Annotated in this window: 50 protein-coding genes and 1 riboswitch (2 of these 51 cut by a window edge); of the genes, 23 read left to right on the forward strand and 27 right to left on the reverse strand. The window is 70.2% G+C overall.

Annotation, left to right across the window (positions count from 1 at the left end):
• A protein-coding gene (gene murJ, locus IF655_RS01805; protein ID WP_199581611.1) for a murein biosynthesis integral membrane protein MurJ crosses the window boundary here: on the reverse strand, positions 1-416 show its 5' end (the start). 1,846 nt of this gene lie to the left of the window's left edge; 416 of the gene's 2,262 nt are visible here — the first part of the coding sequence; its start codon is at positions 414-416; its stop codon lies beyond the left edge, outside the window.
• Positions 417-462: 46 nt separating this feature from the next.
• Entirely contained in the window at positions 463-2,829 is a 2,367-nt protein-coding gene (locus tag IF655_RS01810; RefSeq protein ID WP_199581612.1) for a DUF6049 family protein, read from the reverse strand.
• Positions 2,830-3,091: 262 nt separating this feature from the next.
• Between IF655_RS01810 and IF655_RS01815 the strand changes: the two genes are divergently transcribed.
• Entirely contained in the window at positions 3,092-4,558 is a 1,467-nt protein-coding gene (locus tag IF655_RS01815) for a CCA tRNA nucleotidyltransferase (protein ID WP_199581613.1), read from the forward strand.
• A gap of 44 nt (positions 4,559-4,602) precedes the next feature.
• Here IF655_RS01815 and IF655_RS01820 read toward each other — a convergent pair whose 3' ends face one another.
• The 3 genes from IF655_RS01820 to IF655_RS01830 form a co-directional block, all read right to left on the reverse strand.
• Positions 4,603-5,913, reverse strand: a complete 1,311-nt coding sequence (locus IF655_RS01820; RefSeq protein ID WP_199581614.1) for an MFS transporter — start codon at positions 5,911-5,913, stop codon at positions 4,603-4,605.
• Positions 5,914-6,008: 95 nt separating this feature from the next.
• Positions 6,009-7,091 carry an inositol-3-phosphate synthase gene (locus IF655_RS01825; RefSeq protein WP_199581615.1) on the reverse strand — a complete coding sequence of 361 codons (1,083 nt, stop codon included), beginning with the start codon at positions 7,089-7,091 and terminating at the stop codon, positions 6,009-6,011.
• A gap of 44 nt (positions 7,092-7,135) precedes the next feature.
• Positions 7,136-7,819 (reverse strand): PadR family transcriptional regulator, encoded by a 684-nt coding sequence (locus IF655_RS01830; RefSeq protein WP_199581616.1) that lies wholly within the window; start codon positions 7,817-7,819, stop codon positions 7,136-7,138.
• Between the two features lie 364 nt (positions 7,820-8,183).
• Here IF655_RS01830 and IF655_RS01835 point away from each other — a divergent pair, with 364 nt between their 5' ends.
• The gene (locus IF655_RS01835; RefSeq protein ID WP_199581617.1) at positions 8,184-10,847 is read left to right on the forward strand and encodes a transglycosylase domain-containing protein; all 2,664 of its coding nucleotides are present in this window, start codon (positions 8,184-8,186) and stop codon (positions 10,845-10,847) included.
• A gap of 128 nt (positions 10,848-10,975) precedes the next feature.
• A complete protein-coding gene (locus tag IF655_RS01840; protein WP_199581618.1) occupies positions 10,976-12,469 on the forward strand; it encodes a glycosyltransferase family 87 protein in 1,494 nt (497 codons plus the stop codon).
• A 72-nt stretch (positions 12,470-12,541) separates the two neighbouring features.
• On the opposite strand, the gene IF655_RS01845 is transcribed toward IF655_RS01840, so the two are convergent.
• The 3 genes from IF655_RS01845 to IF655_RS01855 all read right to left on the reverse strand — a co-directional run bounded on the left by IF655_RS01845 (position 12,542) and on the right by IF655_RS01855 (position 15,304).
• Positions 12,542-13,573 carry an alanine racemase gene (locus IF655_RS01845; protein WP_199581619.1) on the reverse strand — a complete coding sequence of 344 codons (1,032 nt, stop codon included), beginning with the start codon at positions 13,571-13,573 and terminating at the stop codon, positions 12,542-12,544.
• Positions 13,574-13,672: 99 nt separating this feature from the next.
• Positions 13,673-14,794 (reverse strand): peptidoglycan bridge formation glycyltransferase FemA/FemB family protein, encoded by a 1,122-nt coding sequence (locus IF655_RS01850; RefSeq protein WP_161183373.1) that lies wholly within the window; start codon positions 14,792-14,794, stop codon positions 13,673-13,675.
• A 192-nt stretch (positions 14,795-14,986) separates the two neighbouring features.
• Positions 14,987-15,304: a hypothetical protein gene (locus IF655_RS01855; RefSeq protein WP_199581620.1), complete on the reverse strand. Its 318-nt coding sequence runs from the start codon at positions 15,302-15,304 to the stop codon at positions 14,987-14,989.
• A gap of 278 nt (positions 15,305-15,582) precedes the next feature.
• Here IF655_RS01855 and rpsF point away from each other — a divergent pair, with 278 nt between their 5' ends.
• From rpsF to rplI, 4 genes are all read left to right on the forward strand, one after another.
• Entirely contained in the window at positions 15,583-15,873 is a 291-nt protein-coding gene (gene rpsF, locus IF655_RS01860; RefSeq protein WP_003975025.1) for a 30S ribosomal protein S6, read from the forward strand.
• A gap of 77 nt (positions 15,874-15,950) precedes the next feature.
• On the forward strand, positions 15,951-16,532 hold the full coding sequence (locus tag IF655_RS01865) for a single-stranded DNA-binding protein (RefSeq protein ID WP_199581621.1): 582 nt from the start codon (positions 15,951-15,953) through the stop codon (positions 16,530-16,532).
• A 42-nt stretch (positions 16,533-16,574) separates the two neighbouring features.
• Entirely contained in the window at positions 16,575-16,811 is a 237-nt protein-coding gene (rpsR, locus tag IF655_RS01870; RefSeq protein WP_003949403.1) for a 30S ribosomal protein S18, read from the forward strand.
• An 18-nt stretch (positions 16,812-16,829) separates the two neighbouring features.
• Complete coding sequence (rplI, locus tag IF655_RS01875; protein ID WP_199581622.1) at positions 16,830-17,276, forward strand: 50S ribosomal protein L9; 447 nt, start codon at positions 16,830-16,832, stop codon at positions 17,274-17,276.
• Positions 17,277-17,420: 144 nt separating this feature from the next.
• Here the strand turns inward: rplI and IF655_RS01880 are convergent, their stop codons facing one another.
• The gene (locus IF655_RS01880; protein WP_199581623.1) at positions 17,421-18,758 is read right to left on the reverse strand and encodes an MATE family efflux transporter; all 1,338 of its coding nucleotides are present in this window, start codon (positions 18,756-18,758) and stop codon (positions 17,421-17,423) included.
• 459 nt (positions 18,759-19,217) lie between these two features.
• Here IF655_RS01880 and dnaB point away from each other — a divergent pair, with 459 nt between their 5' ends.
• Positions 19,218-20,696, forward strand: a complete 1,479-nt coding sequence (gene dnaB, locus IF655_RS01885) for a replicative DNA helicase (protein ID WP_199581624.1) — start codon at positions 19,218-19,220, stop codon at positions 20,694-20,696.
• A 28-nt stretch (positions 20,697-20,724) separates the two neighbouring features.
• On the opposite strand, the gene IF655_RS01890 is transcribed toward dnaB, so the two are convergent.
• Positions 20,725-21,834, reverse strand: coding sequence for an NAD(P)/FAD-dependent oxidoreductase (locus tag IF655_RS01890; RefSeq protein WP_199581625.1), 1,110 nt, complete (start codon positions 21,832-21,834; stop codon positions 20,725-20,727).
• Between the two features lie 70 nt (positions 21,835-21,904).
• Here IF655_RS01890 and IF655_RS01895 point away from each other — a divergent pair, with 70 nt between their 5' ends.
• A complete protein-coding gene (locus IF655_RS01895; protein ID WP_199581626.1) occupies positions 21,905-22,585 on the forward strand; it encodes a TetR/AcrR family transcriptional regulator in 681 nt (226 codons plus the stop codon).
• A gap of 69 nt (positions 22,586-22,654) precedes the next feature.
• A complete protein-coding gene (locus tag IF655_RS01900; RefSeq protein WP_199581627.1) occupies positions 22,655-24,043 on the forward strand; it encodes a serine hydrolase in 1,389 nt (462 codons plus the stop codon).
• A 102-nt stretch (positions 24,044-24,145) separates the two neighbouring features.
• On the opposite strand, the gene IF655_RS01905 is transcribed toward IF655_RS01900, so the two are convergent.
• On the reverse strand, positions 24,146-24,598 hold the full coding sequence (locus tag IF655_RS01905) for a GNAT family N-acetyltransferase (RefSeq protein ID WP_199581628.1): 453 nt from the start codon (positions 24,596-24,598) through the stop codon (positions 24,146-24,148).
• Positions 24,599-24,609: 11 nt separating this feature from the next.
• Entirely contained in the window at positions 24,610-25,068 is a 459-nt protein-coding gene (locus IF655_RS01910; protein ID WP_199581629.1) for a MarR family winged helix-turn-helix transcriptional regulator, read from the reverse strand.
• A gap of 144 nt (positions 25,069-25,212) precedes the next feature.
• Between IF655_RS01910 and IF655_RS01915 the strand changes: the two genes are divergently transcribed.
• Positions 25,213-26,421, forward strand: coding sequence for an MFS transporter (locus IF655_RS01915; RefSeq protein WP_199581630.1), 1,209 nt, complete (start codon positions 25,213-25,215; stop codon positions 26,419-26,421).
• 103 nt (positions 26,422-26,524) lie between these two features.
• Positions 26,525-26,947, forward strand: a complete 423-nt coding sequence (locus tag IF655_RS01920; protein ID WP_199581631.1) for a heme-binding protein — start codon at positions 26,525-26,527, stop codon at positions 26,945-26,947.
• A gap of 71 nt (positions 26,948-27,018) precedes the next feature.
• Here the strand turns inward: IF655_RS01920 and IF655_RS01925 are convergent, their stop codons facing one another.
• Entirely contained in the window at positions 27,019-27,885 is an 867-nt protein-coding gene (locus IF655_RS01925; protein WP_199581632.1) for a GNAT family N-acetyltransferase, read from the reverse strand.
• Positions 27,886-28,172: 287 nt separating this feature from the next.
• Here IF655_RS01925 and IF655_RS01930 point away from each other — a divergent pair, with 287 nt between their 5' ends.
• Positions 28,173-29,372, forward strand: a complete 1,200-nt coding sequence (locus IF655_RS01930) for a globin domain-containing protein (protein ID WP_199581633.1) — start codon at positions 28,173-28,175, stop codon at positions 29,370-29,372.
• Positions 29,373-29,383: 11 nt separating this feature from the next.
• On the opposite strand, the gene IF655_RS01935 is transcribed toward IF655_RS01930, so the two are convergent.
• The 5 genes from IF655_RS01935 to IF655_RS01955 form a co-directional block, all read right to left on the reverse strand.
• A complete protein-coding gene (locus tag IF655_RS01935; protein WP_199581634.1) occupies positions 29,384-29,866 on the reverse strand; it encodes an NUDIX domain-containing protein in 483 nt (160 codons plus the stop codon).
• An 88-nt stretch (positions 29,867-29,954) separates the two neighbouring features.
• Positions 29,955-30,857, reverse strand: a complete 903-nt coding sequence (locus tag IF655_RS01940; RefSeq protein ID WP_199581635.1) for a LysR family transcriptional regulator — start codon at positions 30,855-30,857, stop codon at positions 29,955-29,957.
• Positions 30,858-31,053: 196 nt separating this feature from the next.
• Positions 31,054-32,202, reverse strand: coding sequence for a cystathionine gamma-lyase (locus tag IF655_RS01945; RefSeq protein ID WP_199581636.1), 1,149 nt, complete (start codon positions 32,200-32,202; stop codon positions 31,054-31,056).
• Positions 32,199-32,690: a low molecular weight protein-tyrosine-phosphatase gene (locus IF655_RS01950; protein WP_199581637.1), complete on the reverse strand. Its 492-nt coding sequence runs from the start codon at positions 32,688-32,690 to the stop codon at positions 32,199-32,201. Before IF655_RS01950 ends, IF655_RS01945 begins: the two co-directional genes overlap by 4 nt.
• A 7-nt stretch (positions 32,691-32,697) precedes the next feature.
• Positions 32,698-33,075 carry a phage holin family protein gene (locus IF655_RS01955; protein WP_199581638.1) on the reverse strand — a complete coding sequence of 126 codons (378 nt, stop codon included), beginning with the start codon at positions 33,073-33,075 and terminating at the stop codon, positions 32,698-32,700.
• Positions 33,076-33,133: 58 nt separating this feature from the next.
• On the opposite strand from IF655_RS01955, the gene IF655_RS01960 reads away from it, so the two are divergent.
• From IF655_RS01960 to IF655_RS01975, 4 genes are all read left to right on the forward strand, one after another.
• Positions 33,134-33,451: a cupin domain-containing protein gene (locus IF655_RS01960; RefSeq protein ID WP_199581639.1), complete on the forward strand. Its 318-nt coding sequence runs from the start codon at positions 33,134-33,136 to the stop codon at positions 33,449-33,451.
• A 130-nt stretch (positions 33,452-33,581) separates the two neighbouring features.
• The gene (locus tag IF655_RS01965) at positions 33,582-33,794 is read left to right on the forward strand and encodes a DUF5326 family protein (RefSeq protein ID WP_199581640.1); all 213 of its coding nucleotides are present in this window, start codon (positions 33,582-33,584) and stop codon (positions 33,792-33,794) included.
• A gap of 200 nt (positions 33,795-33,994) precedes the next feature.
• Positions 33,995-34,852, forward strand: coding sequence for a helix-turn-helix domain-containing protein (locus tag IF655_RS01970; protein ID WP_199581641.1), 858 nt, complete (start codon positions 33,995-33,997; stop codon positions 34,850-34,852).
• Positions 34,853-34,950: 98 nt separating this feature from the next.
• Positions 34,951-35,388, forward strand: coding sequence for an SsgA family sporulation/cell division regulator (locus IF655_RS01975; RefSeq protein WP_199581642.1), 438 nt, complete (start codon positions 34,951-34,953; stop codon positions 35,386-35,388).
• Positions 35,389-35,530: 142 nt separating this feature from the next.
• On the opposite strand, the gene IF655_RS01980 is transcribed toward IF655_RS01975, so the two are convergent.
• On the reverse strand, positions 35,531-37,027 hold the full coding sequence (locus IF655_RS01980) for a YibE/F family protein (protein ID WP_199581643.1): 1,497 nt from the start codon (positions 37,025-37,027) through the stop codon (positions 35,531-35,533).
• A gap of 71 nt (positions 37,028-37,098) precedes the next feature.
• Positions 37,099-37,271: riboswitch (TPP riboswitch) on the forward strand.
• Here IF655_RS01980 and thiC point away from each other — a divergent pair.
• Positions 37,264-39,060 carry a phosphomethylpyrimidine synthase ThiC gene (gene thiC / locus IF655_RS01985; RefSeq protein ID WP_199581644.1) on the forward strand — a complete coding sequence of 599 codons (1,797 nt, stop codon included), beginning with the start codon at positions 37,264-37,266 and terminating at the stop codon, positions 39,058-39,060. It overlaps the preceding riboswitch by 8 nt.
• Positions 39,061-39,090: 30 nt before the next feature.
• Here the strand turns inward: thiC and IF655_RS01990 are convergent, their stop codons facing one another.
• From IF655_RS01990 to IF655_RS02000, 3 genes are all read right to left on the reverse strand, one after another.
• Positions 39,091-39,957, reverse strand: a complete 867-nt coding sequence (locus IF655_RS01990; RefSeq protein WP_199581645.1) for a hypothetical protein — start codon at positions 39,955-39,957, stop codon at positions 39,091-39,093.
• A gap of 183 nt (positions 39,958-40,140) precedes the next feature.
• Positions 40,141-41,205 carry a metallophosphoesterase gene (locus IF655_RS01995; protein WP_199581646.1) on the reverse strand — a complete coding sequence of 355 codons (1,065 nt, stop codon included), beginning with the start codon at positions 41,203-41,205 and terminating at the stop codon, positions 40,141-40,143.
• A gap of 234 nt (positions 41,206-41,439) precedes the next feature.
• Positions 41,440-42,552 carry a LacI family DNA-binding transcriptional regulator gene (locus IF655_RS02000; protein ID WP_199581647.1) on the reverse strand — a complete coding sequence of 371 codons (1,113 nt, stop codon included), beginning with the start codon at positions 42,550-42,552 and terminating at the stop codon, positions 41,440-41,442.
• A 407-nt stretch (positions 42,553-42,959) separates the two neighbouring features.
• On the opposite strand from IF655_RS02000, the gene hisC reads away from it, so the two are divergent.
• From hisC to cydD, 4 genes are all read left to right on the forward strand, one after another.
• Positions 42,960-44,039 carry a histidinol-phosphate transaminase gene (gene hisC, locus IF655_RS02005; RefSeq protein WP_199581648.1) on the forward strand — a complete coding sequence of 360 codons (1,080 nt, stop codon included), beginning with the start codon at positions 42,960-42,962 and terminating at the stop codon, positions 44,037-44,039.
• A 212-nt stretch (positions 44,040-44,251) separates the two neighbouring features.
• Complete coding sequence (locus IF655_RS02010; RefSeq protein ID WP_199581649.1) at positions 44,252-45,760, forward strand: cytochrome ubiquinol oxidase subunit I; 1,509 nt, start codon at positions 44,252-44,254, stop codon at positions 45,758-45,760.
• Between the two features lie 15 nt (positions 45,761-45,775).
• Positions 45,776-46,780 carry a cytochrome d ubiquinol oxidase subunit II gene (cydB, locus tag IF655_RS02015; protein ID WP_199581650.1) on the forward strand — a complete coding sequence of 335 codons (1,005 nt, stop codon included), beginning with the start codon at positions 45,776-45,778 and terminating at the stop codon, positions 46,778-46,780.
• Between the two features lie 59 nt (positions 46,781-46,839).
• Positions 46,840-50,403, forward strand: coding sequence for a thiol reductant ABC exporter subunit CydD (gene cydD / locus IF655_RS02020; protein WP_199581651.1), 3,564 nt, complete (start codon positions 46,840-46,842; stop codon positions 50,401-50,403).
• A gap of 28 nt (positions 50,404-50,431) precedes the next feature.
• On the opposite strand, the gene IF655_RS02025 is transcribed toward cydD, so the two are convergent.
• The 5 genes from IF655_RS02025 to IF655_RS02045 form a co-directional block, all read right to left on the reverse strand.
• Positions 50,432-51,361: a Cof-type HAD-IIB family hydrolase gene (locus IF655_RS02025; protein ID WP_199581652.1), complete on the reverse strand. Its 930-nt coding sequence runs from the start codon at positions 51,359-51,361 to the stop codon at positions 50,432-50,434.
• Between the two features lie 346 nt (positions 51,362-51,707).
• Positions 51,708-52,610 carry an LLM class flavin-dependent oxidoreductase gene (locus IF655_RS02030; protein WP_199581653.1) on the reverse strand — a complete coding sequence of 301 codons (903 nt, stop codon included), beginning with the start codon at positions 52,608-52,610 and terminating at the stop codon, positions 51,708-51,710.
• Positions 52,611-52,673: 63 nt separating this feature from the next.
• Positions 52,674-53,222 (reverse strand): RNA 2'-phosphotransferase, encoded by a 549-nt coding sequence (locus IF655_RS02035; protein ID WP_199581654.1) that lies wholly within the window; start codon positions 53,220-53,222, stop codon positions 52,674-52,676.
• Positions 53,223-53,344: 122 nt separating this feature from the next.
• Positions 53,345-54,910 (reverse strand): SDR family oxidoreductase, encoded by a 1,566-nt coding sequence (locus tag IF655_RS02040; protein WP_199581655.1) that lies wholly within the window; start codon positions 54,908-54,910, stop codon positions 53,345-53,347.
• Positions 54,910-55,749, reverse strand: coding sequence for a M24 family metallopeptidase (locus IF655_RS02045; RefSeq protein ID WP_199581656.1), 840 nt, complete (start codon positions 55,747-55,749; stop codon positions 54,910-54,912). Before IF655_RS02045 ends, IF655_RS02040 begins: the two co-directional genes overlap by 1 nt.
• Positions 55,750-56,034: 285 nt before the next feature.
• Between IF655_RS02045 and IF655_RS02050 the strand changes: the two genes are divergently transcribed.
• Positions 56,035-56,535, forward strand: the 5' portion of a protein-coding gene (locus IF655_RS02050; RefSeq protein WP_199581860.1) for an ABC transporter ATP-binding protein. It continues 465 nt past the right edge of the window; only the first 501 of its 966 coding nucleotides appear in the window; the start codon lies at positions 56,035-56,037; the stop codon falls past the right edge of the window.

The raw sequence follows: 56,535 nt of genomic DNA on the forward strand, positions 1-56,535 counted from the left end.
TCGTGGTACTCCTCGCCGGAGTGCGAGACCAGGTCGTCCACGCCCACGAACTGGGTCGTGCGCGGGTTGTCGCCGTACGGCAGGTGCTGGGTGGCGTCGCCGTCCGGCTCGGGAGCCGGGGTGTTGGCCCACACGCGGGGGTCGGGCGCGTACGGCGACTGGGAGGGCTGGGCGTACAGCGGCCGATCGTAGGTGCCCGGCGGGGGCGGCGGGTGCGCGGCGCGGTCGTAGAGCGCCTCGGCGACCGGGTCCTGGGCGGACAGGTCGCGCTCCCGGTAAGGGTCCTGGTCGTAGGCGTCCTGGAGGTACATGTCCGCCGCGGGCTGCGGCGGCACCTGGCCCGGCTCGGGCGAGGTCTCGGGGTGGCCCGAGCCGGCGGCGCCCTGGCCACGGTCACCGTCGTACGGCGCGTTCATGGTTACCCCACCTCATCGTCCCGGGCCACACCGGCCACGACATCGCTCAACGGTCCACTCTCTCACCCGTGCCGGACGGGTCGGCGCTTTCCGGTGCGGTGTCCGGTGAAGGGTCACTCGGCTGGTCCGGCGCGTCCGCCCCGGCGGGGGAGGCGGACTCCGCCGCAGGACTGTCCTCGGGGGTGCCGGGCTGCTCGGGCGCGTCGTCGGCGCCGTCCTCGGCCGTGCCCTCCTGCTCGGCCCGGCGGGCCGCCGCGCGCTTGCGCTGGGTGTACATCCGGAACCCGGCGAGCACCAGCAGGAGCACACCGCCGCCGATGACCAGCATCACGGTAGGCGTGACCTCGGTGACCTTCACGTCGAAGGTGACGGGGTCGCCGTACTCCTGGCCGTCCTCGGTGTAGAGCTGCGCGATGACACCGACGCGGCCGTTGGCGTTGGCCGAGGTGGTGAACTTGACGGACTGGCTGTGGCCACCGGAGACGTCGACGCGCTGCTCGTAGTACGCCTTGCCGCCGATCTTCAGGCGGGTCGGCATGGTCGAGGTGAGCCGCAGATACAGGTGACCGACGGGCTGGACGAGGTTGTTCTGCACGGTGACCGGGATGGTCGCGCTGCGCCCGGAGAGCTTGGTCTCCGACTTGTCGATCAGCTTGACCTGTTCCGCGAGGTCGTCGAGCCAGCCTTCCACGCCGCCGCGGAAGCTGTCCCCGTCCGCGCGGTGGCCCCGCCACGACGTGGACATCCCGCGGTCTATGGCCAGCCCGAACGGCGTGACCACGCGGGACTGGTCCGAGAGGATCACCTGGAAGTTGTCCAGCTTGTCCTGCGTGCGCGCGATCTGCTCGAAGGCCGACTTCGGCAGCTCCTGCCTGCGCAGCGAGGAGGGGTAGGCGGAGGTGGAGGGGATGCGCGTGGTGGCGTTCGGGTCGGGCTTGACCTTGGCCGCCGCGCTCAGACCCTGGGCCTCGGACCAGGTGCCGCTCTGGAGCGCCGTCAGCGCCGTCGCCATGGCCTGGGCCTGGCTCGCGGTGGGCGTCCGCTGCGGAGCCACCACGATGCTGCGCTGCTTGTCCGTCTGCGCGTTCACCTCAAGGCTCTGGGCCAGGAACTCCTGCACGGCGAGCGTGGAGGAGTCCGCCCTGGTCAGATCGCCTTCGAAGGCAGTGGACAGCCGGGCGTCGGCGACCACCGCGGTGGTGCCGCCGCCGACCGGGCGGGCGGCGGACGGCGTGTAGGACAGCCCCGAGTTCTCCCGGAGGCTGTCACTGCGGGCGATCACCCGGTCCGCGCCGGCGGAGGTGGCGACCTTCATGATCGACGGGTCCACGGCGCCCTCGACGGGCCAGGCGAACTCGGTGCTCGGCGTGACATGGAGCACGGTCTTCACGGTCGTGGCGGCGACGTCGGTCGCGTCCTTGAGGTGGCTGAGCGAGCCGGTGACGCTGGTGCCGGTGTGGGCGAGCGAGGCCAGGTCCGGGTCACCGAAGGGCAGCGCCACGACCTCCTCGCCCGTGACGGCCTTCTGGAGGTCGGCCAGCCACTGCCGGGCGATCTGCTGGTGCTCGCGGGGGCCGGGCGTGGTGGTGTCGCCGGGCGCGGCGATCCGGTAGCCCTTCGCCATCGCCTCCACGGAGGCCAGCAGGTCGGGGTCGATCACCCAGGTGATGTCGAGGTCCTTGCCCAGCTCCACCATCTGCGCGAGACGGCCGCCGGGCGCGATCTCCTTGGCCAGCTCGTCGTCGCGGAACACCGGCGTCTGCGACTCGCCCGCACCAGTGCGCGCGGTCATGCGGACGGAGGAGATCAGCGGCCACAGGAACGTGGTCTTGGTGGTGGAGTCGGCGTCCGAGGGCTGCCAGGGCAGGAAGGTCCGCTCGACACCGAGCACCTGGTCCCAGGGCCGCGCCGAGGTCTGGCCGGACACGGCGACCCCGAACGTGTAGACGCCGTCGCCCTTGAGGTCGAGCTTGTCCACCGGGACGGAGATGCTGAAGTGCTCGGCGATCCCGGGGATGAGCTTGGGGAACTTCTCCGTGTACTTGCCGCCGACCTCGGTCCCGGTGCCGCCCTGTAGGGAGTGCGGATGCCGGGCGATCGCCTCGACCGCCGAGCGCGTGTTCAGCAGTGGGCCCAGCCGCACGCCGACGTGGGCGCCGGTCACGGTCTGCTTGCCGTTGTTCGTGACGGTGCCGGAGACGGTCACCGTGTCGCCGTCCGTCGGCGCGCTGGGGCTGAGCGAGTCCAGCGCGACGGAGACCGAGTCCGACGACGCGGCCTGCGCGGGCGACGCGGCGGAGAACTGGAGCAGCCCGGCCACCAGCGGCGCGCCCGCGAGCAGCGCCCCGGTGCGCCGCAGCCACCGGCGGGCAGGTGAGGCACTGGTCCCCTGGAAGTCTGCCGCCTCGGCCACGTGCTAACCCGTCTCTCGTCGTCAGTGGTCGTCGGAATGTGCGTCCCCGCATGGTAACGATGACCGCTGAGGGGAAGTGCCGCGGACCGCTCCCCAAGATCGGGTACGGCGATGGCCTGTCCCCTATATCCACTATCGGGCGCAGCAGTGGCGTACGCCGCAAGAACTGCTCCTTGTGCGGGTATGCCGGAGGACGCCGCCGACGGCTGCCGCCGGTTAAGGAGGCGCGGCCGGTCGGCCGGGCCACGTACCCTTTTCTGTTGTGCCGAACCCCAACGAAGACACTCCCGCTGCCCTGAGCCAGGTGCAGCAGCGCGCGGTGAGCGAGCTGCTGCGGGTGGCTCCCGTCGCCGACGACCTGGCCCGCCGTTTCAAGGAGGCCGGGTTCTCGCTCGCCCTGGTGGGCGGCTCGGTCCGTGACGCGCTGCTCGGCCGGCTCGGGAACGACCTGGACTTCACCACCGACGCGCGCCCCGAGGACGTCCTGCGGATCGTCCGGCCCTGGGCGGACGCCGTATGGGAGGTCGGGATCGCGTTCGGCACGGTCGGCGCGCAGAAGGACGCCCGCGTCGGCGACACCGACCGGCGCTTCCAGATCGAGATCACCACCTACCGGTCGGAGGCGTACGACCGCACCTCGCGCAAGCCCGAGGTGTCGTACGGCGACTCCATCGAGGAGGACCTGGTCCGCCGCGACTTCACGGTGAACGCGATGGCCGTCGCGCTGCCGGAGAAGGAGTTCATCGACCCGCACGGCGGTCTGGAGGACCTCGCGGCCCGTGTGCTGCGCACTCCTGGCACTCCCGAGGAATCCTTCTCGGACGACCCGCTGCGCATGATGCGGGCGGCCAGGTTCGCCGCGCAGTTGGACTTCGAGGTGGACCCCGGCGTGGTCACCGCGATGACGGAGATGGCCGGACGCATCGAGATCGTCTCGGCCGAGCGCGTCCGGGACGAGCTGAACAAGCTGATCCTCTCGGCCCACCCGCGCAAGGGTCTGACCCTCCTGGTCGACACGGGCCTCGCCGAGTACGTCCTGCCCGAGCTTCCAGCGCTGCGCCTGGAGCGTGACGAGCACCACCGGCACAAGGACGTCTACGACCACACGCTGATCGTGCTGGAGCAGGCGATCGCGCTGGAGGAGAACGGCCCCGACCTCACGCTGCGGCTGGCCGCCCTGCTGCACGACATCGGCAAGCCGCGCACGCGCCGCTTCGAGAAGGACGGCCGGGTCTCCTTCCACCACCACGAGGTGGTCGGCGCGAAGATGACCAAGAAGCGCATGACGGCCCTGAAGTACTCGAACGAGCTGGTCAAGGACGTCTCGCAGCTCGTCGAGCTGCACCTGCGCTTCCACGGCTACGGCACCGGCGAGTGGACGGACTCGGCCGTGCGCCGCTACGTCCGTGACGCGGGCCCGCTGCTGGAGCGTCTGCACAAGCTGACCCGTTCCGACTGCACCACGCGGAACAAGCGCCGGGCTGCTGCGCTGTCCCGGGCCTACGACGGCCTGGAGGAGCGCATCGCCCAGCTTCAGGAGCAGGAGGAGCTGGACGCGATCCGCCCGGATCTCGACGGCAACCAGATCATGGAGATCCTGGGCGTCGGACCTGGTCCCGTCATCGGTCAGGCGTACAAGTTCCTGCTGGAGCTGCGGCTGGAGAACGGCCCGATGGAGCACGAGGCGGCGGTGGCGTCCCTCAAGGAGTGGTGGGCCGGCCAGAACTGAGGTCGGTCGAGCGTCCCTGTTTCACGTGAAACGCGGACCAGGGTTCAGCGCAGGGGCGGTGTTTCACGTGAAACACCGCCCTTTGCGTTGTCCGGGCGCCAGGGAACGCGGTACATCGACACGGCGACGGCGCCGTAGAGGCAGGCGACGAGGACCACCAGCTCCGGTGAGCGTCCGTCCGCCGGGAGGATCAGGGCGGTGACCGCGGCGGCCCCGACGAAGGCGATGTTGAAGAGGACGTCGTAGACGGAGAAGACCCGCCCCCGGAAGCCGTCCTCGATGGACTCCTGCACGATCGTGTCCGTGGCGATCTTGGCGCCCTGAGTGGTCAGACCCAGCACGAAGGCCGCGATCATCAGCGGGACGGCGGCGAAGGGAAGCCCGAGGGACGGCTCCAGCACTGCCGCCGCGCCTGCGCACACCGCGATCCAGCGCCCCGGGCCGAGCCGCCCCGCCGCCCATGGAGTGATCACCGCCGCCGCGAAGAAGCCCCCGCCCGACAGCGCGAGCGCCAGTCCGAGTAGGCCGAGACCTTCCCGTGGGGTCGTGGTGAGGCCGTACCGGCACAGCATGAGCAGCAGGACGAGCAGCGCGCCGTAGCAGAAGCGGATCAGGGTCATCGAGGTGAGCGCCCACGCCGCGGCACGGCGCTCGGGGGCGGAGAGATACCGGACGGCGGCGGTCAGATCGCGTGCGGCGTCCACGAGCGCGGCACGCAGGCGGGGGTGGGCCGGTGCGCGGTCGGGTCCGAGCCGGTCGGGCGGCAGGCTCAGGGCGGTGAGGCCCGCGCACAGATAGAGGACCGCGCCCGCCAGCACCACGGTGGCGTCCGAGTCCGGGCCCGCCACGCGGATGACGAAGGCGAGACCGCCGCCCGCGGTCGCGGCGAGTGTCCCGGCGGTCGGGGAGAGCGAGTTGGCCAGCACCAGACGATCCGCGTCCACCACGCGCGGCAGTGCTGCGGACAGCCCCGCGAGGACGAACCGGTTGACTGCCGTCACGCACAGCGCGGAGGCGTAGAAGAGCCACCTGGGCGCCTGAGTGACCATCAGCAGCGCGGTGGCGGCGGCCAGCAGGGCGCGCAACGCGTTGCCGTACACGAACACCTGCCGTCGCCGCCAGCGGTCCAGCAGGACCCCCGCGAAGGGGCCGACCAGGGAGTACGGAAGGAGCAGCACCGCCATCGCCGAGGCGATCGCCGCGGCCGAGGTCTGCCGCTCGGGGGAGAAGACGACGTAGGCGGCGAGGGCCACCTGATAGACCCCGTCGGCGCCCTGGGAGAGCAGGCGGACACCGAGCAGGCGCCGGAAGTCCCGGACCCGCAGCAACCGGTGCAGGTCCTGGGCGACGGGCATGGGAGACAGCCTCACACATGCGGAAGGTCCCCGGGAGACGACCCCGGGGACCTTCCGCGCCCTGGCAGGAGCTTTCGCGTGCGAGCGGTACGGCTTTAGCGCTCGACGTCGCCGCGGATGAACTTCTCGACGTTCTCGCGGGCCTCGTCGTCGAAGTACTGGACCGGCGGGGACTTCATGAAGTACGAGGACGCGGAGAGGATCGGGCCGCCGATGCCGCGGTCCTTGGCGATCTTCGCGGCGCGCAGGGCGTCGATGATGACGCCGGCCGAGTTCGGGGAGTCCCAGACCTCGAGCTTGTACTCCAGGTTCAGCGGGACGTCACCGAAGGCGCGGCCCTCGAGGCGGACGTAGGCCCACTTACGGTCGTCCAGCCAGGCCACGTAGTCGGACGGGCCGATGTGGACGTTCTTCTCGCCGAGGTCCCGGTCGGGGATCTGGGAGGTGACGGCCTGCGTCTTGGAGATCTTCTTGGACTCCAGGCGCTCGCGCTCGAGCATGTTCTTGAAGTCCATGTTGCCGCCGACGTTGAGCTGCATCGTGCGGTCCAGGATCACACCGCGGTCCTCGAACAGCTTCGCCATGACGCGGTGCGTGATGGTGGCGCCGACCTGGGACTTGATGTCGTCACCGACGATCGGGACGCCCGCCTCGGTGAACTTGTCCGCCCACTCCTTGGTGCCCGCGATGAAGACAGGGAGGGCGTTGACGAAGGCGACCTTGGCGTCGATGGCGCACTGGGCGTAGAACTTCGCGGCGTCCTCGGAGCCCACCGGCAGGTAGCAGACCAGAACGTCGACCTGCTTGTCCTTCAGGACCTGGACGACGTCGACCGGCTCGGCGTCCGACTCCTCGATGGTCTCGCGGTAGTACTTGCCGAGGCCGTCGAGGGTGTGGCCGCGCTGGACGGTGACACCGGTGGTGGGCACGTCGCAGATCTTGATGGTGTTGTTCTCGGAGGCGCCGATGGCGTCCGACAGGTCGAGGCCGACCTTCTTGGCGTCGACGTCGAACGCGGCGACGAACTCGATGTCCCGCACGTGGTAGTCACCGAACTGCACGTGCATCAGGCCGGGGACCTTGGCCGCCGGGTCGGCGTCCTTGTAGTACTCGACGCCCTGCACCAGCGACGCGGCGCAGTTGCCCACGCCGACGACGGCTACGCGAACCGAACCCATTCCGGTTGCTCCCTGTGTGTACGAGTGAGGCCCTGAGTGGGCCGTCACGTGGCGGTGTCGCCGGGCGTATCCGTCCCCGGGAGGTCCCTGGGACGGGGCAGGCCGCCCGCCGATCCAGATGTGGTGTCCTGCTGAGCGGACTCCCCGGACTCCGACCCCTTCAGGTCGCGCCCGGCCCGCTCGCTTTCGATGAGCTCGTTCAGCCAGCGCACCTCGCGCTCCACGGACTCCATCCCGTGGCGCTGGAGCTCAAGCGTGTAGTCGTCGAGCCGCTCCCGCGTGCGTGCCAGGGAGGAGCGCATCTTCTCCAGACGCTCCTCCAGGCGGCTGCGCCGGCCCTCCAGCACACGCATCCGCACATCGCGTGAGGTCTGCCCGAAGAAGGCGAACCGCGCGGCGAAGTGCTCGTCCTCGTACGCGTCCGGCCCGGTCTGCGAGAGCAACTCCTCGAAGTGCTCCTTACCTTCGGCCGTCAGCCGGTAGACGATCTTGGCGCGGCGCCCGGTGAGGGGGGCCGCCAGAGCGTCTTCGCGGGTGTTGCCCGGTTCCTCGATCAACCAGCCGTTTACGACCAGCGTCTTGAGGCAGGGGTACAGCGTTCCGTAGCTGAAGGCACGGAACACACCCAGGGATGTATTGAGTCGTTTGCGCAGTTCGTAGCCGTGCATCGGAGACTCGCGCAACAGCCCGAGTACGGCGAACTCAAGGATGCCGGAACGCCGGTTCATGATCGCCTCCTCTCCGCACACAGCGTCTTTATCGCGCACTGATGTATCGACTCGATACATCCCGACGATAGAACGGCCTCCGGTGTGCGACAAGAGGGCAGATGGTGAACGGGATCACATCACTGATTCGTACGCGGCAAGTTGCCTGATTTGGGGTGAACTTCGGGGCTGGGAAGGTTTTGGCGGTGCGTAGTCTGTGCGCCATGCACACCACCGGGAACCAAGGGGCGCTTGGGGGGCGTCGTGGTCCCCGGTGCAGTACGGGTGAATGCAGCAACGACCGCATCCGTACTTCGGGGGGACCGGAAACCAGCCGCTGTTTCCAGGCGCGCACGGGTGCGCCTGCCCGAGGAGTAATCGTTCGATGAGCGAGCACCGTCGCAAACCGCCGCCGCCGCAGGGAGGCGGACGTGCCGCGGCCCGACGCGGCCAGCCCGGCCCGTCCTCCGGCCGCCGAGCGGCCCCGCGAGGCACCAACGAGGCCCCTGCCGACTCCTATGGTGACGAGCCTGCCTACGGCAGTCGCGCCGAGGCGCGCCGCGCGACCCAGAGAGGCGGCGGAGGCCGCCGCCGAGGCCCCGACAACGCGGGACCGGGGCGCGGGCGAGGCCGCGCCGCCGCCCCCGCCACCCCGAAATTCATCGACTACCCCCGGGCGGGCAAGGACGGCTGGCAGCGCTGGCTGCCGTCGTGGAAGCTCGTGGCCACCGTGTGCGTCGCCTTCTTCGGAAGCCTGGTGGCCGTGGCGGGCATTGGTTACGCGATGGTCGACGTGCCGGACATCGCGAAGACCGCCACGGCGCAGAACAATGTCTACGAGTGGTCCGACGGTTCCGTGATGGTCGCCACCGGTGGTGAGATCAACCGGCAGAACCTCAACTACTCGCAGATTCCGCCGGAGATGCGGTACGCCGTGATCTCCCAGGAGAACAAGACCTTCGAGACCGACAGCGGTGTCGACCCCACGGGCATCGCGCGCGCCTTCCTCAACATGGCCCGGGGCGGTCAGACGCAAGGTGGCTCCACCATCACCCAGCAGTACGTCAAGAACGCCAGGCTCGATGACCAGTCACAGACGATCTCCCGCAAGTTCAAGGAGATCTTCATCGCCATCAAGGTGGGTGCCACGGTCCCCAAGGAAGAGGTGATGGCCGGCTACCTGAACTCGGCGTACTTCGGTCGCGGGGCCTACGGCATCCAGGCCGCCGCGCGGGCGTACTTCGACAAGGACGCCAAGGATCTCGATCCGGGTCAGTGCGCGTTCCTCGCGGCGATGCTCAAGGGCGCCACGTACTACGACCCCGCCGGCGCGGTCTCCATCGATCCGGCCGCCACCTCCACCGCCAACACCATCAGGGCCACGCACCAGATGCAGGACACGCTCAACAAGATGGTCGAGTACGGCCATCTGAGCGCGGCGGAGCGGAGCAAGTACACGAAGCTTCCGCACGTCCAGAGCCCCCACTCGAACGGCCAGTTGGGCGGGCAGGTCGGCTACCTGGTCGACCTGGCCAAGGGCTATCTGATCGCCCACAAGGGCGAGACGCACATCACCGCGGACGACCTCCAGCAGGGCGGTTACACGATCCGGACGACCTTCAACAAGAAGAAGGTCAAGCAGCTCGAGAAGGCCGTCGAGGACGTCCGGAAGAAGAACATCAACACCAAGCTGCGTCCGGCCACTGACAAGTACGTTCAGTTCGGTGGGGCGTCGGTCGAGCCCAAGACCGGTGCCATCAAGGCCATTTACGGTGGCGAGGACTGGACCAAGCACTTCACCAACAACGCCGACGCCACCGGTGCCCAGGTGGGTTCGACGTTCAAGCCGTTCGTGCTGGCTGCAGCGATGAAGTGGGGCGTGCGGAACCCGGATGGCCTTGAGGACCAACCGCAGGACGAGCGCACCCCGGCCTCGTCGAAGAGCTTGTACAGCGGCCAGAACAAGCTCAAGATCCGGACCTACGACGGAGAGGTCTGGAAGGACAGGAAGGGCAAGGAGTGGCTCCAGACGAATGACGGAGGCGAGTCGGAGGGAAATCCCCCCGACTACAAGATCGATCTGCGCTACGCCATGCAGTTCTCGGTCAACTCCGCCTATGTCCAGTTGGGCATGGATGTCGGCCTGGACAAGGTCAAGCAGAGCGCCCTGGACGCGGGCGTCCTGGAGAACAGCCTGGCCAGCTCGAGCTTCCCGTCGTTCTCCATCGGAACCTCCGACCCCAGCGCGATTCGTATGGCCGGCGCCTACGCGACCTTTGCGAACAGCGGAACGCATCGAGACCCGTACTCGGTGGCTCAGGTCAGTGGCAAGGACGGAGTCGTCTACAAGCACAAGGACGAGTCCAATGAGGCCTTCGAATCGAAGGTGGCTGACAACGTCACCGACGTGCTGAAGACCGTGGTCGACAAGGGCACCGGTACCGCTGCTCAGCTCCCGGGTCGCGAGGTGGCCGGCAAGACCGGTACCACCGACGGCAACAAGTCGGCCTGGTTCGTCGGGTACACCCCCCAGTTGTCCACCGCGATCAGCATGTTCCGGATGGACGACCAGGCGAAGCCCAAGGACCGCAAGTTCCTGAAGATGTACGGGACCGGTGGCCAGGCGAAGATCCACGGTGCCTCGTTCCCCGCCGAGATCTGGCACGACTACATGATCGAGGCGCTGAAGGGTCAGCCGGCGGAAAAGTTCCCGACCCCCGTTCCGTACGGCAAGGCGCTCAACGTCGAACCGAGCCCCTCCCCCACCCCGACCGTCACGCAGAGCCCGACCACGAGCCCGTCGCCGAGCCCGACGCCGAGCGAGTCCGAGGTGCAGCCGTCGCCGACGAGCAGCATCACCTGTGGCTTCTTCGGATGCCATGACGGTGGTAACCAGAACGGCGGTAACGACAACGGTGGCACCGACAACGGAGGTGTCGACGGCGGACCCGGAGGGACCGATCCGAGTCCGACTCTCTCCGAAACGAGCGGTACCGGTACCACCCGAGGGAATGGCAACGGGGGCTTCTTCGGAGGTCAGGACAGTTAGTCCGTCCGATTGACCGGTTCCGTCCCTGACGACCGGTACGCCTGTTTCACGTGAAACATGGGCCGCCGCACCTGCGAGGTGCGGCGGCCCACGGCGTTTTCCGGGGTGCGTACGGCAGGATGTGCCCCATGCCCAGTGCTGAAACGACGCCCGTGCGTGTGCCCGAGTCGGAGACGGTGCGACCGAGTCGGGAGGACGAGATCGCCGCGGTCGGCAGTGAGCTGATCGGTGGCCCGGTCGGGCGGCGTGCCCTGCTCGGGACGTCCTGGTGGACACCGATCAGGGTCATCGCCCTGGTGGCGATCGGCATGTTCGCCCTCGGCCTTGTTCAGAAGGCGCCCTGTTACGACGGAGCCTGGTTCTTCGGGGCCAGCTCGCAGTACACGCACGCCTGCTATTCGGACATCCCGCACCTCTATCAGGGGCGCGGCTTCGCCGATGGACTCGTGCCGTACTTCGACAGGCTCCCGGGCGACATGGAGTACTTGGAGTACCCGGTCCTGACCGGCGTGTTCATGGAGGTCGCCGCCTGGCTCACCCCGGGCAGCGGCGGCATCCAGCAGCAGGAGCAGTGGTACTGGTTCGCCAATGCCGGGATGCTGATGGTCTGCGCGGCGGTCATCGCCGTCTGCGTGGCCCGCACGCACCGCCGACGCCCCTGGGACGGTCTGCTGGTCGCCCTGGCGCCCGCCTTCGCCCTGACCGCCACCATCAACTGGGACCTGCTGGCGGTTGCCCTGACGGCCGCCGCGATGCTCATGTGGTCGCGGAGCCGTCCCGTCGCCTTCGGTGTGCTGCTCGGGCTCGCCACGGCCGCCAAGCTCTACCCGGTCTTCCTGCTCGGGCCGCTGCTCGTGCTGTGCTGGCGGGCAGGCAAGTGGCGGCCGTTCTTCCAGGCTGTGAGCGGCGCGTTGGTCGCCTGGCTCGTGGTGAACCTGCCGGTGATGCTGTTCGCCTTCCCGGGCTGGTCGAAGTTCTACACGTTCAGCCACGACCGGGGCGTCGACTTCGGCTCGTTCTGGCTGATCTGGTCGCAGAACTCCAGCAACCCGCCCAGCATCGACTTCGTGAACACGGCGGCCAGTGCGCTGGTCGTGCTGGCCTTCCTGGGGATCGCGGCGCTGACGTTCTTCGCCCCGCGCCGCCCGCGCTTCGCGCAGTTGGCCTTCCTGATGGTGGCCGCCTTCATCCTCACCAACAAGGTCTACTCCCCGCAGTACGTCCTGTGGCTGGTGCCGCTGGCCGTGCTGGCCCGGCCCAAGTGGCGGGACTTCCTCATCTGGCAGGCGTGCGAGGTGGCGTACTTCCTCGGCATCTGGATGTACCTCGCGTACACGACCAGCGGAGACGCCCACAAGGGCCTGCCCACGCACGGCTACCAGTGGGCGATCGCCCTGCACCTGCTGGGCACGCTGTACCTGTGCGCCGTGGTCGTCCGCGACATCCTCCTGCCGGAGCGGGACGTGGTGCGCAGAGCGGGGGACGACGACCCCTCGGGCGGCGTCCTCGACGGCGCGCCGGACGTGTTCGTCCTGGGCGGCGCCGCGCACGACCGGCGGGCCGCCGAGCCCGCCGAGATGATCCGGATGGAGTGGGGAGTCCCGGGCGAGCCCACGTCCTGAGCGAGGAACCGGACAGCGGAAAGGCCGTGTACGAGCAGCTCGTACACGGCCTTTCCGTTTGCGTTCCGCGCCCTAGCGGTCGACGATCCGGTCGAACTGCGTGGTGGTGTGCCGCAGATGGGCCACCAGCTCGTCACCGACCTGCGGCTCGGGAGCGTCCGAGGGCACGAACAGGATCGACACCTGCATGTGCGGCGGCTCGGCGAACCAGCGCTGCTTGCCGCCCCAGACGAACGGGGCGAGGTTCCGGTTCACGGTGGCCAGACCGGCTCGTGCGACGCCCTTGGCGCGCGGCATGACGCCGTGCAGTGCCTTCGGGGCCTCCAGGCCCACTCCGTGCGACGTACCGCCCGCCACGACCACCAGGTAGCCGTCGGAGGCCGCCTTCTGCTGCCGGTAGCCGAAGCGGTCGCCCTTGGCCACGCGCGTGACGTCCAGGACGGCGCCGCGGTACTCGGTGGCGTCGTGGTCCCCGAGCCACAGCCGGGTGCCGATGCGTGCGCGGAACCGGGTCTGCGGGAACCGCTGCTGGAGCCGCGCGAGTTCGTCGGCCTTGAGGTGGCTGACGAACATGGTGTGCAGCGGCAGCCGGGCCGCGCGCAGCCGGTCCATCCAGCCGATGACCTCGTCGACCGCGTCCGTGCCGTCGGTGCGGTCCAGCGGCAGGTGGATGGCGAAGCCTTCCAGGCGGACGTTCTCTATGGCCTGGTGGAGCTGCGGCAGGTCCTGCTCGCTGATGCCGTGCCGCTTCATCGAGGACATCACCTCGATGACGACACGGGCGCCCACGAGGCCGTACACGCCGTCGACCGACGACACCGACCGCACCACGCGGTCCGGCAGCGGTACCGGCTCCTCGCCGCGCCGGTACGGCGTCAGGACGAGCAGGTCGCCGCTGAACCAGTCCTTGATGCGCGCGGCCTCGTACGTGGTGCCGACGGCGAGCATGTCGGAGCCCAGCCGGGTGGCCTCCTCCGCCAGCCGGTCGTGCCCGAAGCCGTAGCCGTTGCCCTTGCAGACCGGGACGAGTCCCGGGAACTGCTCCTGCACGTGCTTGTGGTGCGCCCGCCAGCGCGCGGTGTCGACGTAGAGCGTGAGCGCCATGGCCGGACCGGAACCTTTCTCGTGGCTGGGGTGGATCAAGGGGTGAGCCTGGCGGCCGGTGACGGCCGCTCGAAGGCTATGGAATCAAAGGTTCGCTGCTCAGCGGCGCGACATGTAGATGTCGAGGGCCTTGTGGAGCAGCTTGTTCAGCGGGAAGTCCCACTCGCCGAGGTACTCGGCGGCCTGACCGCCCGTGCCGACCTTGAACTGGATCAGGCCGAACAGGTGGTCCGTCTCGTCGAGGGAGTCGGAGATGCCGCGCAGGTCGTAGACGGTGCCGCCGAGCGCGTAGGCGTCGCGCAGCATGCGCCACTGCATGGCGTTGGAGGGGCGGACCTCACGGCCGATGTTGTCGGAGGCGCCGTAGGAGTACCAGACGTGACCGCCGACGATCAGCATGGTCGCCGCCGACAGGTTCACGCCGTTGTGGCGGGCGAAGTACAGCCGCATCCGGTTGGGGTCCTCGGTGTTGAGGGCCGTCCACATGCGCTGGAAGTAGGAGAGCGGGCGCGGCCGGAAGTGGTCGCGCACGGCGGTGATCTCGTACAGCCGCTGCCACTCCGCCAGGTCCTGGTAGCCGCCCTGGACGACCTCGACGCCGGCCTTCTCGGCCTTCTTGATGTTGCGGCGCCAGAGCTGGTTGAAGTTCTTGTGGACCTCTTCCAGGGAGCGGTTGGCGAGCGGCACCTGGAAGACGTAGCGAGGCTGCACGTCGCCGAAGCCGGCGCCGCCGTCCTCGCCCTGCTGCCAGCCCATGCGGCGCAGCTTGTCGGACACCTCGAAGGCGCGCGGCTCGATGAAGTCGGCCTCCATGTCGCGCAGGCGCTTCACGTCCGGGCTCTGGATGCCCTTCTTGATGGTCTCCGAGTTCCAGCGGCGGATGATCACCGGCGGACCCATCTTCACGGAGAACGCGCCCTGGTGCTTGAGGTGGGCCAGCATCGGCTGGAGCCACTCCTCCAGGTTCGGCGCGAACCAGTTGATGACCGGACCCTCGGGGAGGTAAGCGAGGTAGCGCTTGATCTTGGGCAACTGGCGGTAGAGGACCAGGCCGGCGCCGACCATCTCGCCGGTGCGCTCGTCGAACCAGCCGAGGCTCTCCGAGCGCCACTCGGCCTTCACATCTGCCCATGCCGGGACCTGCATGTGGCTAGCCGCGGGCAGGCTCTGGATATAGGCCAGATGCTGCTCACGGCTGATGGTCCTCAGGGTCAGGCTCATGTCGGGGCGCTCCTCGGGCTGGTGTGTCCCCATGGGTACAGGGGCTCCGGCTCTCGCGCGAAGCCTACTGCCCGGTGCGAGCGCCCCGACTGGGGCGTACGGCACCTTCTTCCCGGCCGGTGGCCGGGAAGGTGCCCCCGGGTGTCTTCGTGGATGCGGTGAAGGGGTGCTGTGCGCGGGGTGACGGGTCGGTCAGCCGCCGATCACACCGCCGAACAGACCGCCGTTCGCCATGCCGATCAGGAAGCCGATGCCGGAGGCGCCGAGACCCAGGACCAGGCCGAAACGCTCGCGTGTGGTCACCGAGATCCACTGCCCGTACGCGCCGCCGACGAGCCCGATCAGGCCGGCCCAGGAGGCGAGCAGGTGGAGACCCGTGAAGAAGGACGTGATGAAGGAGAGCAGTCCGAGGACCAGCGTCGCCACCGTCAGGGTGTCCTGAACCGGATGGGGCTTGCCGTCGGTGGCGAACAGGGAGCCGGCGATGTTGGGGAACGATGCCTGTGCCATGTGGGCACCTCCTGCGGATAGCGGCGGCGCACGGTAGCGCCTTACACACCCGATGTGTACAGATTGGCTGCCCCCACCGCCTGATTTCAACCGGAAGCCGGTGTGCGGGTACTCTGTAACGTCTGCACCGGTGTCTGCCCGCACCTTTCCAGGTCACTGCGCGGAACTTCCTTCGAAGCCTCCGACTGTCAGTGGCGGCCGATACCGTTGCGCACGCATCACGACCCTCCTGCCACGGAACGACCGTGGCCGCTGAGTCCAAAGGAGGTGGGTTCCACATGCGTCACTACGAGGTGATGGTCATCCTCGACCCCGATCTCGAGGAGCGTTCGGTCTCCCCGCTGATCGAGAACTTCCTCTCTGTCGTCCGCGATGGCGGCGGCAAGGTGGAGAAGGTCGACACCTGGGGCCGTCGTCGTCTGTCGTACGAGATCAAGAAGAAGCCCGAGGGCATCTACTCGGTCATCGACCTGCAGGCCGAGCCTGCGGTCGTCAAGGAGCTCGACCGCCAGATGAACCTGAACGAGTCGGTCCTCCGGACCAAGGTCCTCCGTCCCGAGATGCACTGAGCCTTCGGCTCGACTGATCTCGGGATCCGAGTAGCAACCAAGCAGCCAGAGCAGCAAACCCGCCGAGAGGTTCCCCCATGGCAGGCGAGACCGTCATCACGGTCGTCGGCAATCTTGTCGACGACCCCGAGCTGCGCTTCACCCAGTCCGGTGCGGCGGTCGCGAAGTTCCGCGTCGCGTCCACTCCCCGCACCTTCGACCGGCAGACCAATGAGTGGAAGGACGGCGAGAGCCTGTTCCTGACCTGCTCGGTCTGGCGTCAGGCGGCGGAGAACGTCGCGGAGTCGCTCCAGCGCGGCATGCGCGTCATCGTGCAGGGCCGGCTGAAGCAGCGGTCCTACGAGGACCGTGAGGGCGTCAAGCGCACGGTCTACGAGCTGGACGTCGAGGAGGTCGGCCCGAGCCTGCGCAGTGCGACGGCGAAGGTCACCAAGACCTCCGGTGGCGGTGGCGGCGGCGCACGCGGCGGCCAGGGCGGATACAGCGGCGGCGGTGGCGGTGGCTGGGGCGGTGGCTCCGGCGGCAACCAGGGCGGCGCTCCCGCCGATGACCCGTGGGCTTCCGGCGCTCCCGCCGGTGGCAACCAGGGTGGCGGCGGCTGGGGCGGCGGCTCCGGTGGTTCCGGCGGCGGTGGCTACTCGGACGAGCCCCCCTTCTAAGGGGCTCGTACCCCCACTTCTTGATCACACAGGAGAAACACCATGGCGAAGCCGCCTGTGCGCAAGCCTAAGAAGAAGGTCTGCGCTTTCTGCAAGGACAAGGTCACGTACGTGGACTACAAGGACACGAACATGCTGCGGAAGTTCATTTCCGACCGCGGCAAGATCCGTGCCCGCCGCGTGACCGGCAACTGCACGCAGCACCAGCGTGACGTCGCCACGGCCGTGAAGAACAGCCGTGAGATGGCGCTGCTGCCCTACACGTCCACCGCGCGATAAGGGAAGGGTGACCGACACATGAAGATCATCCTCACCCACGAGGTCTCTGGCCTCGGTGCCGCCGGCGATGTCGTCGACGTCAAGGACGGTTACGCCCGCAACTACCTGATCCCGCGGAAGTTCGCTATCCGCTGGACCAAGGGTGGCGAGCAGGACGTGGCGCAGATCCGCCGCGCCCGCAAGATCCACGAGATCCAGACCATCGAGCAGGCCAACCAGATCAAGGCCCAGCTCGAGGGTGTCAAGGTCCGTCTGGCCGTTCGCTCCGGCGACGCCGGTCGTCTCTTCGGCTCCGTCACCCCGGCCGACGTCGCTTCCGCGATCAAGGCTTCCGGTGGCCCCGAGGTCGACAAGCGTCGTGTCGAGCTGTCCTCCCCGATCAAGACCCTGGGCTCTCACGAGACCTCGGTGCGTCTGCACCCCGAGGTTTCCGCCAAGGTCAGCGTCGAGGTTGTCGCGGCCTGACGCCGTGCGCGGCTGAATAGCTGAGAGAAGGGCCGTCCCTCTGGGGGCGGCCCTTCTTCGCGTGCGGTGCGGGAAGCGAGGGCGTCGGCAGGCGTCCGCCCTCCAGGTGCTGGCCCCCGTGTTTCACGTGAAACCGGGACAACCTCAGCGGCTCGCGCCCGTCACGATCCACTTGCCCGAACGGGCCCGTAGCCACAGCGTGAGCAGGCGGACCGTCATCATCAGGGTCATGGCTCCCCACAGCGCGGTGAGCCCGCCGCCCACCACGGGGACGAGCAGCGCCACCGGTGTGAACACGGCCAGGGTGGCCACCATCGCCCAGGCCAGATAGGGCCCGTCCCCCGCGCCCATCAGGACGCCGTCCAGGACGAAGACGATCCCGCAGATCGGCTCGGAGAGCGCCACCATCAGCAGGGCGGGCAGCGCCACGTCCCGTACGACGGGGTCGCCGGTGAACAGCGGCAGGAAGAGCGGCCGGGCGACCACGACGAGCACACCGAGGACGACACCGGACGCGATGCCCCACTGCACCATGCGGCGGCACGCCTCTCGCGCGCCCCGGGCGTCGGAGGCGCCGAGGTACCGGCCGATGATCGCCTGCCCGGCGATCGCGATGGCGTCCAGGGCGAAGGCCAGCAGGCTCCACAGGGACAGGACGATCTGATGGGCGGCGATGTCCGCGTCCCCGAGCCGGGCCGCCATCGCTGTGACGATCATCAGGATCGCTCGCAGGGACAGAGTGCGGACCAGCAGCGGAACGCCCGCCTGGGCCGATGCCCTGATCCCCGCGAGGTCCGGCCGCAGGGACGCCTTGTGCCGCCGCGCCCCGCGCACGACCACGAAGAGGTAGACGGCGGCCATGCCCCACTGGGCGATGACCGTGCCCCACGCCGAGCCCGCGATCCCGAGCCCGGCCGGGTAGACGAGCAGCGCGTTGAGGACGGCGTTGGCGACGAAGCCGCCGACGGCGACGTACAGCGGTGTCCTGGTGTTCTGGAGCCCGCGCAGTACGCCGGTGGCGGCCAGGACCGTGAGCATGGCCGGGATGCCCAGCGCCGAGATGCGCAGATAGGTGGTGGCGTAGGGCGCCGCCGTGGCGGAGGCGCCGAAGAGGCGCACGATGTCCGGCGCCAGCGGCAGGACCACGGCGATGACCGCCACGCCGATGAGCAGGGCCAGCCAGATGCCGTCCATGCCCTGGCGCAGGGCCGCCGGGAGATCACCGGCGCCGACCCGCCGGGACACCGCGGCCGTGGTGGCGTAGGCGAGGAAGACGAACACGCTCACGGCGGTCGTGAGGAGTGCGGTCGCGACGCCGAGACCGGCGAGCTGGGCGGTGCCGAGGTGGCCGACGATCGCGCTGTCGGCCATGACGAACAGAGGCTCGGCGACGAGCGCGCCGAAGGCCGGAACCGCCAGGGCGACGATCTCTCGGTCGTGCCGTCGGCGGGTGGCCGGGGGGATCGCGGGAGCCTGTGTCATGGGCGCCAATGTATCCGTCCACAGGTAAGCGATGCAATTGCCATGTGACCCTTACGGTCGGCCCTGGATCGCGTACGTTCGCGCGTTGTTCGAGGTGATCTTGGTCCGGCTGGGGACTTTTTTGTTCTGCACAGCCAGTGGACGATAAAGGTGCAGGTCAGGGTCGTCCTGCTCGGAGGATCGAGGTCTTGTTCACAGGGCTGTCCACCGGGTCGTGCACAGGTTTCGGGGAGTTCTCCACAGCATCTGGGCCGTCGTCCACATGGCCTGTGGATAACCAGATTGGCTGAAGGTGCCGGGGGGCCTACCGTGGTCCGGCGCCCGCTCCCTGCCCCGGCCCTGGAAAACGTCGTCCCACCGACGCGCCGGACCCGGAGCCGGGCCTCTCATTTTGTCAGTGCCGTGCCGTACAACAGAGGCTCGGCGAGGTCCGCCGTGCGGACGGGAGGAGGTGGCTCGGTGAGCATTTCCGAGCCCTTGGACGATCCGTGGGCGGACAGCGGGCCCAGCGATCGTCTGCCCGCCTCCCGCCGTCGCGGCGAGACCGGCCGCAACCGCGGTGAGCAGCACGACCGCGGTCGTGACAACGGCGACTGGGACGGCGGCGGCTCCTCCTTCGAGCGGGTTCCGCCCCAGGACCTGGACGCCGAGCAGTCCGTCCTCGGCGGCATGCTGCTGTCCAAGGAAGCCATCGCCGACGTGGTCGAGATCCTCAAGGGTCACGACTTCTACAAGCCCGCGCACGAGACGATCTACCAGGCGATCCTCGACATCTACGCGAAGGGCGAGCCGGCCGACCCGATCACCATCGCGGCCGAACTCACCAAGCGCGGCGAGATCAACAAGGTCGGCGGCGCGGCGTATCTGCACACTCTCGTCCAGACCGTGCCGACGGCGGCGAACGCCGAGTACTACGCCGAGATCGTCCACGAGCGCGCGGTGCTGCGCCGCCTGGTGGAGGCCGGCACGCGCATCACGCAGATGGGATACGCGGCCGACGGCGACGTGGACGAGATCGTCAACAGCGCCCAGGCCGAGATCTACGCGGTCACCGAGCAGCGCACCAGCGAGGACTATCTGCCGCTCGGCGACATCATGGAGGGCGCCCTCGACGAGATCGAGGCGATCGGCTCGCGCAGCGGCGAGATGACCGGCGTGCCCACCGGGTTCACGGACTTCGACTCCCTGACCAACGGCCTGCACCCCGGCCAGATGATCGTCATCGCCGCGCGTCCCGCCATGGGTAAGTCGACGCTTGCGCTGGACTTCGCACGGGCCGCCTCGATCAAGCACAACCTGCCGAGTGTGGTCTTCTCGCTCGAGATGGGCCGCAACGAGATCGCGATGCGTCTGCTGTCCGCCGAGGCGCGGGTCGCCCTGCACCACATGCGCTCCGGCACGATGACCGACGAGGACTGGACCCGGCTGGCCCGCCGGATGCCGGACGTCTCGGCCGCCCCGCTCTACATCGACGACTCCCCGAACCTGTCGATGATGGAGATCCGCGCCAAGTGCCGCCGTCTGAAGCAGCGCAACGACCTGAAACTGGTCGTCATCGACTATCTCCAGCTCATGCAGTCCGGCGGCTCCAAGCGCGCCGAGAGCCGTCAGCAGGAGGTCTCGGACATGTCCCGTAACCTCAAGCTCCTCGCGAAGGAGCTGGAGATCCCGGTGATCGCGCTGTCCCAGCTCAACCGTGGTCCCGAGCAGCGCACCGACAAGAAGCCGATGGTCTCCGACCTGCGTGAGTCCGGCTCCATCGAGCAGGACGCGGACATGGTCATCCTGCTCCACCGCGAGGACGCCTACGAGAAGGAGTCCCCGCGCGCGGGCGAGGCCGACCTGATCGTCGCCAAGCACCGAAACGGTCCCACGGCCACGATCACGGTCGCCTTCCAGGGCCACTACTCCCGCTTCGTGGACATGGCCCAGACCTGATCCGACCGACGCCGCACACCGAGTGTTCTCAGTCGGGCTGGAAGAACGCGAGCATCTTGCGGGCCGCGTCGGGCGCCGTCAGGAGTGCCTGGACGCGCGCGGACTGCCGGGCGGCGGCGCCGGTGCGTGCGAACATCTCGCGTTCGTACTCCGCGACAGCGGTGGGGAAGTCGTCCGGGTGCGCGGCCAGCGCGAGGCCGAGCACGGCGCCGTCCAGCAGTGCCATGTTGGCGCCCTCGCCCGCCGGGGGCATCAGGTGCGCGGCATCGCCGACCAGCGTGACGTCCGATGCCGACGGCCAGGTCAGACCGACCGGAAGCGTGGTGATCGACCGCGGCACGACCGAGTCGTCGCAGGCCGCGATCAGCGCGGTGAACCGTGCATCCCAGCCGGAGAGCAGCTCGATCAGCCGCGCCTTGGCGGCGGCCGGGTCGTCGAACGGGATCCCCGCGGTGGCGAACCAGTCCTCGGGGGTGTTGTAGAAGCTGAGCCCGATGCGGACGCGGCCGTCGCCGTTGCGCTGCGCCGCCAGGCACATGCCGTCGCCGAACACCCAGTAGTTGCCGCGCCCGACCATCGCCGCGAGGTCGGGGTGCGTGCGGTCGATGTCGGGGATGCCGATCTCGACGACGTTCTGGCCGATGTGCTCCGGGCGGGCATCGGTGAGCAGCGGGCGGACCCTAGATCGCGCGCCGTCCGCGCCGACCAGCAGGTCGTACGGCGCGCTGCCGCCGTCCGCGAAGCGCAGCAGGCCGTTGTCAGCGGAGGTGAACGCGTGTCCCCAGCGCACCGTGCCCTCGGGGAGGGAGTCCAGCAGCAGGTCGCGCAGATCGGCACGGTCGACCTCGGGGCGCGCGAGCGGGGCGTCGTCGGGAGTGTCCTCCTGGTGCAGCAGGGTGCCGTCCGCCTCCAGGAGACGCATGTCCTGGCCTTCACTGCGGGCGATCGCGTGGAACCGGTCGATCAGACCGGCCTCGCGAAGGGCCCGCTGACCGGAGTGGATGTCGAGCATGCCGCCCTGCCCGCGCGCTTCGCGTGACGGCTCACGCTCGTACACGACGGAGTCCATGCCGTGCACGTGCAGCACGCGGGCGAGAGCCAGCCCGCCCATTCCGGCTCCGACGATAGCGATGGTCATGAGCGCCTCCCCTTCGATACATCGTATTGATCGATACACTGTATCGCTCGGCGCTGGGTACTGTGGGCGCATGTTGGTGTGGGAGAGGCCGGAGCCTGCGAATCGACCCGTTCCGGCCCCGCTGAACCGGGAGCGGATCGTGCGGGCGGCCGTGCAGTTGGCCGACGCCGACGGTCTGGAGGCGGTGTCGCTGCGCAAGGTCGCCGCCGTGCTGGGCGTCGGTCCGATGCGGCTGTACGGCTACATCGACAGCAAGGAAGAGCTGCTCGACCTGATGGTCGACGCGATGTACGCCGAGATCCGGCCCGTCGGAGACGGCTGGCGGGAGATGCTCCGGTCCCTTGCCGAGACCACCAGGCAGGCCGCGCACGAGCACGAGTGGCTCGCCGATCTGCTCGGCGGACGGCCGCAGCTCGGGCCGCACGCGCTGGCCAACGGGGAGACCGTGGTGGCCGCGCTGGGCGACCTCGGTGTGGACGCCGTCATGCCGGTGGTCGCCGCGGTCAACGCGTATGTGATCGGCGCGGTGCGCCGGGAGATCGCCGAGCGGCGTGCCGAGCGGGCCAGCGGGATGGACGAGAGGCGCTGGCAGGCCGAGCTGGGTCCCTATCTGACGCGGACCTTCGCCACCGGCCGCTTCCCCGCCCTGTCCACGGTGGTGCGCGACGCCGACCACCTGGACGCCGACCACACCTTCCGGCTCGGCCTCGACTTCCTGCTCGACGGCATCGAAGCCCGCGTCGCCAAGTGACGCGCGGCCCCAAGGCAGGACCGAAACAATGGATTCGACGTGCCGCCCTCCAGCGGATGGACTGGGCGCATGACGACATCTCATGAAGAGCTGCTGCCGGGGACACGGCGGGCACTGCTGCACCGGATCGCCGTCGCGCAGGCCGAGGGCCGGGCGCCGTCGCTGGTCGCCGCGGTGGTGCGGGGCGGCCGGGTCGTGTGGCAGGGGGCGCGGTCCTCGGTGGACGGGCATGCCCCGGACGGGGAGGTGCAGTACCGGATCGGCTCCATCACCAAGACGTTCACCGCCGTGCTGGTGATGCGGCTGCGGGACGAGGGGCTGCTGGACCTCGGGGATCCGCTGGAGAAGCATCTGCCGGGCACCGGTGCCGGTGAGGCGACCATCGCCGAACTGCTGGCCCACACCGCGGGCTTGGCGGCCGAGTCGCCCGGTCCCTGGTGGGAGCGGACCCCCGGCTCGCTGCGTCCCGAGCTGAGCGATGTGCTCGGCGAGCACCCCCTGCTGCACCCGGTGGGACGGCGCTTCCACTACTCCAACCCCGGCTACACCCTGCTCGGCGCGCTGGTGGAGGAGGTGCGCGGCGCCCCCTGGGAGCAGGTGCTGCGCGAGGAGATCCTCAAGCCGCTCGGCCTCCACCGCACGAGCACCCAGCCCCAGGCGCCGCACGCGGGCGGTTGGGCGGTGCATCCCTGGGCGGACGTCATGCTGCCCGAGCCGCTGGAGGACCTCGGCCGGATGGCGCCGGCCGGGCAACTCTGGTCGACCACCGGTGACCTCGCCCGGTTCGCCGTCTTCCTGGCCGAGGGGGACGACCGGGTGCTGAGCGCCGAGTCGGTCCGGGAGATGCGGACACCCGCCGCGCCCGCCGAATCCACGGACGTGGCGGACGGGGCCGCCTACGGCCTCGGGATGCAGATCCAGCACCGTGGCGGCAGGCTCCTCGTCGGCCACTCCGGCTCGCTCCCGGGCTTCGTGGCGAACCTCGTCATCAGCGTGGAGGACGACGTGGCGGCGGTCGTGCTGGCCAACGCCACCAGCGGCCCGCTGGTCGGTGCGGTGGGCGCCGATCTCGTCCGCATCGTCGCCGAGGCGGAACCGCGCATCCCGGAGCCGTGGCGGCCGTTGCCCGAAGTAGATCAGGACGTCCTTGAGTTGGCGGGGCAGTGGTACTGGGGGACACACGCCTTCGGGCTGCGGGTGTCCGCCGACGGGCTCCTGCTCGGCCCGCTCTCGGGGACCGGTCGTCGTGCGCGGTTCCGGTCGAACGGCGATGGCACCTGGACCGGTCTGGAGGGCTACTACGCCGGTGAGTTGCTGCGTGCCGTACGGCGTCCGGACGGGACGCTGAGCCACCTCGACGTCGGCTCCTTCGTCTTCACCCGGCAGCCGTACGACCCGGAGGCATCGGTGCCGGGCGGCGTGGACGAGGGCGGCTGGCGGGGGAGTAAGCAGGCTTAAGCACGGCGGCAGTTGAGAGGATTCGGCCCTGTTTCACGTGAAACAGGGCCCAATCGCTGTACGCGGGCTCTGCTGTGCGTGGGCTCTGCTGTGCGCGGTCGCTCAGAGGTTCAGCTTGAAGCCCTCGTGTGAAGCCGTGAACCCGAGGCGCTCGTAGAAGCGGTGTGCGTCGGTGCGGGTCTTGTCGGAGGTCAACTGCACCAGCGTGCAGTCGAGTTCCCGCGATCGCTCGACGGCCCAACGGATGAGTGCGCTGCCCAGTCCGCTGCCGCGCTGATCCGCGTGGACGCGGACGGCCTCGATGAGCGCGCGGGTAGCGCCCTTGCGGGAAAGCCCGGGGATGATCGTGAGGTGCAGGGTGCCGATCACGCGTCCCTCCAGGGCGGCGACGACCAGGTGCTGGTTCGGGTCGGCGGCCAGGCGCTCGAACGCGGCGACGTAGGGCGCCAGGTCGTCGGGTGATTCCCGCTGGGCACCGAGGGGGTCGTCGGCCAGCATGGCGACGATCGCGGGAATGTCGTCCGGTCGGGCCCGCCGTATGTCCGTCTGTTCCATGATCCCTGACCCTAGGCGGGTACGTGCAGGGACTCCACTGCCTTGACTAGGGGCGCCAGCTCGGGCTTCAGGGCGGCGGCGTCCAATGCCTCGCGGAGGGCGGCGTCATTGGTGGGGCGCGCCTGCTCCAGCAGGGCCAGACCCGCTTCGGTGACGTTCGTGTAGATGCCCCGGCGGTCGGTCGGGCACAGATAGCGCTCCAGCAGGCCCCGGTCCTCCAGGCGGGTCACCAGGCGCGTGGTGGCGCTCTGGCTGAGCACGACCGCGTCGGCCACCTGCTTCATCTGGAGATGGCCGCCCTCGCCGTCGTGCTGGCGGCTGAGCACGTCGAGCAGGGAGTACTCGCGCACGCTCAGCTCGTGCCGCGCCTGGAGGGCGCGCTCGATGTGCGCCTCGATCCTCCCGTGCAGCAGCGACAGCGCGCACCAGCTCTGGGAGAGGGCGGTGAGCGCGGGGTCCGTCGCAGTCATGGGCGTTCTCCTCCGTCCTGGGCGGCCGGGTTCCAGGGTAGAGCATCACTCGCAATATCCAGCGATTGCATTTAACCCGCGTCTGCAACTATTGTCGAAGCGCGCAAAGCGCTCCTGCAATCGTCTGGGAAGGTGTACCCCCTCATGCCTCTCGCGCTTTTGGCCCTCGCGATCGGGGCCTTCGGAATCGGGACGACCGAGTTCGTGATCATGGGCTTGCTGCCCCAGGTCGCGGGCGACTTCGGGGTCTCCATCCCCACGGCGGGCCTGCTCGTGACCGGCTACGCCCTGGGCGTGGTGATCGGCGCCCCGCTGATGACCGTGCTCGGAACCAAGGTCTCGCGCAAGCGGATGCTGATGATCCTCATGGGTCTGTTCATCGCCGGGAACCTGCTCTCCGCCGTGGCCCCGGTGTTCGGGCTCATGCTCGCCGGGCGCGTGGTCGCGTCGCTCGCCCACGGTGCCTTCTTCGGCATCGGCTCGGTCGTCGCCGCCGACCTGGTGGCCCCGGACAAGAAGGCCGGTGCCATCTCGATGATGTTCACCGGTCTCACGGTCGCGAACGTGGTCGGGGTGCCGCTGGGCACGCTCGTCGGGCAGCACGCCGGCTGGCGGGTGACCTTCGGCATCGTGGCCGCGCTGGGCGTGGTCGGTCTCGCCGGTGTCGCCAGGCTCGTGCCCGAGATGCCGCGCCCCGAGGGCGTACATCTGCGCCATGAGCTGGCCGCCTTCAAGAACGCCCAGGTCCTGCTCGCCATGGCGATGACCGTCCTCGGCTTCGGCGGGGTCTTCGCCGCCGTCACCTACATCGCCCCGATGATGACCCACGTCGCCGGTTTCGCCGACGGCTCGGTGACCTGGCTGCTGGTCCTGTTCGGGCTCGGCATGGTCGGCGGCAACCTGGTCGGCGGCAAGTTCGCCGACCGCGCCCTGATGCCGATGCTGTACATCTCCCTGGGCGCCCTGGCCGTCGTCCTCGCGCTGTTCACCGTGACCGCGCACAACAAGATCGCGGCAGCCGTGACCATCGCCCTGATCGGCGCCCTCGGCTTCGCGACCGTCCCGCCCCTGCAGAAGCGCGTGCTCGACCAGGCCCACGGCGCCCCGACCCTGGCCTCGGCTGTGAACATCGGCGCCTTCAACCTGGGCAACGCCCTCTCCGCCTGGCTCGGCGGCATGGTCATCGCGGCCGGCTTCGGCTACACCGCCCCGAACTGGGTGGGCGCCGCCCTCGCGGCCGCCGCGCTGGTCCTCGCCTTCCTGTCGGCCGCCCTGGAGCGCCGCGACGGCACGACCGGCACCCCGGCCGCTCCCGACGCGGCTGTCGCGCAGCGGGCGGCCGTCCACCACTGAGCCGCCCCTTCCAGACCCCCCGACCGCCGTCGGCACCGGAGACATCGCACCTGACCCGGACCGCACGGCAGCACCTCAGAAAGATCCAAGGAGAACTCCCACCATGAGCACCACCACCATCACCCCGCTCACCACCGAGGACGCCGAGCTGCTCATCGCGACGGCGCGACGCGCCGCCGAGGACGCCGGCGTCACGGTCAGCGTCACCGTGCTGGACGCGGGCGGCCACCTGCTCGCCTTCCGCCGGGACGACCGGGCGGTGCTGATCTCCGGCGAGACCAGCACCCGCAAGGCGTACACGGCGCTTCAGTTGAACGCCGCTACCGCCGACCTGGTGGAGGCCGTGCAGCCCGGCGCGCCGTTCCACACGCTGCCCACCGCGCTCGACCGCCCCCTGCTGTTCATCGCCGGTGGTGTCCCGGTCCACCGCGACGGTCGGCTCATCGGCGCCATCGGTGTCGGCGGCGGCGCCCCCGACCAGGACCACGGCTTCGCGACCGAAGCCGTGCGGGCGCTCGACGCCTGACGGAGCCGTCATGACGTGACGCGGGCGGGCCCCCTGCTGCATCCAGCAGGGGGCCCGCCCGCGTGGTGCGATCAGCCCGCCGCCACCGTCAGCGGGGCGAACCGCCGAGTCCAGTCCCCCGGCAGATCAGGAGTTCCACAGGTCATGACGGCGTTGACCGCCACCGGCGCCAGACCCCGCTCCTTGAGCCAGATGCGCAGTTCGTCGTGGCGCATGTCGATGTCGGTGCGCAACGGGCGCTCGGTGTGCGCCGCGAGCGAGGTGACGAGCGCCTTCGCCGTCTCCGTGTCGCGGGCGATCAGCGGCCCCACCACGTGGGTGTCCATGTTGGGCCAGGCGGCGGCGTAGCCCGTGATCCGCCCCGACTCCTCCACCACCCGCAGTTGATCGGCGAACGCGGGCAGACGGGCGAGGAGCGGGGTGCGGTCGATGCCGAAGACCTCCGCGTCGAGGCGGAGGATCGCGGGAAGGTCCTCCGCGGTCGCGGCGCGGGTCGGTGTCCGCTCCGGCGCCCCGGACGGGACGAAGTCGCCCATGAGCATGTCGGTTCGGCCCACGACCTTGAAGCCCAGCTCCTCGTAGAGCGGCCGTCCCATGGGGGTGGCGTGCAGGGTCAGCGGTGTGGTGCCCGCCGCCGACATGATGTGCCGCAGCAGGCGTCGCCCCACGCCCCGGCGGGCATGGCGCTCGGCCACCAGGACCATCCCGAGGGCACCGAGGTCCGGATGCCCTTCGGGGCCGTACTCGGTGATGACACAGGCGGCGACGAGGCCGCCCTCGGGGTCGTCGATGCCGTATCCCTGCCCGGCGGTGAGGAGCAGTCCCCACTTGTGTTGCTCGCGCTGCCACCCCCGGTTCTCGGAGAGATCGGCGCAGGCGGTCAGATCGCGCAAGGTCAGTCGGCGAATGGGCAGAGTGGCGAGAGAAGACGTCGGCACGCGCGCCAGGCTGTCGGATCGGGGGCGCGGCGTCCACCGGTTTAGGCAAAGCCTGATGCGGCCCTCATGCGTCCGGGCGACCGAGCCGCATGGCTGTTTCACGTGAAACACGGTCTGTTGGGCGGTACTGGATCAAATCCCCCGCTCTGTCCGCCACTTGAGGAACGAACAGCCTAACCGGACGAAGGCTCCGAAGAACCGCTTTTTCGGGTACACCGCTGCGGTCCCCGAACCCGGTGGAAGGCTGCGGAACGAAAGTCGTCGGATGTTCGAGGCGAGGGCACACCATGGACGCTCCGGCCGCCATGTCGGGGGAGAACGGGACACCGGGCGAAGGGCAGGGGAGCCGCCCGGTGGAATCCGTCGCGGAGGCATCCCCGGACGCACTCCTCGTCCGCCGCACGCTGGCCGAGATCGCGCCCGTCGCCGACAAGGTCACCTCGTACTTCTACGCGCTTCTCTTCGTTCGCCACCCCGAGTTGCGCTCACTCTTCCCGCCCGCGATGGACACCCAGCGGGACCGGCTGCTGCGGGCGCTCCTCACCGCCGCCGAGCACATCGACAACACGCCCGTTCTCGTCGACTATCTGCGCAACCTGGGCCGCGGACACCGCAAGTACGGCACGCTGGACGCCCACTACCCCGCCGTGGGCACCTGCCTCATCGGCGCCCTGAGCACGTACGCCGTCCACACCTGGACCCCGCAGACCGAGGCGGCCTGGTCCCGCGTCTACGCCACCCTCTCCCAGGTGATGATCTCCGCCGCTGCGGAGGACGCGCTCGACGCCCCGCCCTGGTGGGGAGCCGAGATCGTCGCGCACGACCTGAGAACCCCGGACATCGCCGTCCTCACCCTGCGCCCCGACCAGCCGTACCCCTTCCGTGCGGGGCAGTACACGAGCGTGGAGACGCCCTGGTGGCCCCGCGTCTGGCGGCACTACTCCTTCGCCTCCGCGCCGCGCGCCGACGGGCTGCTGACCTTCCATGTGCGGGCGGTCCCGGCGGGCTGGGTGTCCAACGCGCTGGTGCATCGCGCCCGCCCCGGGGACGCCGTACGCCTCGGGCCGCCGGTCGGGTCGATGACCGTCGACCACACCGGCGACGGCGGGCTGCTCTGTCTGGGCGGCGGCACCGGCATCGCGCCCATCAAGGCACTCATCGAGGAGATCGCCGGACACGGCGCCCGCCGCCCGGTCGAGGTGTTCTACGGCGCCCGCGCTGACCACGACCTGTACGACATGGACACGCTGCTGAGGCTCCGGGCGAGTCATCCGTGGATCTCGGTGCGGTCCGTCATCGACTGGCAGGACCGCCGACGGCTGCCCGACGTCATCCGGGCGGGCGGACCCTGGCACGGGTACGACGCCTACCTCGCGGGGCCGCCCGGCATGATCCGCAGCGGAGTCGCAGCCCTGCGCGCCCTCGGTGTCCCGGACGTCCGCATACGGCACGACCCGGTGGAGGACATGGTCGGAGCCGCTACCTGAGCGGCTAGCCGCTAGCCGAGATCGGGCGCGTGCATGGCGCGGACGCCCTCGATGTTGCCGTCGAGATAGTGGCGCAGGGACAGCGGGACCAGGTGGACGGAGGCGATGCCCACCCGGGTGAACGGGATGCGGACGATCTCGTACTCACCGGCAGGCTCGTCGACTTCGGGGCCATGACGCAGTGAGGTGTCCATGGATTCGAGGCGGCAGACGAAGAAGTGCTGCACCTTCACTCCGGTCGCGCCGCCGTCCTCACCGATGTGTTCCACGGTGTCCACGAAGCAGGGGACCACGTCGGTGACCTTGGCGCCGAGTTCCTCGTACACCTCGCGGTGCAGGGCGTCCACGACGGTCGGGTCGGCGGGCTCGACCCCGCCGCCCGGGGTGACCCAGTACGGATCGACTCCCGGCTTGGTGCGCTTGATCAGGATCAGGTCGTCACCGTCCAGGAGAACGGCTCGGGCGGTGCGCTTGACCACGGGTCGGACGGTCATGGGAGAAATGTGGCCCGGGTTGTTCCACGTGAAACATCGCGAGGAGCCACGACCGAGGCACGGGGTGTGACCCCTGTCGCACGCGGGCTCAACACCAGCGCGTGGCCGCCCGCTGAAGCCACTCGTGCGCCCGCGCCACATGCGGCAGGGCGAGCGATCCGGTGCGCACCACCAGGAAGTAGGTGCGCAGTGGCGGGACCAGCGGATCGTGCAGCAGGACGATCTCCTCGCGCTCCAGCGCCGGTCCGCACAGATAGCGGGGCAGCACGGCCAGCCCGGCTCCGGCGCTCGCGCAGGCCAGCACCGCCCGCAGATCGGGGACGATCACCGTGCCCGCGACGGCCGGACACGCGTCGAAGACGGAGGCCCAGTAGCGCGAGACGAAGGGCAGCGACTCGTGCACCTCCACGACCGGCAGGTTCTCCAGAGCAGGCGCACCGCCGTCGAGCGGCAGCGCTCCGATCCGCTCCGCCCAGCGCGGTGAAGCGACCAGCACATGCTCCTCGTCGCACAACGAGCTCGCGGTCAGCAGGGCGCCGCGCGGCCGGGCCGTGCTGATGGCCAGGTCGTGATGGCCCGCGGCCAGGCCCTCCAGCGTGTCCTCGGCCGTGCCGAAGGAGGCGCGGAGCGCGAAGCCCTGCCCGTCGCGGGCCGCGAGTTCGGTGAGGGCGGGCAGCGCGCGCTCGGCGGTGAACTCCGGAGGTCCGGCCAGATGCAGGGTCCGCAGCGCGGACTCCTCGTCCAGACCGCTCTCGGCGATCTCCACCAGGGCATCGAGGTGCGGTGCCGCCTTGTGCGCGAGTTCGTCGCCGATGGTCGTGGGCGTCACCCCGCGCGCCTGCCGCAGGAAGAGCGGCCGCCCGAGCTGGCGTTCCAGCGTGCGGATCTGCGAGGTCACGGCGGGCTGGGACAGACCCAGGAGTGCGGCGGCACGGGTGAAGGAACCGGCCCGGTGCACGGTGACGAAGGTACGCAGCAAGGCCAGATCCATGGCGGGTCCTTCCCTTCCCTGCCGTCTCCGGCCCCCGGGCAGGACCCAACTATAAATAAGTCGATAGGTCTCTGTCGTTACCGTGATTGGACACTGACGCAGAGTCAACTAGCCTTGTCCGCACGGTTCTTCGCGCCCGGAACCGACGCGGTCCGAGCCACGAGGGGGGAGGCTCGGACCGCGACCACATCCGGTCCTACTCCGCGGACTCGTCCAGCGCGCGCAGCACGTCCGCCACCAGGTCCTCGGGATCCTCGGCGCCGACGGACATCCGGACGAAGCCCTCCGGGACCGCGTCCCCGCCCCAGCGCCCGCGCCGCTCGGCGGTGGAGCGCACCCCGCCGAAGCTCGTCGCGTCCTCGACCAGACGGAGCGCGCCGAGGAAACGCTCGGCACGCTCGCGCGTGGGCAGCGTGAAGGAGACCACGCAGCCGTAGCGGCGCATCTGCCGGGAGGCGATCGGGTACGCCGGGTCGTCCGGCAGACCCGGATAGCGCAGCCCCGCGACGTCCGGATGCTTGCGCAGCGCCTCGGCCAGCAGGAGCGCGGTGGCGTTCTGGCGGTCGGCGCGCAGCGCCAGCGTGGCGATCGAGCGGTGCGCGAGCCACGCCTCCATGGGACCGGCGATCGCACCGACGATCTTGCGCCAGCGGCGCACGGCGGCCATCGCCTCGCCGTCCCGCCCGCTCACGTAGCCCAGCAGGACGTCCCCGTGACCGGTGAGCTGCTTGGTGCCACTGGCCACCGAGAAGTCGGCGCCCAGCTCCAGCGGACGCTGCCCGACCGGCGTGGCGAGGGTGTTGTCGACGGCCACCAGGGCGCCGCGCTCGTGGGCCGCGGCCACGAGCCGCCGGATGTCGCAGACGTCGAGACCCGGGTTGGACGGCGACTCGATCCACAGCAGCCGCGCGCCGTCCAGCACCTCCAGTTGGGCGTCCCCGCCGGTGGGCGCGGTGCGCACCTCGATGCCGTACGCCTCCAGTTGACCGCGGACCAGGGGGAACACCTGGTAGCCGTCGGAGGGCAGCACGACCACGTCGCCGGAGCGCAACTGGGAGAAGAGCACCGCGGAGATCGCGGCCATGCCGGAGGCGAAGACGAGAGTCTCCACGCCGTCCTGTCCGGGCGCCTCCAGCTCGCCGATGGCGCGCTCGAGATGCGTCCAGGTCGGATTGTCGTCACGGCCGTACGTGTACGGTCCCGTGACCTCGCCCGGCAGATGGAAGTGCGCGGCGAACACCGGTCCGGGCAGGGTGGGTTCGTGCTTGACCGGCTCGGGCAGTCCGGCCCGTACCGCGCGGGTGCCGTCGCCGGTGCGGTCCGGGTGTGCGGTGGCGTCGCTCATGCGGGGCGTTCCTCCAGGTGTGCGCGTACGGCGGCGAGCAGTCCGTCGCTCGCCCGTTCCACCATCTCAAGGCACTCCTCGAAGCCGTCGCGGCCCCCGTAGTACGGGTCGGGCACGTCGAGGTCGTCGCCCGCGGCCGGGTCGTAGGAGCGCAGCAGGCGCACCTTGCGCGCGTCCGCCTCCGTCGGCGCGAGGCGGCGCAGGGCCTTGAGATGGCCGGTGTCGAGGGCGATCACGAGGTCGAGCCGGGCGAACCACGAGGGCTCGAACCGCCGGGCGGTGTGCACGGTGCCGTAGCCGTGCTCGTCGAGGACCGACACGGCGCGCGGGTCGGCGTCGTCGCCCTCGTGCCAGCCGCCGGTGCCGGCACTGTCCACCTCGATCAGATTCTCGAGCCCGGCCTCCGCGACCCGCGCGCGGAGGACCGACGCGGCCATCGGGGAGCGGCAGATGTTGCCGGTGCACACGAAACAGACGCGGTAGGTCATGGCGTGCTCAGTCCTCGTCGGGCAGGACGAGGTTCAGGGCCCAGGAGACGACGGAGATGATCAGACCGCCGAGCACGGCCGTCCAGAAGCCGTCCACGTGGAAGCTCAGGTCGAGCTTCCCGCACACCCATGACGTGAGCAGCAGCATCAGCGCGTTGACGATCAGGGTGATCAGACCGAGCGTCAGGATGAACAGCGGGAAGGTGAGGACCTTGACGATCGGCTTCACCAGGAAGTTGACCAGGCCGAAGATCAGCGCGACCACGATCAGGGTGCCGATCTTCTTGCCCGTGTTGTCACCGGTGAGGGTGATCTTGTCGAGCAGCCACACGGCGACCGCGAGGGCGGCCGCGTTGGCGAGCGTCTTGACTACGAAATTCTTCATGTGTCTGATCGTGGCAGACGGGTCGGTGGTGAGCAGTGGGGCGAGGACGGGGGCAGTGATGAAGGCGTTCCGGCTGGACGACCTGGAGGCGGAGCGCGCCGCGAACGACGGCGCCTACCTCCAGTTCCTGCGTGAGCGGAACATGTCCGTGGGGCTGTACGGCCTGGACGCGGGCGCCCACGACCCGCAGAAGCCGCACGGCCAGGACGAGGTGTACTTCGTCGTCAGCGGACGGGCGTCGATCACGGTGGGCCTGGAGACCACCGAGGTCGCGCGGGGCAGCGTGATCTACGTACCGGCCGGTGTGGCCCACAAGTTCCACCACATCAGCGAGGATCTGAGAGTTCTGGTGGTGTTCTCTCCCCCTGAGGCGTGAGGGTCCGTCTAGGGGTTCCCTAGGGGATGGTTCAGGGGAGGACAAGGGGTGCGCGGCGCCCGCGGGAGCCCCTCGCGGCCCTAGCATCGAGGGCAGGACATCGATTACTGCTGACGCAAAGGACGAGGGCATGCGAGAGATCTTCGCGGGGCTGCCGTGGTGGGTGAAGTGGGTCGCGGTGCCGGTCATCGCGCTGGTCGTCTTCGGCGGCCTGATAGCGACCGTCGTGGGATTCCTGATCGGTCTGCTGTTCAAGGTCCTGCTCTTCGTCGCCCTGGTCGGCGGACTGATCTACATCGTGCGGAAGTTCATGGCCGGCTCCTCGTCGCGCAGCGACTGGTGACGGACGCGGGAGCCGGTGGGCGGTAACACGGATCACCGGTTCCCTCGGGGGAGGGAAGTTTCCCGGCGTACCGTCCACGCGCGGTGGTGGACGGTTAAAGTCCGGAAATCTCGTGGGGCCCGTCCCCCACGGGCGGCACGCCTCCTCGCCCGTGCCCACCGAGCACGGGCCGCCCATCCTCGCGCTTCGGGAGCCACCCCTTGGCCACGGTCGACACCGCCCCGGCAGGACCCCACGCACCGCCCGCATCGCCCCGGTCCTGCGCTCCCCCGATGCAGCGGCCCAGCGGCCCGGCCACCCGGGACAAGCACTCCACGACCCTCATCGGGTCCGTCCAGCGCGCGATGCGGCTGCTGGAGACCCTCGCGGCGCACGAGTACGGCGCCCCGGCCAAGCAGCTCGCCCGCGAGACCGGCATCGCCCTGCCCACGGCGTACCACCTGCTGCGCACCCTGGTGTACGAGGGCTATCTGCGCCGGGAGAAGGGGCTGTTCTTCCTCGGGGAGGCGGCCGACAGGCTGAGCGCGAGCGCGGCACAGCAGAAACGTCGCAGCACGATCGCGGGCACGCTCGCGCAATGGCGCGATTCCATCGGTGTGCCGGTGTACTACGCGATGTACCGGGACGGCGAGGTCGAGGTGCAGTGCGTCGCCGAGTCGCGCGAGGCACCGGCGGTCGAGGAGTGGGCCGACTTCCGCGAGACGGCGCACGCGCACGCCATCGGACAGTGCCTGCTCTCGCAGGTGGACGAAGAGACCCGGCGGGACCATCTGGCCCGGTACCCGGTGCGGTCGATCACGCCGTACACCGTGCGGGACAACGGCGCCCTGCTGCGGAGGCTGGCCCGGGTCGGGCGCATGGAACCGGTGGTGGAGCGTCAGGAATACGCCCTGGGGGCGGTTTGCGCGGCGATTCCCCTCACGATGGGCACCACGGCGGCTACGATCGCGATCTCACTGCCCGCCCACCAGGCCGACCGGCTGATGCCCGCGACACAGCGGCTGCAGGCCGAGATCGGCCGTCATCTCGGGGCGTTCGCGCTTTCTATCAGCATCTGAAAACTCACTCCTTGTGATCTGTTGTGTACTTTCAGCTAGATTTGGGCATGGTCCGGGGATTAATCCCAGCCAGTCGAAGTCATACGACGGGGTAGGCGATGCGCGAGTCCGTACAGGCAGAGGTCATGATGAGCTTTCTCGTCTCGGAGGAGCTCTCCTTCCGCATTCCGGTGGAGTTGCGCTATGAGACGAGCGATCCCTACGCGGTGCGGCTGACCTTCCATCTGCCCGGCGATGCCCCGGTGACCTGGGCCTTCGGACGGGAGCTGATGATCGACGGGGTCGGCAGGCCGTGCGGTGAGGGAGACGTGCACATCGCGCCCGTGGACGCCGAGGTGCTGGGCGAGGTGCTGATCCGCCTTCAGGTCGGCAGCGACCAGGCGCTGTTCCGCTCCTCCGCGCCGCCGCTGGTGGCGTTCCTGGACCGTACGGACAAGCTGGTCCCGCTCGGTCAGGAGGGCGCACTGGCCGATTTCGACGCCCATCTCGACGAGGCGCTGGACCGCATCCTGGCCGAGGAGCAGAGCGCCGGCTGAAGGAGCGGGGGGCGGTGGGCCGTTCGTCCGGGCGGGGCCGTACGGCTTTGCAGAAACGCTTCTGCGGGGCTCGTGCGGCCCCTCTGACGGTTCCTGGTCCCGACGCGCCCGAGACGGCTGCCCCGCCGTGCGACGCGCCCTCTCACCGCCTCCGGCGCCGCCCCCGACCGCCACGCGCCGCTGCCGCCACGGCGGCCGGAGCCGGGTTGCCCGGTTCGGGACGGTCGGCCGAGACCACCAGGGCGGCCAGGGCCGTGGTGACCGGCACCGAGGCGACCAGCCCGATGGAGCCGACCAGGGTGCGCACGATCTCCTCCGCCACCAGCTCGCTGGTGGCCACGGTGCTCACGCTGCTCTGCGCGATCGAGAACAGCAGCAGCAGGGGGAGCGCGGCGCCCGCGTAGGCGAGGACGAGGGTGTTGACCACGGAGGCGATGTGGTCGCGCCCGATGCGGATGCCCGCCCGGTACAGACCCCGCCAGCCCATCGAGGGGTTGGCCTCGTGCAGCTCCCAGACGGCCGAGGTCTGGGTCACCGTCACGTCGTCCAGCACGCCGAGCGAACCGATGATGACGCCGGCCAGCAGGAGCCCGCTCATGTCGATCGACGGATAGAGCCCGTGGATCAGCCCCGTGCTGTCGTCCGTGTTGCCGGTGAGCGCGGCCCAGCCGATGAACTGCGAGCCGAGGAAGCCGATCAGCATCAGCGAGACCAGCGTGCCGAGCACCGCGACCGACGTACGGGCGGACAGCCCGTGGCACATGTACAGGGCGATCAGCATGATGGCGCTCGACCCGACCACGGCCACCAGCAGGGGATTCGAACCCTGGAGTATCGCGGGCAGGATGAACAGGGTCAGCACCAGGAAGCTGACCGCCAGCGCGACCAGCGCCATGACACCGCGCAGCCGTCCCACCACCACGACGGCGACCGCGAAGATCCCGGCGAGCAGCGCCATGGGGAACTGCCGGTTCACATCGGTGACCGAGTACTGCAGATCCTTGGGCGCCGAGGGCTCGTAGGCGACCACGACCTGCTCGCCCTGGTGCAACTGCCGGGTCTGGTCGGGCTGGACGATCTCGGTGAAGGTGCGGCCCCGGTCCTTGCCGGAGTCGACCCGGACCGTCGCCTTCTTGCAGGTCCCCTTCTTCTTCTGGTCCGCCGGACCCGCTCCGGAGGCGGCGGTGTCGCCGAGTGATGAACCTCCCGAGGCGTTCACGGACTTGCAGCTCACGGAGAGGACGCGGGTGACTGTTGCCTGCTGGGTCTGGCGGTCGAAGCCGACCCCGGAGCGCTGGTGCGGCGGGGCGCCGCCGGGCCACAGCACCACGAGACCCACCACGACGGCGGCCGTGAACGGGACGAGGATCGCCGCGATGACCTTGCGCAGATGCCGCGACACGGGCGCCGCGGGGCCATGGCTGTGCGAGTGACCGTGACCGTGCTGGCCCGGACTGTGCGAGCCATGACCGTGGTCCGGCTCCTGGTCGCCACCCGAGGCGGAGTGGTGCCCGTGCGCATCGCCGGGGCCACCGCCGGAGCCCTGTCCGCCCCCTCGGCCGGGGCCGCCGCCCTGTCCGGGACCGTGCCGGTGGGGCGGCCCGGGCGGTGGATAGGGAGGCTGATGTGTCGTGGTCACCGCCCGATCATCGCAAGAACGAGGGACGCCCACTGTTCTTCCGGACAGAAGGGGCGCTAGCGTGGAGGCACCTTTGCACACGCGGGAGCTCGGAGCACCGGGCTGAGAGGGCGCTGACCTCCGTCTTCGCGATGTTTCACGTGGAACCTGCTTCCACCGGACCATCTGCGGACGGAAATCGCTGCGTCGACCGCCGAACCTGTTACCGGGTAATGCCGGCGTAGGGAGTAGGTCTCATGACCAACAAGGACGCACGCACGCCTGCCTCCACGCAGAACGCGACGAACGGGTCGCCGGACGCCGAGGCCGGGAAGTCCAACGGCTGGCACAAGGCGTACCTCGCGGGCTCGCGCCCCGATGTACATGTGCCGGTCCGTCAGGTGCACCTGACCAACGGACGGTCGGTCACGCTCTACGACACGTCGGGTCCGTACACCGACCCCGCCGTCCCCACCGATGTTCGCCGGGGACTGACCCCGCTCCGGGAGAACTGGATCGTCGCCCGGGGCGACACCGAGGAGTACGCCGGACGCCCCGTCCGGCCCGAGGACGACGGCATCAAGCACACCTCGCCGCGCGGCGGGCTGCGGAACCTGGACGCGGTCTTCCCCGGACGCCCGCGGCTGCCGCGCCGGAGCCGTGACGGCGGCGCGGTCACCCAGCTCGCGTACGCGGCGCGGGGCGAGATCACGCCCGAGATGGAGTTCGTGGCCCTCCGCGAGAACGTTTCTCCGGAGGTGGTCCGCGAGGAGATCGCCGCCGGTCGCGCGGTGCTGCCCGCCAACGTCAACCACCCCGAGATCGAGCCGATGATCATCGGCAAGCGGTTCCTGGTGAAGGTCAACGCCAACATCGGCAACTCCGCCGTCACGTCCTCCATCGAGGAGGAGGTGGAGAAGATGACCTGGGCGACCCGCTGGGGCGCCGACACGGTCATGGACCTCTCCACCGGCCGCAACATCCACACCACCCGCGAGTGGGTGCTCCGCAACTCCCCCGTCCCCATCGGCACGGTGCCGCTCTATCAGGCGCTGGAGAAGGTGGACGGCAAGGCCGAGGAGCTGACCTGGGAGATCTACAAGGACACCGTGATCGAACAGGCCGAGCAGGGCGTGGACTACATGACGGTCCACGCGGGCGTGCGGCTGCCGTACGTCCCGCTGACGGCGAACCGCAAGACCGGCATCGTCTCGCGCGGCGGCTCGATCATGGCGGCCTGGTGCCTGGCGCACCACAAGGAGTCGTTCCTGTACGAGAACTTCGAGGAACTCTGCGAGATCCTCGCCGCCTACGACGTCACCTACTCGCTGGGCGACGGTCTGCGGCCCGGGTCCATCGCGGACGCCAACGACGAGGCGCAGTTCGCGGAATTGCGCACGCTCGGGGAACTCAACCGGATCGCCAGGCGTTTCCACGTACAGACGATGATCGAGGGCCCCGGTCACGTCCCGATGCACAAGATCAAAGAGAACATCGACCTTCAGCAGGAGATCTGCGATGAAGCTCCGTTCTATACGCTCGGCCCGCTGACCACCGACATCGCCCCGGCGTACGACCACATCACGTCCGGTATCGGCGCGGCGATGATCGCCTGGTGGGGGACGGCGATGCTCTGCTACGTCACGCCCAAGGAACACCTGGGCCTGCCCAACCGGGACGACGTGAAGACCGGCGTCATCACCTACAAGATCGCCGCCCACGCGGCCGACCTCGCCAAGGGACACCCCGGTGCGCAGGAGTGGGACGACGCGCTGTCCGACGCCCGCTTCGAGTTCCGGTGGGAGGACCAGTTCAACCTGGCTCTCGACCCGGACACGGCACGGGAGTTCCACGACGAGACGCTGCCCGCCGAGCCCGCCAAGACGGCCCACTTCTGCTCCATGTGCGGGCCGAAGTTCTGCAGCATGAAGATCTCGCAGGACATCCGGCGCGAACACGGCGGCACCAAGGCCGAGATCGAGGAGGGCATGGCCCGCAAGTCCGAGGAGTTCGCGGCCACGGGCAACCGGGTCTATCTGCCCATCGCCGAGTGACAGCCGGGTGACACCGGGGCGGGCTCGCGCCTACTCCGGCTGGTGTTCGGGACCGCCGAAGTCGGGACTCGAGTAGTCCGGGCTGGAGAAGCGCGGCCGGTCGGAGACCGAGCCGTCGTGCGGGCTGCTGAAGCCGGGGCGACCGTAGCCCAGGCGCGGCATCCTTCCGGTCGGGGAGGCGGGCTGGACCGGGTACGGGGTCACCGGCCCCGGCCGGTCCAGCGCCTCCGTGAGGAAGGGCAGGATGCCGCGCTCCAGCAGGGCGTCCCGCCAGGCGTCTCTGGCCTCGGCCACCGCCCGGCCCGCCTCGTCGTAGGCACCCGCCTCGGCGGTCGCCTTGTTGCGCAGGGCGGTGAGCAGCAGTCCGACGGCGGCGACCAGGATCGCGGCGGCGGTCACGGCGCCGAAGACCCAGCCCGCCGCGATCAGGGTCCGGGCGAAGGTCTGGCCGGGGACCAGCATCTTCAGGAGGTAACCGACGAGCAGGAATATGGCGGCCGCGGTCCCGGCGAGGACGGGCGCGAGCACGGCTATCACCGCGATCGCCCCCGCACCGGCGGTCTCGGCGACCTCCCCGAGACTCGTCGCCGCCAGGCCCAGCGTGCCGGGACCGGGCTCGGCGGCGGACCCGGCCTCGGCCTGGGTTTCCGGGGACGGCGCCGGGTGGCGCAGCTCCTCGCGGACCTTCACGTAGTGCTGGTACTCGGTGGCCGCGGCGGCCGTGATGAGCACGATGGCGCCCAGCGCCATGGTGCGCAGTTGCTCGGGGTTGAGCCGCTGACCCATCGCGGACAGTTCCGGGCGGTGTGGCGCGGAGCGCAGCGCCTCATCGAGGAGCCGCTCGAATTCCTGGCGGTCCTCGTTCAGCAGGTGCTGCGGAACGCTGTTCATGTGCATCCCCCGATGCTCCGTAGGGCTGGGGGCTCGCATGGCGGCGAGCCGTCGGGCAGAAACGGAGGGGAGCCTGCTACGGATAAACCGATGGTAGAGCCGTCAAGGCTCAAGGTGACAGGGGGTTGTCGGAAATTGAGGCCCGGTCCGGTGTCCGGCCGACCCGGACCGGTTTAGTCGGCCGAACCCTCAGGCGTCCAGGGGGAGTTGCCGGACCAGCAGCTTTCCGGCCATGGTCACGCCGCCGTCCATCGCGATGGCGAGACCCTCGGCGTAGACGTGCGGACCCTCGACGTGCGGGTCGCGGTCCTCGTCGTCGTCCTCGGAGCCGACGTGGCCGAGCAGATAGGGAATGGGGCTGTGGCCGTGAACGACCCGGGTGCCGCCGTACGTATCGAGAAGGGAGCGCGCGGCGTCGGCGCCGCCCTCGTCGCGGAAGGAGAAGCGCTTGGTGAACTTGCGGAACAGTTCCCAGACTTCGTCCACGCTGTTGCGCGTCAGGGTCTCGCGGACCGTGTCGTTGACGGCTTCGATGGAGTCGCCGTAGTCGAGATAGGCGGTGGTGTCCGAGTGGAGCAGCAGATAGCCGTCGGCCGACTCGACGGCGTCGAGGCGCGCCATCCACTGGAGATGGTGGTCCTGGAGGCGGTCCATGTCGGTCTTCTGGCCGCCGTTGAGCAGCCAGGCGGCCTGGAAGGTGGCGGTGCCCGCGCCGGAGTGGACCGGGGTGTCCCCGAACCGCTTGGCGCCCAGGAGCAGCAGTTCGTGGTTGCCCATGAGGGCCTTGCAGTAGCCGCCGGCGGCGGCCGCCTCGGCGGACAGCCGCATCACCAGGTCGATCACGCCGATGCCGTCCGGGCCCCGGTCGGTGAAGTCGCCGAGGAACCAGAGCCGGGCGGTGCCCGCGCACCACTGGCCCGCTTCGTCGATCAGTCCCTGTTCGCGCAGGGCGGCGAGCAGCTCGTCCAGATAGCCGTGGACGTCTCCGACGACGTACAGCGGTCCGGGACCCGCGTTCTCCCGGGGCGCGTGTGCGGCGTCCGGGTCGACGGGGAGCTGGAGGGTGTCGCCGCGCTGGATGACGGGCAGGTCGCGCTGGGTGGGCGTGTAGCCGTCGGGGAAGTCCTCGTCGGCCGGGACCACGTCGCCGGGGTGCGGGTACGGACCGGTCTCATGGACGTACGCGGGCACCCGGAAGTCGCGCAGCGTCTCCGTGCGCTCCACCTCGGTCCCCTGACCGGCCCCCTGAGTCATCAGACCCCTCCACCATCGCGCCGAAGCTGCACCGCTTCGGACTGCCTGGTCGCAGCGGCCCGCGGTGTCGTGCGCCCATCATAGGAATGCGCGTCGCGCCATGTGATGACCCAGGGGTGGTGAATCCGAGCAAGACGCCGGTTCATCGTGGCTTTCGCACCGATTGGGCATGAGTTCGACTGGTTGTCGGCGCGGGCCGCCGGGCGGGCCGTCCCGCCCGGCCGGGGACCCGCGCTAATCCTTCTCCGGTGCCCGGGGCGGGCTCACCGTCGTGCGCGGCGGGCGCCGCTGCGAGGACGTGCGCACGATCAGCTCCGTCGGTATCACCTGCTCGACCGGGTGGTCGGAGTCGACTCCCTCGATGGCGTCGATGAGGAGCTGGACCACGGCCGTGCCGATACGGCGGGGTTTGAGCGAGAGGGTGGTGATGGGCGGCTCGGTGGTCGCGTACACCGTGGACTCGCTGCAGCACACCAGCAGCAGATCGTCCGGGACGCGCAGGCCGTAGCGGCGGGCGGCGGCCAGGAGGTCGGTGCCGTTGGGGTCGAAGAGACCGTAGACGGCGTCCGGGCGGTCGGGACGGGCGAGGAGCCGGTCGGCGGCGATGGCGCCCGCGCACGGGTCGTGCGCGGGGTACGCCTCGTACACCGGGTCCTGGCCGACGCGCTCGCACCAGCGCAGATAGGCGGTGGTCGACAGATGGGTGTACGTGTCCGTCGAGGTGCCGGTGAGCAGGCCGATCCGGCGGGCGCCCGCGGCGGCGAGGTGGTCGAGGATGCCGAGGACGGCGGCCTCGTGGTCGTTGTCGACCCATGCGGTGACCGGGAGCGCGCCCGCCGGGCGGCCGTCGGAGACGACGGGTAAGCCCTGGCGGACCAGCTCGCTGACGACCGGGTCCTGGTCGGAGGGGTCGATGACGACCGTGCCGTCGAGGGCCACGTTGGACCACACGTCGTGGCGCGAGGTGGCCGGGAGGATGACGAGCGCGTAGCCGCGGGCGAGCGCGGCGGAGGTGGCCGCGCGGGCCATCTCGGCGAAGTACGCGAACTCGGTGAAGGTGAAAGGTTCATCCCCGTACGTGGTCACGGTCAGGCCGATGAGGCCGGACTTGCCCGTGCGGAGGGTGCGGGCGGCGGCGGACGGGCGGTAGCCCAGCCGGTCGGCCACCTCGCGGACATGGCGCCGGGTGGCATCCGGGAGCCGACCCTTGCCGTTGAGGGCGTCGGAGACGGTCGTGATGGAGACCCCGGCGGCGGCGGCCACGTCTCTGATGCCCGCCCGGCCCGGCCGGCTGCCTCGTCGTGAGGTTTCCGCGCGGCTCACCTGGTGCTTCCCTGCTGCTGTCATGGCGTGCCGATAGTAGGGCTCAGGTGGTGGGGTAGTGCGGACGCATATGCACGCGTTGACAGGCACGTTTCTGCATGGTCGTCAGTACTGAACTGCCTTAGAAAAAATGTCAGTTGACCGACTCGATGGCGAGACGTGTCCTATCCACGCGTGTGGACCTGCCAACTGCCCGATGTTTCGAAGAGGTCTCAACTCACCTGCACGGGGGATGCGCGCCACGGCGCGAGCCACCGGCGCGCGGACGGACATGCGATGCGCCCCCCAGGGAGGGTCCCGGTCCGGATGCTCCGCGCGGCCGACGGAGTCCGCTTCCCGAAGGTACGCAACCGCGCCGAATCCTCATAAGGTGAGGAGTATTGGAAGCCGGCGGCGTCGACGGTCCGCCGGTGGTCGCGAGGAGGACTGCGGTGAGCGAGACGAGCCCCAAGCTGCGCGCCGAGCTGGAGGGTATCCCCACCTACAAGCCGGGCAAGCCCGCCGCGGCCGGCGGTCAGGCCGCCTACAAGCTGTCCTCCAACGAGAACCCCTATCCCCCGCTGCCCGGCGTCATGGAGCGCGTCACCGCCGCGGTCGCCGAGTTCAACCGTTACCCGGACATGGCCTGCACCGCGCTGATGAGCGAGCTGGCCGAGCGCTTCGGCGTCCCGCTGTCCCACATCGCCACGGGCACCGGCTCGGTGGGTGTGGCGCAGCAGTTGGTGCAGGCGACCAGCGGGCCGGGCGACGAGGTGATCTACGCCTGGCGCTCCTTCGAGGCGTACCCGATCATCACGCAGGTCAGCGGCGCGCGGTCGGTCCAGGTGCCGCTGACGGACGGCGACGTCCACGACCTGGACGCGATGGCCGACGCGATCACCGAGCGCACGCGGCTGATCTTCGTGTGCAACCCCAACAACCCGACCGGCACCGTGGTCCGGCGCGCCGAGCTGGAACGGTTCCTCGACCGGGTGCCCAGCGACGTGCTGGTGGTCCTCGACGAGGCGTACCGCGAGTTCATCCGCGACCCCGAGGTGCCCGACGGGATCGAGCTGTACCGGGAGCGGCCGAACGTCTGCGTGCTGCGCACCTTCTCCAAGGCGTACGGCCTCGCCGGGCTGCGGGTCGGCTTCGCGATCGCGCATGAGCCGGTGGCGGCGGCGCTGCGCAAGACGGCGGTGCCGTTCGGCGTCAGCCACATCGCGCAGGAGGCGGCGATCGCCTCGCTGGAGGCGGAGGACGAACTGCTGGGCCGGGTGGGCTCGCTGGTGTGCGAGCGGCAGCGGGTGGCGGAGGCGCTGCGCGCGCAGGGCTGGACCGTGCCGGAGAGCCAGGCGAACTTCGTGTGGCTGCGGCTGGGGGAGCGCACCACGGAGTTCGCCGAGGCGTGCGAGCGGCACGGTGTGGTGGTGCGGCCGTTCGCGGGCGAGGGGGTCCGGGTGACGATCGGGGAGACCGAGGCCAACGACATCTTCCTGAAGGTGACGGAGGCGTTCCGCGAGAAGAACTGAGCGGATCTCCGTAAGCGTTACCGGAGCGTTGGTGTGGGGCCCCGCCGTGTGCGGGGCCTCACGCATGACCCCCCATCGGATGTCGAAGGCGTGTGCGTCATAATGGCTTGTGAATGTGAACGCTTTCACAAGCTCGGTCCCGATCGCCCCGTATGTACGAGACAAAAAGGGCAAACCCCACCGTCTGGCGGTGGAGTTAGGAGAGTGACGACGTGGAACTGGCTCTGGCGCCGGAGACCCTGGCGCGCTGGCAGTTCGGCATCACCACCGTCTACCACTTCCTCTTCGTTCCGCTGACGATCTCCCTGGCCGCCCTCACGGCCGGTCTCCAGACGGCCTGGGTGCGCACGGAGAAGGAGGTGTACCTCAGGGCGACGAAGTTCTGGGGCAAGCTCTTCCTGATCAACATAGCCATGGGCGTCGTCACCGGCATCGTGCAGGAGTTCCAGTTCGGCATGAACTGGTCGGCCTACTCGCGCTTCGTCGGTGACATCTTCGGCGCCCCCCTCGCCTTCGAGGCTCTGATCGCCTTCTTCTTCGAGTCCACCTTCATCGGACTCTGGATCTTCGGCTGGGACAAGCTCCCCAAGAAGATCCACCTGGCCTGCATATGGATGGTCTCGCTCGGCACGATCCTGTCGGCGTACTTCATCCTCGCGGCCAACTCCTGGATGCAGCACCCCGTCGGCTACCGGATCGACAAGGCCAAGGGCCGTGCGGAGCTGACCGACTTCGGGGCCGTGCTCTTCCAGAACACCGCGCTCAGCCAGGCGTTCCACACCCTGGCCGCGGCCTTCCTGACCGGCGGCGCCTTCATGGTGGGCATCGCCGCCTACCACCTCGCCCGCCGCAGGCACATCCGCGTGATGAAGACCTCGCTGCGCCTCGGTCTGATCACCGTCGTCGTCGCCGGACTGCTCACCGCGGTCAGCGGAGACGTGCTCGGCAAGGTCATGTTCAAGCAGCAGCCCATGAAGATGGCCGCCGCCGAGGCCCTGTGGGACGGTCAGAAGCCCGCCCCCTTCTCGATCTTCGCCTACGGCGACGTGCAGAAGGGCCACAACACCGTCGCCATCGAGATCCCGGGTCTGCTGTCCTTCCTCGCCAACGACGACTTCTCGTCCTATGTGCCCGGCATCAACGACGTGAACAAGGCCGAGCAGAAGCAGTTCGGTCCCGGCGACTACCGGCCCAACATCCCGGTCGCCTTCTGGGGCTTCCGCTGGATGATCGGCTTCGGCATGGCGTCCTTCACCCTCGGCATCGCCGGGCTCTGGCTGACCCGCAAGAAGTTCCTGCTCCCCCAGCACCTCCGGGTCGGCGAGGACGAGGTGCCGCATCTGGTCCTCCTCCCCCACAAAGCACTCGGCCCGAAGCTCGGCGCCTGGTTCTGGCGCATCGCCGTCTGGACGCTGGCCTTCCCGCTGATCGCCAACTCCTGGGGCTGGATCTTCACCGAGACCGGCCGCCAGCCCTGGGCCGTCTACGGCGTCCTGCAGACCCGCCACTCGGTCTCCCCCGGCGTCTCCCAGGCCGAGGTCGCCATCTCGATGGCCGTCTTCACCGCGCTCTACGCGATCCTCGCCGTCATCGAGGTCCGGCTGCTCGCCAAGTACGCCAAGGCGGGACCGCCCGAGTTGACCGAGGCCGACCTCAACCCGCCCACCAGGATCGGCGGCGATCTCCGTGACGCCGACAAGCCGATGGCCTTCTCGTACTAGGCCGGGGGAACAGTCATGCATCTTCACGACATCTGGTTCGTCCTGATCGCCGTCCTGTGGACCGGCTACTTCTTTCTGGAGGGGTTCGACTTCGGGATCGGCATCCTCACCCGGCTCCTCGCCCGGGACCGCGCCGAGCGCCGGGTGCTGATCAACACCATCGGCCCCGTCTGGGACGGCAACGAGGTGTGGCTGCTCACGGCGGGCGGCGCGACCTTCGCCGCCTTCCCGGAGTGGTACGCCACCCTCTTCTCCGGCTTCTATCTGCCCCTGCTGCTGATCCTGGTCTGTCTGATCGTCCGGGGCGTCGCCTTCGAGTACCGGGTCAAGCGCCCCGAGGAGAAGTGGCAGCGCAACTGGGAGTGGGCGACCTTCTGGACCTCACTGCTCCCGGCGTTCCTCTGGGGCGTGGTCTTCGGCAACATCGCGTACGGGGTGAAGATCGACCGGCACTTCGAGTACGTCGGCGGTCTCGGGGACCTCTTCCACCCCTATGCGCTGCTCGGCGGCGTGGTGACGCTCACGCTGTTCACCTTCCACGGTGCGGTCTTCGCGGCGCTCAAGACGGTCGGGGACATCCGGGTACGGGCGCGGCGACTGGCGCTGCGGACCGGGCTCGTCACCGCCGTCCCGGCGCTCGGTTTCCTGCTGTGGACGCAGGCCCACAGCGGTGACGTCGCCAGCCTCGCGGCGCTGATCGTCACGGTCGCCGCACTGACGGCCGCTCTCGTGGCCATCGGCGCGGGACGGGAGGGATGGGCGTTCGCGCTGTCCGGCGTGACCATCGTGGCGGTCGTCGCGATGCTGTTCCTGTCGCTCTTCCCGAACGTCATGCCGTCCACGCTCAACGGCGACTGGAGCCTCACCGTCACCAACGCCTCGTCGAGCCCGTACACCCTGAGGATCATGACCTGGTGCGCCGCGATCGCCACGCCGCTCGTGCTGCTCTACCAGGGCTGGACCTACTGGGTGTTCCGTCAGCGCATCGGTACACAGCACATCGCCGACACCGCACACTGAGCGTCCCAAGGGTATGTTTCACGTGAAACACACTCTCGGGACTGAAGGACACGTTTCACGTGAAACCGATCGATTCCCGCCTCCTGCGCTATGCGGGCGCCACGCGTCTCTTCCTGGTGGCGGTCGTCGTCCTGGGCGCACTCGGCGCCGGGCTGGTCATCGCCCAGGCGATGCTCATCGCCGAAGTCGTGGTGGGCGCCTTCCAGCAGGGCAAGACCGCCTCTGACCTGGTCACACCCCTGGGACTGCTGGTCGCCGTCGCCTGTGGCCGGGCGCTGGTCTCCTGGCTCACCGAGCTGGCGGCACACCGGGCCAGCGCGGCGGTGAAGTCGGAGCTGCGGGAGCGGCTGGTCGAGCGTGCCGCCACGCTCGGTCCCGGGTGGCTCAGCGGTCAGCGCACCGGTTCGCTGGTCACGCTGGCCACGCGCGGGGTCGACGCCCTCGACGACTACTTCTCGCGCTATCTTCCGCAGCTCGGGCTCGCGGTGGTCGTGCCCGTGGCCGTGCTGGCGCGGATCGTGACCGAGGACTGGGTGTCGGCGGCGATCATCGTCGGCACCCTTCCGCTCATCCCGATCTTCATGATGCTGATCGGCTGGGCCACCCAGTACCGGATGGACCGGCAGTGGGGACTGCTGTCCCGGCTCTCCGGTCACTTCCTGGACGTGGTGGCGGGACTGCCCACGCTGAAGGTCTTCAACCGGGCCAAGGCGCAGGCCGAGTCCATCCGCAAGATCACCGGCGAGTACCGCCAGGCCACCATGCGGACCCTGCGGATCGCCTTCATCTCGTCCTTCGCCCTGGAACTGCTGGCCACGCTCTCGGTCGCCCTGGTCGCCGTGACCATCGGTATGCGCCTGGTGCACGGCAGCATGGATCTGTACATCGGTCTGGTCATCCTGGTGCTGGCGCCCGAGGCGTATCTCCCGCTGCGCCAGGTCGGCGCCCAGTACCACGCGGCGGCCGAGGGTCTGGCGGCGGCGGAGGAGATCTTCGCCGTGCTGGAGACCCCGGTCCCGGCGTCCGGCACCGGCCGGGTGCCCGAGGGCGCGCTCTCCTTCGACTCCGTGACTGTCCGCTATCCGGGCCGCTCGACGGACGCCGTGGCCGACGTGTCCTTCGCCGTCGAGCCAGGGGAGACCGTCGCGCTCGTCGGTCCCAGCGGCGCCGGCAAGACCACCCTGCTCAACGTCCTGCTCGGCTTCGTCCGCCCCACCGCGGGCCAGGTCCGGATCGGCGGCGCGGATCTCGCGGACCTCGACCTGGAGCAGTGGCGCTCCCGGATCGCCTGGGTGCCGCAGCGGCCGCACGTCTACGCGGGCACCATCACGGAGAACGTCCGGCTGGCCCGCCCCGACGCCGACGACGCGGCCGTACGCCGGGCCCTCGCGGACGCGGGCGCCCTGGAGTTCGTGGACGCACTGCCCGCGGGCGCCGAGACCGTGCTGGGCGAGGACGGGGCGGGGCTGTCCGCCGGTCAGCGCCAGCGGCTCGCGCTCGCCCGCGCCTTCCTCGCCGACCGGCCCGTCCTGCTCCTGGACGAGCCCACGGCGGCCCTGGACGGCGCCACGGAGGCGGACGTCGTGGCGACGGTCCGGCGGCTCGCCGTGGGTCGCACGGTCCTCCTCGTCGTGCACCGGCCCGCGCTTCTGGAGGCGGCCGACCGGGTGGTCCGGCTGGAAGCACCGGTCGCCACCGAATCCGCTCCCGTCCTGGCCGAGGTGGTCCCGCCCGAGCTGGCCGCCACCGCGCTCGACGCCCATGTGCCCGAGCCCGCCGCGCCCGCCACGACCCTCGCGGACCTGCCCGACAGCGGCCCGCTCGACGCGGACGGTGTTCCGGTCCCGCCCGCGAGGGCGGACGGCAGCCGTCCGCGCAACGTCCTGGCCCGGGTCCGCGCGCTGGCCGCGCCGCGCTACGGACGTCTCCTCTTCGCTCTGGTCCTCGGCAGTCTGGCGCTCGGCTGCGCGGTCGGTCTGATGGCCACCTCCGGCTGGCTGATCTCGCGCGCCTCGCAGGAACCGCCGGTGCTCTATCTGCTGGTGGCCGTGACCGCGACCCGGTTCTTCGGCATCGGGCGGGCCGTGTTCCGGTACACCGAGCGGCTGGTCTCGCACGACGCCGTGCTGCGGATGCTCGCCGACACCCGGGTCGCCGTCTACCGGCGCCTGGAGCGCCTGGCGCCCGCCGGGCTGCGCACCACCCGGCGCGGCGACCTGCTCAGCAGGCTGGTCAGCGACGTGGACGCCTTCCAGGACTACTGGCTGCGCTGGCTCATGCCCACCGGTGTCGCGGTGGCCGTCTCCGCCGCCTCGGTCGGTTTCACGGCGTGGCTGCTTCCCGAGGCCGGTGCCGTGCTGGCGGCGGGACTGCTTCTCGCGGGCGTCGGCGTCCCCCTGATCACCGCGTCGGTCGCCCGCCGCACCGAGCGCCGTCTCGCTCCGGCGCGGGGCGAGCTGTCGACCCGCGTGACCGACGTGCTCACCGGCACCGCCGAGCTGACCGTGGCCGGTGCGCTGCCCGCCCGCACGGACGCCGCCCGGCAGGCGGACGGCACCCTCACGAGGATCGCCTCGCGCGCGGCCGGGATCACCGCCCTCGGCGACGGGCTCACCGCGCTGATCTGCGGGCTCACCGTCGCCGCCGCCGCGCTGGTCGGCGCCGAGGGAGTCGCCTCGGGCCGTCTGCACGGCGTCGCGATGGCCGTCGTCGTGCTCACCCCGCTGGCCGCCTTCGAGGCCGTTCTGGGGCTGCCACTGGCGGCGCGCTACCGGCAGCGGGTGCGGCGCAGCGCGGAGCGCGTGTACGAGGTCCTGGACGCCCCCGTTCCCGTGCACGAGCCGGAGGAGCCCCGCCAGGCGCCCGTCTCGCCGTTCCCGGTCGTGGTGCGTGACCTCAGCGCCCGGTACGAGGGACAGCACGGCGACGCGCTCGCCGGACTCGACCTCACGCTGGAGCAGGGGCGGCGGATCGCCGTGGTCGGTCCCTCCGGCTCGGGCAAGACCACGCTCGCCCAGGTGCTGCTGCGCTTCCTCGACCCGCGCGCGGGCAGTTACACGCTGGCCGGTGTCGCGGCGGACGAGCTGGACGGCGACGACGTGCGCAGGCTCGTCGGGCTGTGCGCGCAGGACGCCCACCTCTTCGACAGCACCGTGCGGGAGAACCTGCTGCTCGCGCGCAAGGACGCGAGCGACGCCGATCTGCGCGACGTGCTGCTGCGGGCGCGCCTGCTGGACTGGGTGGACGAGCTGCCCGAGGGGCTGGACACGCTGGTCGGCGAGCACGGCGCCCGGCTCTCCGGGGGCCAGCGGCAGCGGCTCGCCCTCGCACGGGCCCTGCTCGCGGACTTCCCGGTGCTGGTGCTGGACGAGCCCGCCGAGCACCTGGACCTGCCCACCGCCGACGCGCTCACGGCGGACCTGCTGGCCGCCACCGAGGGCAGGACCACGCTGCTGATCACGCACCGGCTCGCCGGGTTGGACGCCGTGGACGAGGTCCTCGTGCTGGACGCGGGCCGCGTCGTGCAGCGCGGCTCCTACGCGGAGCTGGTCTCCGCCGACGGCCCGCTGCGCACGATGGCGCGGCGCGAGGCCGAGGCGGAGACGCTGGTGGTGGCGCGGTAGGGCCTGCCCGACAGGCCGTACCGCGGGGTCAGAGGCGGTCGGCGAGCAGCCGCTCGATCACGACCGCCACTCCGTCCTCGGTGTTGGCGACCGTACGGCCGGTGGCCGCGGCGAACACGTCGGGGTGGGCGTTGCCCATCGCGTAGGAGCGCCCGGCCCAGGTCAGCATCTCCAGGTCGTTGGGCATGTCGCCGAAGGCGACGACCTCCTCGGGCGAGATGCCCCGCTCGGCGCAGCACAGCGCCAGGGTGCTCGCCTTGGAGACCCCGGCGCCGCTCAGTTCGAGGAGCGCGCTGGGGCTGGAGCGGGTGACGTTGGCGTGGCCGCCGATCGCGACGCGGGCCGTGGTGAGGAACGCGTCCGGGTCCAGCTCGGGGTGGTAGGCGAGGATCTTGAGGACGGGCTGGTCGGCGTCCGGGCCGTCCGGTGCGAGCAGCTTCTCGGCGGGCAGCAGGTTGTCCGGTATCTCCATGTGCAGCTTGGGATACGCGGGCTCCTGGTGGAAGCCGTAGGTCTGCTCGACGGCGAACACCGTGCCCGGCGCCGCCTCGCGCAGCAGCCCCACCGCGTCGAGCGCGCTCTGCCGGGTCAGCTCGCGCACGGTGACGAACCGGTGGGCGCCGGGGCCGCCGTGCAGGTCGACCACGGCGGCGCCGTTGCCGCAGATCGCGAGCCCGTGGCCGTGGACGTGGTCGGCGACCACGTCCATCCAGCGGGCCGGGCGGCCGGTGACGAAGAAGACCTCCACCCCCGCCTCCTCGGCCGCGGCGAGCGCGGCGACGGTCCGCGCGGAGACCGTCTTGTCGTCGCGCAGCAGGGTGCCGTCGAGGTCGGTGGCGATCAGCCGGGGCGGCGGGCCTACGGTGCCTCCTTCTCCTGGCGGGGCCGAGAACGCGGGGGATACCGGGGGCGTCCCCGGCTGTCTGGTCGCTGAGGTCACCCGGCCATTCTCGCGCATATGCGCGCACGGTCGTGCGGGACTCCGCACATATGAGGCGCGGTTGGGATCAGAACGGGTCACATCCGGCCAGGGGCGGAGACCCTCCGGGCTCGCCGACCCGGGCCCATCGGGCTCGCCGACCGAGCCCCGTCCTCCCGCCGCTCCAGGCTCGTCAGGGCCACCGCGCCAGGTCCATCGCCGCCCCACGCCTGCCGGGGCCGCCGTCCCCACGCCCCATCGCGCCCCCGGCCCACGCCCGTCAGGCTCGCCGCCCCACGCCCGCAGCCCAGCCCCGCCGGGCCCCGGCGCCCACGCCCATCGCGTCCGCAGTCCCAGCCCCGTCAGGTCCGCTACCCCAGCCCCCTCAGCCGAGCTGTGCCGTCGCCTCCAGCGCGATCCGTTCGAAGATCTTCTGGTCGGCGGCGAAGTCCGAGTCCGGGATGGGCCAGTGGATCACGATCTCGTCGAAGCCCAGCTCCCGGTGGCGCCCGGCGAAGTCCACAAACGCGTCCAGGGACTGGAGCGGTCCGGTGCGGTCGGGGGTGAAGCCGGTGAGCAGGATCTTGTCCAGTTCGGCCACGTCCCGCCCGGCCTCCGCGCACGCCTCGCGGAGCTTGTCGATCTGGCCGCGCAGCGCCTCGACCGACTGCTCGGGGGTGCCGTTCTCGTACAGCTTCGGGTCGCCCGTGGTCACCCACGCCTGGCCGTACCGGGCGGCCAGGCGCAGCCCGCGGGGACCGGTCGCCGCCACCGCGAAGGGCAGCCGGGGGCGCTGCACACAGCCGGGGATGTCGCGCGCCTCGACGGCCGAGTAGAACCGCCCCTCCTCGGTGACCGCGCCCTCGGTGAGCAGCCGGTCGAGCAGGGCCACGAACTCCGCGAACCGGTCGGCGCGCTCGCGCGGGGTCCAGGGCTCCTGGCCGAGCGCGGTCGCGTCGAAGCCGATGCCGCCCGCGCCGACGCCGAGGGTGATCCGGCCGTCGGAGACGTCGTCCAGGGAGATCAGCTCCTTGGCAAGGGTCACCGGGTGCCGGAAGTTGGGGGAGGTGACGAGCGTGCCCAGCCGCAGCCGCGAGGTCGTGGCGGCCGCCGCCGCCAGCGTGGGCACCGCGCCGAACCAGGGGCCGTCGCGGAAGCTGCGCCACGACAGGTGGTCGTAGGTGTACGCGGCGTGGAAGCCCAGGTCCTCCGCGCGCTGCCACTTGGCGCGGCCGCCCTCGTGCCAGCGGTCGACGGGGAGGATCAGGGTGCTCAGACGCAGACTCATGGCGTCGAGCCTACGTGCCCGGTGAGGAGGGCCCGGACGCCCGTGAAAGCGCCCGCGCCCCCGTCAGCGTGCCTCGGTGAACCGCAGATAGCGGGCCGGTACGGACTCCGTCAGCCAGACCCCGTTCGCGCTGACGCGGAAGACGTGGCCGTCGCGGTGCATGGCCGCCGCGTCCACCGCGAGGACGACGGGTCGGCCGCGCCGGGAGCCGACGCGGGTGGCTGTCTCGCGGTCGGCCGAGAGGTGGACGTCGTGGCGGCTCATGGGGCGCAGCCCCTCCGCGCGGATCGCGTCCAGGGAGCGGGCGACGGTGCCGTGGTAGAGGTACGGCGGCGGGGTGGCCGGGGCGAGTCCCAGGTCGACGCGCACGGTGTGGCCCTGGCTGGCGCGGATGCGGGTGCCCTCGACCGCATAGCGCTTCTTGTCGTTGACGGCCACGACGTGGTCGAGTTCCGCGCGCGTGAACGGGAAGCCGTGCGCGGCGGCGGCCGTCATCAGGGCGTCGATCTCGACCCAGCCGCCCGCGTCCAGCGTGAGTCCGATGCGCTCGGGCTGGTGGCGCAGATGCTTCGAGAGGTACTTCGACAGCTTTACGGTACGTCTGTCATCCATATTTCCTTACGTTCCTTCTTTTCTGTTTCGTCTTTTACCTGCTTTCTCGCTTTCATGATGTACACGAAGAGACGTAGGTCACGCACTCGATTTTCGTCAGGAGGTTTGATCCACAGCCAAGTTCAGTTATCCACAAAGAAGTTGGCGATCCTGTGGACAACTGACGCCCGTTTCGCGACAGTTGGCTCGTTCTGCGCCACGGCGTCCAGGATCGCGCTCGCGGCCTTCTCCGGCGGCCAGTTGGCGTCAGGTGCCGCGCAGGCGACGGTAACTCCAATGTCGTGCACGGACAGTTCGGCGCGCAGGCGATCCGAAAGATCCGTCACGGCGGACCCGATGTTGACGATGTGACCGCCCTGCCCCCGCTCCACCATGCGCGCCCCGAAAAGACGGCAACTGTGCAGCGCGCCGAACACGTTGACCTCCAGCGCCGCCCGCCAGTCGTCGGCGGGAGAGGCGAGGAGGGAGTCGGGGAGGTCGACGCCCGCGCCATTCACCAGCACGTCCACCACGCCGTGTTCGCCGTGCACCCGCGCGGCCAGCTTCTCCACGGCCTGCTCGTCGGAGACGTCCACCGACTCCGCCCACGCCCCCGACGCCCCCAGCAACAGGGCGAGTTCGGCCGTGCGGGTCGCCGCCTCCGGGTCGCGGTCCACGGCCACCACCCGCGCGCCGGCCTCCGCGAAGGCGAACGCCGTAGACCTACCGATGCCGTCGCCCGCGCCGGTGACCAGCACCAACTGCCCGGCGAAACGGTCGCCATGGCGGCCCTCGGGCACGGAGGCGGGCTCGCCCTGCTCGACCGACTCCACGAACTCGGTGATCCACAGCGCCAGTTGGTCGGGACGGGTGCGGGGAATCCAGTGCTTGGCCGGGAGGACGCGCCGGACCAGCCGGGGCACCCACCGCTCCAGGTCGTCGTAGAGCCGCGGGGAGAGGAACGCGTCGCCCTCGGGCGTGACGAGCTGCACCGGCACGTGCGCGTGGGCGTCCGGGCGCGGCTTGCGCAGCCGGGGGCGGACGTTGTCCCGGTAGAGCCAGGCGCCGTGTGCCGCGTCCGAGGGCAGGGAGGCGGTCGGGTAGCCGTCGGCAGGGACCTTCTCCGCCCGCTGGAGGAGGGCGGGCCAGCGCTTGCCGAGCGGTCCGCGCCAGGCGAGTTCGGGCAGCACGGGGGTGTGCAGCAGATAGACGTACCAGGACTTCGCGCCCTGACCGAGAAGTTGACCGATCCTGCGGGGAGTCGGGCGCTTCACGCGCGCGTTGATCCAGTGCCCGAAGTGGTCGAGGGACGGACCCGACATGGAGGTGAAGGAGGAGATGCGACCCTTGGTGCGGGCGACCGTGACGAACTCCCAGGACTGCACCGATCCCCAGTCGTGGCCCACGAGATGGACCGGACGGTCCGGGCTCACCGCGTCCACCACGGCCAGGAAGTCGTCCGTCAGCTTGGCCAGCGTGAAGCCCCCGCGCAGCGGCTTCGGCGCGGTCGAACGCCCGTGACCCCGGACGTCGTAGAGCACCACGTGGAAGTCGCGGGCGAGCCGGACGGCGACCTCGGACCAGACCTCCTTGCTGTCCGGGTAGCCGTGCACCAGCACCACCGTCGGCCGTGCGGGGTCGCCGAGTTCGGCCACGCACAGCTCGATCCCGCCGGTCCTGATCCGGCGCTCGCGCGCACCCTCCAGCATCACTTCTCCTCCGCCCAGCGCCGCGTGTGCGGCAGATCGTCGTCCAGCCAGAAGGCGCTCTCGTCGGGGTCGCGCGAGTCCGTGACCACCAGGATCTCCTCGAACTTGGCGCCCGTGCCCCGGAATCCGAGGTGGGGCTCGACCGCCCACAGACCCGGACGCGGCGGGTGGTCGGAGAAGCGGTACGGCGACCACAGGGGCGACCAGCCCTCGCGATGACCGTGCACCGCGTCGCTCAGCAGCCCCTTGAGGGACTGGGTGCCGAAGCCGAACACCTGCGGTGCGAAACGGCGTTGGCGCACCCGGTCCACCTTGTGGGCGATCACGCCGAAGGGGTAGGCGCGGTGCCGGTTGGCGTACCCCTGGCGGGTCATGAGCCGCTCCACGTCCAGGTAGATCTCGCGCAGCGGGCGCCGCTCGCGCACCTCGCGCAGGATCAGCTCGCGGTGCGCCTCCAGGTCGGCCATGAGGCGCCGTTGCAGCGGGTTGTCGCCGAGGGCGCCCGAGTAGCCGATGTCGGCCGTGTACCCCTCGTACACCGGGGCCAGGTCCAGGATGAACGGCATCCCGGGCTCCAGGGCGCGGTCGGTGGGGAAGAACTGGAGCGGTATCCGGAAACCGGTGAACGCCGTCCGGTCGCCGAACCAGGCGAAGGGCAGATGGAACCAGTCCCGCATCCCGCGCTCGTACAGCCACCGCCGCTGCATCCGGGCCGCCTCGCGCTCGGTGACGCCCGGCTCCAGACGAGCCGCGACCGCCTCCGCGCACTCGTACGCGAGCCGTTGCACCCGCTGGAAGCCCCGCAGTTCGGCGGAGAGTTCACTCACTGCGCTCGTCATGCCGCCCGTCCCGTCGATGCCACGCCCTCGTCACCCGACCCTGCTGAATCTCGCAGTTGTTAGAGGCGGCGTCAATAGGGGAGATCACCGGGGTGACCCCTAGGGGCCTCTGGCCCTCGCCCCCGGGAACCCCGCCCCCGTCCCCGGGAACCCGGCCCGCTGTCCCCCCGGAACCCGTCCCGCGCACAGTCCCCTAGGGCCCCGTACTACCGGAGACTGACCCCAAGACGGCTCTGAGGTCTGACGACCGGCGTGGTCCGCGTCACTACCGTCGGGGACGTGACTGTGATCGCGACCGAGAGCCTGAGCAAGCGGTACCCACGGGTGACCGCTCTCGACCGGCTGTCCGTGGACATCGGACCCGGTGTGACCGGACTCGTCGGTGCCAACGGCGCCGGCAAGTCCACCCTGATCAAGATCCTCCTGGGTCTGTCCCCCGCCTCCGAGGGCCGCGCCGCCGTGCTCGGTCTCGACGTGGCGACCGAGGGCGCCGCCATCCGGGAGCGGGTCGGGTACATGCCGGAGCACGACTGCCTGCCGCCCGACGTCTCGGCCACCGAGTTCGTCGTGCACATGGCCCGCATGTCCGGACTGCCTGCCGCCGCCGCGCGTGAGCGCACCGCGGACACCCTGCGCCATGTCGGCCTCTACGAGGAGCGGTACCGCCCCATCGGCGGCTACTCCACCGGCATGAAACAGCGGGTCAAGCTCGCCCAGGCGCTGGTGCACGACCCGCGCCTGGTCTTCCTGGACGAGCCGACCAACGGGCTCGACCCGGTCGGGCGC

The organism is Streptomyces sp. DSM 110735, assembly GCF_016482685.1.
Taxonomy (GTDB): domain Bacteria; phylum Actinomycetota; class Actinomycetes; order Streptomycetales; family Streptomycetaceae; genus Streptomyces.

Excerpts from the sequence above, each read along its gene's own strand:
- IF655_RS01865 (WP_199581621.1), top strand. The coding sequence starts at position 15,951 with ATGGCAGGCGAGACCGTCATCACGGTCGTCGGCAATCTTGTCGACGAC.
- IF655_RS01840 (WP_199581618.1), top strand. The coding sequence starts at position 10,976 with ATGCCCAGTGCTGAAACGACGCCCGTGCGTGTGCCCGAGTCGGAGACG.
- IF655_RS01950 (WP_199581637.1), bottom strand. The coding sequence starts at position 32,690 with ATGACCTACCGCGTCTGTTTCGTGTGCACCGGCAACATCTGCCGCTCC.
- IF655_RS01915 (WP_199581630.1), top strand. The coding sequence starts at position 25,213 with ATGCCTCTCGCGCTTTTGGCCCTCGCGATCGGGGCCTTCGGAATCGGG.
- IF655_RS02025 (WP_199581652.1), bottom strand. The coding sequence starts at position 51,361 with ATGCGCGAGAATGGCCGGGTGACCTCAGCGACCAGACAGCCGGGGACG.
- IF655_RS01960 (WP_199581639.1), top strand. The coding sequence starts at position 33,134 with ATGAAGGCGTTCCGGCTGGACGACCTGGAGGCGGAGCGCGCCGCGAAC.
- IF655_RS01995 (WP_199581646.1), bottom strand. The coding sequence starts at position 41,205 with ATGACTCAGGGGGCCGGTCAGGGGACCGAGGTGGAGCGCACGGAGACG.
- IF655_RS01955 (WP_199581638.1), bottom strand. The coding sequence starts at position 33,075 with ATGAAGAATTTCGTAGTCAAGACGCTCGCCAACGCGGCCGCCCTCGCG.
- IF655_RS01975 (WP_199581642.1), top strand. The coding sequence starts at position 34,951 with ATGCGCGAGTCCGTACAGGCAGAGGTCATGATGAGCTTTCTCGTCTCG.
- IF655_RS01830 (WP_199581616.1), bottom strand. The coding sequence starts at position 7,819 with ATGAACCGGCGTTCCGGCATCCTTGAGTTCGCCGTACTCGGGCTGTTG.
- IF655_RS02000 (WP_199581647.1), bottom strand. The coding sequence starts at position 42,552 with ATGACAGCAGCAGGGAAGCACCAGGTGAGCCGCGCGGAAACCTCACGA.
- rpsR (WP_003949403.1), top strand. The coding sequence starts at position 16,575 with ATGGCGAAGCCGCCTGTGCGCAAGCCTAAGAAGAAGGTCTGCGCTTTC.
- thiC (WP_199581644.1), top strand. The coding sequence starts at position 37,264 with ATGACCAACAAGGACGCACGCACGCCTGCCTCCACGCAGAACGCGACG.
- cydB (WP_199581650.1), top strand. The coding sequence starts at position 45,776 with ATGCATCTTCACGACATCTGGTTCGTCCTGATCGCCGTCCTGTGGACC.
- IF655_RS01825 (WP_199581615.1), bottom strand. The coding sequence starts at position 7,091 with ATGGGTTCGGTTCGCGTAGCCGTCGTCGGCGTGGGCAACTGCGCCGCG.
- IF655_RS01855 (WP_199581620.1), bottom strand. The coding sequence starts at position 15,304 with ATGGCACAGGCATCGTTCCCCAACATCGCCGGCTCCCTGTTCGCCACC.
- IF655_RS01940 (WP_199581635.1), bottom strand. The coding sequence starts at position 30,857 with ATGGATCTGGCCTTGCTGCGTACCTTCGTCACCGTGCACCGGGCCGGT.
- IF655_RS01845 (WP_199581619.1), bottom strand. The coding sequence starts at position 13,573 with ATGGCGCTCACGCTCTACGTCGACACCGCGCGCTGGCGGGCGCACCAC.
- IF655_RS01900 (WP_199581627.1), top strand. The coding sequence starts at position 22,655 with ATGACGACATCTCATGAAGAGCTGCTGCCGGGGACACGGCGGGCACTG.
- IF655_RS01920 (WP_199581631.1), top strand. The coding sequence starts at position 26,525 with ATGAGCACCACCACCATCACCCCGCTCACCACCGAGGACGCCGAGCTG.
- IF655_RS01905 (WP_199581628.1), bottom strand. The coding sequence starts at position 24,598 with ATGGAACAGACGGACATACGGCGGGCCCGACCGGACGACATTCCCGCG.
- IF655_RS01890 (WP_199581625.1), bottom strand. The coding sequence starts at position 21,834 with ATGACCATCGCTATCGTCGGAGCCGGAATGGGCGGGCTGGCTCTCGCC.
- IF655_RS01880 (WP_199581623.1), bottom strand. The coding sequence starts at position 18,758 with ATGACACAGGCTCCCGCGATCCCCCCGGCCACCCGCCGACGGCACGAC.
- IF655_RS01850 (WP_161183373.1), bottom strand. The coding sequence starts at position 14,794 with ATGAGCCTGACCCTGAGGACCATCAGCCGTGAGCAGCATCTGGCCTAT.
- IF655_RS01965 (WP_199581640.1), top strand. The coding sequence starts at position 33,582 with ATGCGAGAGATCTTCGCGGGGCTGCCGTGGTGGGTGAAGTGGGTCGCG.
- IF655_RS02035 (WP_199581654.1), bottom strand. The coding sequence starts at position 53,222 with ATGGATGACAGACGTACCGTAAAGCTGTCGAAGTACCTCTCGAAGCAT.
- IF655_RS01930 (WP_199581633.1), top strand. The coding sequence starts at position 28,173 with ATGGACGCTCCGGCCGCCATGTCGGGGGAGAACGGGACACCGGGCGAA.
- IF655_RS01990 (WP_199581645.1), bottom strand. The coding sequence starts at position 39,957 with ATGCACATGAACAGCGTTCCGCAGCACCTGCTGAACGAGGACCGCCAG.
- IF655_RS02030 (WP_199581653.1), bottom strand. The coding sequence starts at position 52,610 with ATGAGTCTGCGTCTGAGCACCCTGATCCTCCCCGTCGACCGCTGGCAC.
- IF655_RS01945 (WP_199581636.1), bottom strand. The coding sequence starts at position 32,202 with ATGAGCGACGCCACCGCACACCCGGACCGCACCGGCGACGGCACCCGC.
- IF655_RS02045 (WP_199581656.1), bottom strand. The coding sequence starts at position 55,749 with ATGACGAGCGCAGTGAGTGAACTCTCCGCCGAACTGCGGGGCTTCCAG.
- IF655_RS01835 (WP_199581617.1), top strand. The coding sequence starts at position 8,184 with ATGAGCGAGCACCGTCGCAAACCGCCGCCGCCGCAGGGAGGCGGACGT.
- IF655_RS01820 (WP_199581614.1), bottom strand. The coding sequence starts at position 5,913 with ATGCCCGTCGCCCAGGACCTGCACCGGTTGCTGCGGGTCCGGGACTTC.
- rpsF (WP_003975025.1), top strand. The coding sequence starts at position 15,583 with ATGCGTCACTACGAGGTGATGGTCATCCTCGACCCCGATCTCGAGGAG.
- IF655_RS01935 (WP_199581634.1), bottom strand. The coding sequence starts at position 29,866 with ATGACCGTCCGACCCGTGGTCAAGCGCACCGCCCGAGCCGTTCTCCTG.
- rplI (WP_199581622.1), top strand. The coding sequence starts at position 16,830 with ATGAAGATCATCCTCACCCACGAGGTCTCTGGCCTCGGTGCCGCCGGC.
- IF655_RS01910 (WP_199581629.1), bottom strand. The coding sequence starts at position 25,068 with ATGACTGCGACGGACCCCGCGCTCACCGCCCTCTCCCAGAGCTGGTGC.
- IF655_RS02040 (WP_199581655.1), bottom strand. The coding sequence starts at position 54,910 with ATGCTGGAGGGTGCGCGCGAGCGCCGGATCAGGACCGGCGGGATCGAG.
- IF655_RS01895 (WP_199581626.1), top strand. The coding sequence starts at position 21,905 with ATGTTGGTGTGGGAGAGGCCGGAGCCTGCGAATCGACCCGTTCCGGCC.